Raw genomic sequence first — 57,671 nt, forward strand, 5'->3', positions numbered from 1 at the left:
TTTCTCGCTACGCTCGAATCGAACCTTAGTCGAAGATTCTCGTCCTTCCCCAAGGGCAGGACATTAAGCAGCAGTTTTTGAGTTGATTATTGTGCTTCAGGGAAGTGATGGTGGTGGGGGAAGGATTACTCAGCGCTGCGCGCTTCGCCCTTCGGGTCGTTGCCTGCGGCAACGCTTTCTCGCTACGCTCGAATCGAACCTTAGTCGAAGATTCTCGTCCTTCCCCAAGGGCAGGACATTAAGCAGCAGTTTTTGAGTTGATTATTGTGCTTCAGGGAAGTGATGGTGGTGGGGGAAGGATTCGAACCTTCGAAGTCGATGACGGCAGATTTACAGTCTGCTCCCTTTGGCCGCTCGGGAACCCCACCAGGGGTAATTCAAATTGTAGGACGATACTTTGAAATGGTGGTGGGGGAAGGATTCGAACCTTCGAAGTCGATGACGGCAGATTTACAGTCTGCTCCCTTTGGCCGCTCGGGAACCCCACCACGGGGTAATGCTTGTACTGGCCTGCTTCCGGTGGGAAGCGGGGCGCATCATATCAAATGACGCGCCGCTGTAAAGTATTCCGTTGATAAAAAAGAACTGGTTGCCTGATTTTTACGCGTAAAGATGTAAAGGTAACCAATTTAATTATCAATCGATTACAGAATAATCGTTCGGTTACCGTAGACAAAGACTCGCTGGGCCAGAACCTGATACAAGGCCCGGCTTAAAACATTTTTTTCTACGTCGCGGCCCGCACGCATCATATCTTCTGCGGTATAGGTGTGATCCACATGAATCACGTCCTGCATAATAATTGGACCTTCATCGAGGTTATCATTCACATAGTGAGCCGTTGCACCGATAATTTTAACACCGCGCTCATAAGCCTGATGGTACGGACGTGCACCAATAAAGGCTGGCAGGAACGAGTGGTGAATATTAATGATCTTATTCGGAAAGCGTGAAACAAATTCTGGGGTCAAAACACGCATATATTTCGCCAATACAACATAATCGGGCTGATGTGCGTCGATGGCATCGGCCATTTTCTGATCGTGTTCTTCGCGTGTTAATCCTTCGTGGCTGACCAGCTCAAAGGGAATATCAAAACGCTCAACCAGAGAACGCAGCGTATCGTGGTTGCCAATAACCGCAGCAATTTCAACATCGAGTCCGCCATAATTGGCTTTCATTAACAGGTCACCCAGACAATGTGCTTCCTTGGTGACCAATATAACAATGCGGCGACGTCCTGCCGGCGTTAGTTCGCGAATTGAACCTTCTGGTAAGGCGCTGTCCAGATCGGTCAGTAGCGTGACGTCATTAAAAATACCTTCCAGTTCCGTGCGCATAAAAAAGCGCCCGGTGCGATGGTCAACAAATTCATTGTTTTGCACGATGTTCAGTTCATGCTTGTAACAAATATTGGTGATCCGTGCGATCAAACCTTTCTGATCGGGACAGATAGTGCGAAGAACTTTACGTTGTTGTGAATGCATTGCCGGGGTAATCCTGTTGAGAATGTTTGCATCATTGATGCGCTGTCGGGCATTGGTTAGCCGCAGCACTTTTTAAATTTTTTACCTGACCCGCAAGGGCAGGGGTCGTTTCGGCCTGGTTGAGGGCGCGTACCATCAATATAATACCACTGGCCGTTTTCCTTTAAAAAACGAGATCGCTCGATAATTGCGCCTGTTTTCCCCTGTTCAGAAAAACGCGCAACGAAGCTGACATATCCGACATTGTCTGTGTCTGACGTCGCCTGTTCAAAAATGGTCAGTCCGAGCCATTCGGTATGGGCAAACCCTGCGATAATATCATCCCGATAAGCGGCTGCATTACAGTCCGGGTGCCAGGTTTTAATCAGGTAATCTGCGTCTTTCATCACAAAAGCACAGTAACGAGAACGCATGAGGTGTGACGGCGTAGGTGCTACTTGCGCGCCGGACACATAACGGTAGCAACATAGGCTATACTCGACAGCGCTACCACAGGGACAAAGCTGAGACACAAATTACTCCCTGGAATAAAAAAACGGCGTAAAAACGCCACGGTGGCACTATGTTAACTGAGCCGTGGCGATGTTGCTACGTCTGCAAGCCAGGGGAAGTCTGTAGGTACAATGAGAAAAATTAAAATTGGGCTGGCGCTAGGTTCCGGCGCAGCACGAGGCTGGTCGCACATCGGTGTGATTAAGGCCCTTAAACACATGGGCATTGATATTGATATTGTGGCAGGGTGTTCCATCGGTTCGCTGGTCGGGGCCGCCTACGCTTGCAACAAATTACCCGCCCTTGAGCAGTGGGTCTGCTCATTTAGCTACTGGGATGTGTTACGTCTGATGGATCTCTCGTGGCGCAGGGGGGGATTACTGCGCGGTGAACGGGTATTTAACCAGTATCGTAATGTCATGCCGGTGGAAGCCATCGAACAATGCTCTCGCCGTTTTGCAACTGTTGCGACCAATTTGAGTACTGGCCGGGAGCTATGGTTTACGGATGGTGACTTGCACCTTGCAGTCCGAGCCTCCTGCAGTATTCCTGGCCTGATGTCTCCGGTTGCACATAATGGCTACTGGTTGGTTGATGGCGCAGTAGTTAACCCCGTGCCAGTCTCTCTCACGCGAGCGATGGGCGCTGATATCGTCATTGCAGTCGATCTGCAACATGATGCGCATCTCATGCAACAAGATCTGCTCTCCTTCAACGTCAGCAATGACACAGAGTCGAGTGATGATGAGCTTTCGTGGCATGCTCGCCTGAAAGAGCGGTTGAGTAATATTACTGCGCGACGTGCAGTAACCGCGCCGACGGCGATGGAGATCATGACGACCTCAATTCAGGTTCTGGAAAACCGTCTTAAACGCAACCGCATGGCCGGTGATCCGCCAGATATCCTTATTCAGCCATTTTGTCCGCAAATATCCACGCTGGATTTTCACCGCGCAAGCGCCGCGATTGCTGCCGGGCAGTTAGCGGTAGAGAAGAAAATGGATGAACTTTTGCCCCTGGTGAAGACCAACGTTTAACGCATTTTTTATCAACACTTAAGTAAATTCTGACAGGCGTGAGTAGCAATAGCATGCCACTATTTATTAAAGCCAGTCAGGGGGGAGAATATGACGCAGCCATTGGTCGGAAAACAGATTCTTATTGTTGAAGATGAGCCTGTATTTCGCTCGCTTCTGGATTCATGGTTTTCCTCTTTGGGAGCGACAACGGCTGTAGCAGGCGATGGGCTTGATGCGCTGGAGTTACTTGGACACTTCACACCTGATTTGATGATCTGCGATCTTGCTATGCCGAGAATGAACGGTCTTAAACTGGTCGAATATCTGCGTAATCGCGGCGATCAAACGCCGATTCTGGTTATCTCTGCAACGGAAAATATGGCTGATATTGCCAAAGCGCTGCGGCTCGGTGTGGACGATGTACTGCTAAAGCCAGTAAAGGACCTCAACCGCCTGCGTGAAACGGTCTTTGCGTGTCTCTATCCCAACATGTTTAACTCACGTGTAGAAGAAGAGGAGCGGTTGTTCCGTGACTGGGATGCAATGGTAGATGACCCTGCGGCTGCTGCAAAACTGCTGCAGGAGTTACAGCCTCCGGTTCAGCAAGTTATCTCTCAATGTCGAATTAATTATCGACAACTGGTTGCCGCCGACCAACCGGGGTTGGTGCTTGATATCGCGCCGCTGTCAGACCACGACCTCGCTTTCTATTGTCTGGATGTGACTCGAGCGGGGGACAATGGTGTTTTGGCCGCACTGTTATTGCGCGCATTGTTTAATGGACTGCTGCAGGAACAGCTGGCACATCAAAATCAACGGTTGCCGGAACTGGGAACATTATTGAAACAGGTTAACCATCTGCTGCGACAGGCCAACTTACCGGGTCAGTTTCCGTTGCTGGTGGGGTATTATCATAGCGGATTAAAAAATCTGATACTGGTATCCGCGGGTCTGAACGCGACATTAAATACAGGCTCACATCATGTACAAATCAGTAATGGTGTTCCCCTGGGGACATTAGGTAATACTTATCTTAACCAGCTAAGTCAACGCTGTGAGTCCTGGCAGTGCCAAATTTGGGGGGCTGGAGGACGCCTGCGTCTGATGTTGTCTGCGGAATGAACAATCGAATAGGAGGAGAATAAAATTACTTCACCTCCTTGTCTGCGTGAGTGCTACTATCAGCGCCAGATTTATTGGTAATTGTCTTAATTATTCCGACCCGCGTCCTTTTCAGACCTGATGCTTGTCGCGGTACTGATATACTCGGATGCGATACAGATTAATGAACACGTTCAATACATGAACAGTCCAGGAGAGTTTTAAATGGCTGCCCTAAATTCAAAAGTCAAAAAGGCCGTTATCCCGGTAGCGGGATTAGGAACCAGGATGCTACCGGCTACGAAAGCAATCCCGAAAGAGATGCTTCCACTGGTTGATAAGCCATTAATTCAGTACGTCGTAAACGAATGTATTGCTGCGGGTATCACTGAAATTGTGCTGGTGACTCATTCGTCTAAAAATTCAATTGAAAACCACTTCGATACAAGCTTTGAACTTGAAGCTATGCTGGAAAAACGTGTAAAACGTCAGCTTCTCGAAGAGGTTCAATCTATTTGCCCGCCACACGTGACTATTATGCAAGTTCGTCAAGGGCTGGCTAAAGGTCTGGGTCACGCGGTATTGTGCGCGCATCCGGTTGTTGGCGATGAACCCGTTGCGGTCATTCTGCCAGACGTTATTCTTGATGAATACGAATCTGATTTATCCCGCGATAACCTCGCTGAAATGATCCACCGTTTCGATGAAACTGGCAGCAGTCAGATTATGGTGGAACCTGTAGCGGATGTGACGGCTTACGGTGTTGTTGATTGTAAAGGCGTTGAATTAACACCGGGTGAAAGCGTACCGATGGTTGGTGTAGTTGAAAAACCAAAAGCCGATGTTGCACCTTCTAATCTTGCTGTTGTCGGACGTTATGTTCTCAGCGCAGATATCTGGCCTCTGCTGGCAAAAACACCTCCGGGAGCCGGTGATGAAATTCAGTTGACCGATGCCATCGATATGCTGATTGAAAAAGAAACAGTTGAAGCCTACCATATGAAGGGCAAAAGCCATGACTGTGGTAATAAGCTAGGTTATATGCAGGCGTTCGTTGAATATGGTATTCGCCATAATACGCTTGGCGCTGAATTTAAAGCCTGGCTCGAAGACGAGATGGGTATTAAGAAGTAACAGTTCGGTATTAATCAGGACGAAACGGCGCTGTTAATCCAGCGCCGTTTTTTTATACCTAATCCGGGTGGGGTGTTGTACGAAGTACAGATAAAAAAAATCCCGCCACAGGCGGGATTTTAAGCAAACTAATTCTGAATTAATCCTTGATCAGGAAATCGTCCAGTTGTTTACCTTGTTCTTCCATTGCTTTCTTGATCACAGCCGGTGTACGACCCTGACCAGTCCAGGTTTTGGTTTCACCATTTTCGTCTACATAGCTATATTTAGCCGGACGTGCTGCGCGCTTAGCTTTGGTGCCAGATTTAACAGCAGCCATGCTATTCAGCAGTTCGTTAGGGTCAATACCGTCAGCAATCAGCATTTCACGATATTGTTGCAGTTTACGAGTACGCTCTTCAACTTCAGCAGCGGCAGCGCTTTCTTCTTCGCGACGCTCGCTAACGACAACTTCTAATTTTTCCAGCATTTCTTCAAGCGTTTCCAGAGTACATTCTCTTGCCTGCGCACGAAGAGTACGGATGTTGTTCAGAATTTTAAGTGCTTCGCTCATTTTAGTAATCTCAAACTTATATTGGGGTGGTTTGTTGAGCTAATAATAGAGCTATAAATTCAGTTGTGCAATAGCCAGGAATGTAAGGAATTCAAAATTGCGCTTTATTTAGTATCATTATTTATTCTCCAGTCTTAAATTTTACCTGATGAACGGCATAAAAAAGGCTTATTGGTGAGGGGGCTTCTCATCAGGGGAGAGTAAAAATTCAGGATTCAGGTCACATTTTTACCGTGTTGTAATAGTATCTCTTTGCAGCAATTTCAACCTTTTGTATTAGTTTTGCTTACGGAAATTCGCTATTACGAGGTTGTCACAGCGAGAGGCAATAACAATAAGAGCAAGGGTTCTTTATTGATCTGTGACGATAAGTAGCATTGATGAATTTTGTTAGCACTATTTGTGAAAGAGTGTGTATATACGCGTCATACTTCATGTCACTTGCACTTTGGTTGTGCGCATTTACACCATTACACACTTAAGAATGCTCCCGCGAACACTTACTGTACCCACATTATTTAGGGGGAGGAGGGTGATGAGTGTCCGCTCTTTTATACCTTCTGGTGACGACGAACACCGACAAGTTTGCGAGTTATGCTACAATCCTGCGCATATTTATTTCCCCAGGTGAGGGCTTACGGTCAATGGCACAGCTATATTTTTACTATTCTGCAATGAATGCAGGTAAGTCGACTGCATTGCTGCAATCTTCGTACAATTATCAGGAACGCGGTATGCGTGCTGTTGTATATACAGCGGAAATTGATGATCGCTTTGGTGCGGGAAAAGTAAGTTCACGTATAGGACTGTCGTCACCTGCAAAATTGTTTAACCAAAATTCATCATTGTTCGAAGAGATTCGTGCGGAGAATGCGCAGCAAAGAATACATTGTGTGCTGGTGGACGAGTCTCAGTTTTTGACACGACAACAGGTTTATGAATTATCAGAGGTGGTCGATCAACTCGATATTCCTGTCTTATGTTACGGTTTACGCACCGATTTTCGTGGTGAATTATTTGGTGGCAGCGAATACCTGCTCGCATGGTCAGATAAGCTGGTTGAATTAAAGACCATTTGCTTCTGTGGCCGCAAGGCGAGCATGGTATTACGACTTGATCAGGCTGGGCGACCTTTTAATGAGGGCGAGCAGGTCGTAATAGGCGGGAATGAGCGTTATGTATCGGTATGCCGCAAGCATTATAAAGAAGCGCAGTCTGAAGGCTCTTTAACGGCCATTCAGGAACGACACAACCACAATTAATCCCTCAAGCGATCATAAGCGCTGATACACCCTGGGTAGGTCTATTGGTCTACCCTGACCATACTCTCTCTTCTGACGCCGTTCTTGCCTTCTATGTACGATTTTCTGTTAGTGCCATTGACCTACAATGTCTGATGCCAGAACCGTTTGAATTTGTAAGATTCAGACGAAAAAAAACGGTCCCATCGGGACCGTTTATGGTGATGCTAAAACTTATGCGTGGGAATTAAGCGGATTTTTTCGCTTTTTTCTCAGCTTTTGGCGCAGCAGTTACTTCTGTTTTAGCGACAGTTTCACCTTCGTTGTATTCACGACCGTAGTAAGTATCCATCAGGATCTGTTTCAGTTCAGAAATCAGCGGATAACGCGGGTTAGCACCGGTACACTGGTCATCAAACGCATCTTCAGACAGTTTGTCAACGTGTGCCAGGAAGTCAGCTTCCTGAACGCCAGCTTCACGGATAGACTTAGGAATACCCAGCTCAGCTTTGATTTCTTCCAGCCATGCCAGTAGTTTCTGGATTTTTGCTGCTGTACGGTCGCCCGGAGCACTCAGACCCAGATGATCTGCGATTTCAGCGTAGCGACGACGTGCCTGAGGGCGGTCGTACTGGCTGAATGCAGTCTGCTTAGTTGGGTTGTCGTTCGCGTTATAGCGGATAACGTTGCTGATCAACAGGGCGTTCGCCAGACCGTGAGGAATGTGGAACTGAGAACCCAATTTGTGCGCCATTGAGTGACATACGCCCAGGAAGGCGTTAGCAAACGCGATACCGGCAATAGTCGCTGCACTGTGTACACGTTCACGAGCTACCGGGTTCTTAGAACCTTCATGGTAGGACGCTGGCAGGTTTTCTTTCAGCAGTTTCAGCGCTTGCAGAGCCTGGCCATCGGAGAATTCAGAAGCCAGCACGGAAACGTAAGCTTCCAGAGCGTGAGTTACAGCATCCAGACCACCGAAAGCACACAGAGACTTCGGCATATCCATCACCAGGTTGGCGTCGACAATCGCCATATCCGGGGTCAGAGCGTAATCTGCCAGCGGATATTTCTGACCGGTTGCATCGTCGGTAACAACCGCAAACGGCGTTACTTCAGAACCCGTACCGGAAGTGGTAGTGACAGCGATCATTTTCGCTTTCACACCCATTTTCGGGAACTTGTAGATACGTTTACGAATATCCATAAAGCGCAGCGCCAGTTCTTCGAAGTGGGTTTCCGGATGTTCGTACATTACCCACATGATCTTCGCGGCGTCCATCGGGGAACCACCACCCAGCGCAATGATAACGTCTGGTTTGAAGGAGTTAGCCAGCTCAGCGCCTTTGCGAACAACGGTCAGAGTCGGGTCAGCTTCAACTTCAAAGAACACTTCAGTTTCAACACCAGCAGCTTTCAGAACGGAGGTGATCTGGTCAGCGTAACCGTTGTTGAACAGGAAGCGGTCGGTCACGATCAGAGCACGTTTGTGACCATCGGTAATCACTTCATCCAGTGCGATTGGCAGTGAGCCACGACGGAAGTAGATAGATTTCGGAAGTTTGTGCCACAACATGTTTTCAGCTCGCTTAGCAACGGTTTTCTTGTTGATCAGGTGCTTAGGACCAACGTTTTCAGAGATGGAGTTACCACCCCAGGAACCACAACCCAGAGTCAGGGAAGGCGCGAGTTTAAAGTTGTACAGGTCACCGATACCACCCTGAGAAGCAGGGGTGTTAATCAGGATACGCGCGGTTTTCATCATCTGACCGAAGTGAGCAACGCGTTCTGGCTGGTTGTCCTGGTCAGTGTACAGGCACGAGGTGTGACCGATGCCGCCCATTGCAACCAATTTTTCTGCTTTCTCAACAGCGTCTTCGAAGTCTTTAGCACGGTACATTGCCAGCGTTGGTGACAGTTTCTCGTGTGCAAACGGTTCGCTTTCATCAACAACTTTAACTTCACCAATCAGAATCTTGGTGGTAGTCGGTACTGAGAAACCTGCCAGCTCAGCAATTTTGTATGCCGGTTGACCAACGATAGCAGCATTCAGCGCGCCATTTTTCAGGATAACATCCTGAACAGCTTTCAGCTCTTTGCCCTGCAGCATGTAGCCGCCGTGGCTGGCGAAACGTTCGCGAACAGCGTCATAGACAGAATCAACAACCACAACGGACTGCTCGGAAGCACAGATTACGCCGTTATCGAAGGTTTTGGACATCAGTACAGATGCAACAGCACGTTTGATATCAGCCGTTTCGTCGATAACAACAGGAGTGTTACCTGCGCCTACGCCGATTGCCGGTTTACCAGAGCTGTATGCTGCTTTAACCATGCCTGGACCACCGGTCGCAAGGATCAGGTTGATGTCCGGGTGATGCATCAGGGCGTTAGACAGTTCAACGGAAGGTTGATCGATCCAGCCGATCAGATCTTTCGGTGCACCAGCAGCGATAGCAGCCTGCAGAACAATATCAGCTGCTTTGTTGGTTGCATCTTTAGCACGTGGGTGCGGAGAAAAGATGATGGCGTTACGGGTCTTCAGGCTGATCAGCGATTTGAAGATAGCGGTAGAAGTCGGGTTAGTAGTTGGTACGATACCGCAGATAATGCCGATAGGTTCAGCAATAGTGATAGTACCGAAGGTGTGGTCTTCAGCTAAGACACCACAGGTTTTTTCATCTTTATAAGCGTTATAGATGTATTCGGAAGCAAAGTGGTTTTTAATCACTTTATCTTCGACGATACCCATGCCGGATTCGGCAACGGCCATCTTCGCGAGAGGGATTCGAGCATCTGCGGCAGCCAGAGCGGCGGCGCGGAAGATTTTGTCGACTTGTTCTTGAGTGAAACTGGCATATTCACGCTGGGCTTTTTTTACGCGCTCTACAAGTGCGTTAAGTTCAGCGACATTAGTAACAGCCATAATGCTCTCCTGATAATGTTAAACTTTTTTAGTAAATCATCTGCTCGATACGAGAGTATAGACAGATCGACGAAAATTTGTGTAACGTTTTGAAAATCAAACGGTTAATTAACGTCCATTTACATTGATTTACTAAAAGAGCTTATACGCTAGCGTCATTTAACTCTAACGCGTTACCTCCAGGTGGCGTAAGCAAGGTTACTCACTTCTGAGTAGTAATTGCGTGATCTGGATCAAAATTACGCAAAGCTGACACCTTTCAGCAGGCCCTTTTAGCGTTTATCGGTAAGTGTTAATAAATTGATGTGATGGATGGGTGTAACATTATCATATTTAATACATATTAATAACACTGAGTAATGGTAGCGTGTTTACACACATATACACAGATAGAAGGTGAACTATGCTGCTAAAAGGCGTATCTTCAGCGCGGTTTTAATCAATTTTTATGACTCATTTTTATCCGGCTAACGCTTCGGAGCTAACCGTGATCCAAACGCTATTTGATTTTCCTGTTTATTTTAAATTTTTCATTGGGTTATTTGCGTTGGTCAACCCCGTAGGGATCATCCCTGTTTTCATCAGCATGACCAGCTACCAAACCGCTGCGGCGCGTAATAAAACAAACCTCACGGCGAACCTGTCAGTTGCTATCATCCTGTGGATCTCTTTGTTCCTTGGTGACGGTATTCTACAACTCTTCGGTATTTCGATTGATTCGTTCAGGATTGCCGGTGGGATTCTGGTTGTCACCATTGCGATGTCGATGATCAGCGGAAAACTCGGGGAAGATAAGCAAAACAAACAGGAAAAATCAGAGACCGCCATACGTGAAAGTATCGGTGTTGTCCCGCTGGCATTGCCGTTGATGGCGGGGCCGGGGGCGATAAGTTCAACCATCGTCTGGGGAACTCGTTATCACAGTGCAATAAACCTGTTCGGTTTCTTTGTAGCAATTGCGTTGTTTGCCTTGTGTTGTTGGGGACTTTTCCGCATGGCACCCTGGCTGGTTCGCCTGCTGGGGCAAACAGGTATCAACGTCATTACGCGAATTATGGGGTTATTGCTTATGGCATTGGGTATCGAATTCATTGTCACCGGGATCAAATCCATCTTCCCTGGCTTGCTTGCCTGACGAGTTTGTTTACCGCAAACGGAGCTGATTCCAGCTCCGTTTCTTTTCATTATTAGTAAAACCTCTCACTAAAGTTGAAAACCAGCAATGGAATGATCGAAGCTACTGGTTGCGTATATTTACATTATGTATTGATTTTAAAGATAATTATTTTAAAGGCATTACGGTTGAGCTGCGGAGTCATTGTTATTTTATTAACATCATACTCTGGGGCTTGCTGTAGGATTATCGAAATGTTATTAGTTATTTCAGCATCTATTTTAGATGAATGTGCTAATTAATAACCAATTGTTAATTTTATGTACATTTTGACGTCAAGCAGAGACCGGACAGGGTTGTTTACTGCGAATTTGACGTATCTAGTTGATTTTTTTGTTTTTATTGTAAGCTCTCTCTTTTGTTGAGACTCTGTTTAGTGCGATTTATTTTCGATAAAAGAGAATTGGTTAACAAATCTGTAAAATGTATTGGCGGTTAAGAAACGCATTTGGTACTTTCCGGCCAGGTATTTTGCAGAAGATTTCACGTTGATGAGAATAATTTTCAATTAGTTTCTCACAGCAAAGTAGTAGCGTGCTTCCGGCAGGGGAGGTACGTAGATAATCGACGCAAGGCGGTCGTACGAATCGCCAGAATAAATAAAGTCGGTGATAGCGAGCAGTAAACAATAAACCACCTGACGGCAGAAAATCTCCGGTGCTGTACAGGAATCCTAACAGGATTAACAGTCTGGTTATAAAACCAGCCATAATAATGAGGGAGTACAAACACAATGTCTAACATCACAAAAAAAAGTTTAGTAGCTGCGGGGATCCTAACTGCGCTAATAGCCGGGAATGTTGCTACGGCGGCAGTTGTGCCAGCTGGTGTTCAGCTTGCTGAAAAACAGACGCTGGTGCGTAATAATGGCTCGGAAGTTCAGTCACTCGATCCACATAAAATCGAAGGTGTACCGGAATCCAACATTAACCGTGACTTATTCGAAGGTTTATTAATCAGTGACGTTGATGGCAAGCCATCACCAGGCGTGGCTGAGAAATGGGAAAATAAAGATTTTAAAGTCTGGACATTCCATCTGCGTAAAGACGCAAAATGGTCTGACGGAACACCTGTTACTGCACAAGATTTCGTCTATAGCTGGCAGCGTCTGGCCAATCCGAATACCGCATCACCGTATGCCAGTTATTTGCAGTACGGTCATATTGTCAATATTGATGATATTATCGCCGGTAAAAAGCCGGTAACAGACCTCGGTGTAAAAGCGGTTGATGACCATACCTTTGAAGTGACCCTTAGTGAACCAGTTCCTTATTTTTATAAACTGCTTGTTCACTCTTCCGTTTCACCAGTCCCTAAAGCCGTTGTTGAAAAATTTGGTGATAAATGGACCCAGCCAGCTAACATCGTTTCTAACGGTTCATACAAACTGAAAGATTGGGTAGTTAACGAACGCATTGTGCTTGAGCGTAATACCAACTACTGGGACAACGATAAAACGGTTATTAACCAGGTAACCTACCTGCCTATTTCCTCTGAAGTCACTGACGTTAACCGCTATCGCAGTGGTGAAATCGACATGACCTATAACAACATGCCGATTGAGTTATTCCAGAAGCTGAAAAAAGAGATCCCGAACGAAGTTCACGTTGATCCGTATCTGTGTACCTACTATTACGAAATTAACAACCAGAAAGCACCGTTCAATGATGTTCGTGTTCGTACCGCACTGAAGCTGGCGCTGGATCGTGACATTATCGTCAACAAAGTAAAAAACCAGGGTGATCTACCGGCTTATAGCTTTACACCGCCATATACCGATGGCGCGAAACTGGTTGAACCAGAGTGGTTCAAATGGTCACAGGAAAAACGTAACGAAGAAGCTAAAAAACTGCTGGCTGAAGCAGGCTTCACTGCTGAAAAACCGTTGACCTTCGATCTGCTGTATAACACCTCTGATCTGCATAAGAAACTGGCTATCGCTGCGGCATCTATCTGGAAGAAAAATCTGGGCGCAAACGTGAAGCTGGAAAACCAGGAGTGGAAGACCTTCCTCGATACGCGTCATCAGGGCAACTATGATGTTTCGCGTGCAGGCTGGTGTGCGGATTACAACGAGCCGACCTCTTTCCTGAATATGGTACTGTCTGACAGCTCCAACAACACCGTCCACTATAAGAGCCCTGCATTTGACAAGCTGATTGCAGACACTCTGAAAGCTACGGATGAAGCGCAGCGTAGTGAGCTGTATTCGAAAGCAGAACAGCAGCTTGATGCCGACTCTGCGATTGTACCGGTTTATTACTATGTTAACGCCCGCCTGGTGAAACCATGGGTAGGCGGATACTCCGGTAAAGACCCGATGGATAATATCCACGTTAAAGACTTGTATATTATCAAGCATTAATGGCAAGACGTGGGGCAATCTTTTTTTGCCCCACAGTGTCTTTTTTCATTGAACTATAAACACCTCTTTGCCATGACGTTTGGGTGAAAGAGGTGTAAAGGCACACGCCAGAAGGTACGGGCAATGTTGAAATTTATATTACGCCGCTGTCTGGAAGCGATTCCGACGCTGTTTATTCTTATTACGATTTCATTCTTTATGATGCGCCTTGCACCGGGAAGTCCTTTCACCGGGGAGCGCGCGCTGCCGCCAGAAGTTCTGGCGAATATTGAAGCTAAATACCATCTTAATGACCCGATCTCGACACAGTACTTCAGCTACCTGAAGCAACTGGCGCATGGTGATTTTGGACCTTCATTTAAATATAAAGACTACACGGTTAATGATCTGGTCGCTTCAAGCTTTCCGGTTTCTGCGAAGTTGGGTGCTGCCGCCTTTATTCTCGCGGTTGTTATCGGGGTGAGTGCCGGTGTGATTGCCGCATTGAAGCAAAATACCCGCTGGGATTACACGGTAATGGGGGTAGCGATGACCGGGGTGGTGATCCCCAGTTTCGTTGTTGCTCCCTTATTAGTCATGATATTTGCGATAACGTTGAAATGGTTACCCGGCGGAGGCTGGAACGGTGGGGCGCTGAAATTCATGATCCTGCCGATGGTGGCGTTATCACTCGCTTATATCGCCAGTATCGCCCGTATTACTCGCGGCTCGATGATTGAAGTGTTGCACTCTAACTTTATTCGTACTGCGCGAGCCAAAGGGCTGCCGATGCGACGCATTATTTTCCGCCACGCATTAAAACCCGCGCTGTTGCCCGTACTGTCCTATATGGGCCCGGCATTCGTCGGTATTATTACCGGTTCAATGGTTATTGAAACTATTTATGGCTTACCGGGTATTGGACAGTTGTTCGTGAATGGCGCGCTGAACCGCGATTACTCGCTGGTATTGAGTCTGACCATCCTGGTGGGGGCCCTGACCATCGTGTTTAATGCGATTGTCGATGTGCTGTATGCCGTTATCGACCCGAAAATTCGTTACTGATACTGGAGCTCGCTATGATGTTAAGTAAGAAAAACAGCGAGACACTGGAGAATTTCAGTGAAAAGCTGGAGGTCGAAGGTCGCAGCCTTTGGCAGGATGCTCGTCGACGCTTTATGCATAACCGCGCGGCGGTGGCAAGCCTGATAGTGCTGGTCATCATTGCGCTCTTTGTAACGCTGGCGCCTATGTTGTCGCAGTTTACCTACTTCGATACCGACTGGGGAATGATGTCCAGCGCGCCGGATACAGAGTCCGGACACTATTTCGGTACTGACTCCTCAGGACGCGATCTGCTGGTGCGTGTGGCGATTGGCGGGCGTATCTCGCTGATGGTTGGGATTGCTGCGGCGCTGGTGGCGGTGATTGTGGGCACATTGTACGGGTCGCTGTCGGGTTATCTGGGCGGCAAAATTGACTCTGTAATGATGCGTCTGCTGGAAATTCTCAACTCCTTCCCGTTTATGTTCTTCGTGATTTTGTTGGTCACCTTCTTTGGACAGAATATCCTGCTGATTTTTGTGGCGATTGGGATGGTATCCTGGTTGGATATGGCACGTATCGTGCGTGGCCAAACCCTGAGTCTGAAGCGCAAGGAGTTTATCGAAGCGGCGCAGGTGGGTGGGGTGTCTACCGTGCGTATCGTTATCCGTCACATTGTGCCGAACGTGTTGGGTGTGGTGGTGGTTTATGCTTCGCTACTGGTACCAAGCATGATCCTGTTTGAATCCTTCCTGAGCTTTCTCGGCTTAGGTACTCAGGAACCGTTAAGCAGTTGGGGCGCACTACTAAGCGATGGCGCTAACTCGATGGAAGTCTCTCCGTGGCTGCTGTTGTTCCCGGCAGGTTTCCTGGTGGTCACTTTGTTCTGTTTCAACTTTATTGGCGATGGCTTGCGTGATGCCCTCGATCCGAAAGACCGTTAAGGAGTGCTGCCATGAGCGTAATTGAAACCTCAACCGTGCCGCTCGCGCAACAACAGGCTAACGCACTGCTGGACGTTAAAGACCTTCGCGTGACGTTTGAAACCCCTGATGGTGACGTAACTGCGGTAAACGATTTGAACTTCACGCTGCGTGCCGGTGAAACGCTGGGCATTGTGGGAGAGTCTGGTTCAGGGAAATCACAAACGGCGTTTGCACTGATGGGATTGCTGGCGGCGAATGGCCGCATTGGTGGCTCTGCAACATTTAACGGGCGTGAAATTCTGAATTTACCCGAGCGCGAGCTGAACAAACTGCGTGCCGAGCAAATTTCGATGATCTTTCAGGACCCGATGACCTCTCTGAATCCGTATATGCGGGTCGGGGAGCAGTTAATGGAAGTTCTGATGCTACACAAAGGCATGAGTAAAGCGGAAGCCTTTGAAGAATCCGTCAGAATGCTGGACGCGGTAAAAATGCCGGAAGCACGCAAGCGCATGAAAATGTATCCGCATGAATTCTCCGGCGGGATGCGCCAGCGTGTGATGATTGCCATGGCGCTGCTCTGTAGGCCAAAGCTACTGATAGCTGATGAGCCGACTACTGCGCTGGATGTGACGGTTCAGGCACAAATAATGACGCTACTGAATGAGCTTAAAAGTGAATTCAATACCGCGATCATTATGATCACCCACGACCTGGGCGTGGTCGCGGGTATCTGCGACAAGGTTCTGGTGATGTATGCTGGGCGTACCATGGAATATGGCAGCGCGCGCGATGTCTTTTATAAGCCCGTTCATCCGTATTCTATCGGCTTGCTCAATGCGGTGCCGCGCCTGGATGCTGAAGGCGAAGAGATGCTGACTATCCCGGGCAATCCACCAAACCTGTTGCGTTTGCCAAAAGGGTGTCCGTTCCAGCCACGTTGTCCGCATGCTATGGAAATTTGTAGCAGTGCTCCGCCACTGGAAGAGTTTAGTCCGGGCCGTCTGCGCGCCTGCTTTAAACCGGTGGAGGAACTGGTATGACAGCGGTTACTGAACAACGTAAAGTGCTCCTCGAAATAGCCGACCTCAAAGTCCATTTCGATATCAAAGACGGTAAACAGTGGTTTTGGCAGCCATCGAAAACCCTGAAGGCAGTTGATGGCGTAACCCTGCGACTGTATGAAGGTGAAACGTTAGGCGTAGTGGGTGAGTCCGGTTGTGGTAAATCGACGTTTGCGCGGGCGATTATCGGCCTGGTGAAAGCCACCGATGGCAAGGTTGCCTGGCTGGGTAAAGATCTGCTGGGTATGAAGCCTGATGAGTGGCGGGAAGTACGCAGCGACATTCAGATGATTTTCCAGGATCCGCTGGCATCATTAAATCCGCGTATGACCATTGGCGAAATTATTGCCGAACCGCTACGAACTTATCATCCTGGTCTGCCTGGTCAGGAAGTTCGCGATCGCGTGAAGGCTATGATGATGAAGGTCGGTTTGCTGCCAAACCTGATTAACCGTTACCCGCATGAGTTTTCGGGCGGACAATGCCAGCGTATCGGTATTGCTCGCGCACTTATCCTTGAGCCGAAGCTGATTATTTGCGATGAACCGGTTTCCGCGTTGGACGTGTCAATTCAGGCGCAGGTGGTAAACCTGCTGCAACAGCTACAGCGTGAAATGGGATTGTCGTTAATCTTTATTGCCCACGATTTGGCAGTGGTTAAACACATTTCCGATCGCGTGCTGGTGATGTATCTGGGGCATGCGGTGGAATTAGGCACTTATGATGAGGTGTACCATAATCCGCTGCATCCTTACACCAAAGCCCTGATGTCGGCGGTGCCAATTCCCGACCCTGATCTGGAAAGGAACAAGACTATCCAGTTGCTGGAAGGCGAACTGCCGTCACCGATTAATCCTCCGTCAGGTTGCGTGTTCCGCACGCGCTGCCCGATTGCCGGCCCTGAATGTGCGAAAACGCGGCCGGTTCTTGAGGGGAGTTTCCGCCATGCGGTTTCCTGCCTGAAAGTAGACCCGCTATAATCGAGAGGGCTGACAAAAGTCAGCCCTTCTTTCAGGTGAGGTGAATGTGTCTGGCTTAGTGTCTTCTGTCCGGCGTGCGCTCTATCGTAAATTATTCGATTTAAACACGCGTTCAGGCCGTCGTTTTGAAGGCATGTGTGCGCTGTTTGCGTTGCTCAGCGTCATTGTTATCTTCGTTGAGTCAGGCGTTGGGACGCAATACCATTTAACTTTTGATGAATGGCGTTCTTTCGTTTGGCTGGAGATATTTATTACCCTGGTTTTCACAATCGAATACCTGCTTCGATTGTGCTGCTGGGCTAATCCGGCTAAATACGTGTTTAGCTTTTGGGGAATTATTGATCTGGCCACCATATTACCGCTGTATGTGATGTGGCTATGGCCTGAAATCAGTCTTAATTATGTTTTTGCCTGGCGAGCGATGCGTGCCATTCGTGTGCTGCGTATCCTCAAACTCCTGCGCTTTATGCCATCATTGCGCGTATTCTGGAGTGCCATCAAAAGTGCGCGTCATCAGCTGATCCTGTTCTATTCATTTATTGCCATTCTGATGATTATTTTCGGCGCGTTGATGTACCTTATTGAAGGGCCAAAATATGGCTTTACTACGCTGAATGCGTCGGTCTACTGGGCAATAGTGACGGTAACGACGGTGGGGTATGGCGACATCACTCCACATACGCCATTAGGTCGCATGGTAGCGTCGGTGCTTATTTTGATTGGTTATTCGGTGATTGCGATACCGACGGGGTTGATTACGACGCATATGAGCAGTGCGTTTCAACATCGCCAGAATCAACGTAAATGCTCTCAGTGCCAGCAGAGCCAGCACGAACACAGCGCACAATTTTGTAATCGCTGTGGAAGTAAACTGCCTGATTAAATAAAAAAAGCTGCGAGAGCAGCTTTTTTGTTTGATTATTCGCGCCAGAGAATGTGGCAGAGTTTGTGATCTTTTTCGCGGCATAACAGAACGCGCGCGAAAATATCGTTAATCTCACCATCTTCGGTATCGGCCAGACCGATCACTACTTCGGCAAAAAAGTCAGGATTCAGGTCAAAATCGACGTGCTCCTGCCAGTCTTCCGCCGGGTCAAATAATTCTGCGCCGCCACGCTCTTCAAATTGCAAATTGAACAGAATGATGTCAGCAGGATCAAGGTTGTCTGCTGCCAGTTCGAGAAAAATATCATAAGCCTGCTCAAGCGTTTCATCTTCAGTCAGGCGATTGTTCAAATCCATATCCATAATGACTACCTGTTTACCGTCTCTTGGGCACGTTTTACAGCAACGGGCTAAAGAAGTAAAACAGTCGCTCGGTGATCCGCTGCCAGAGTGGTCGTTTTACCCATAAACGTGCATCAAGCAGGCGGGAACGGGAGATGTAATCGTCCTGTACCGCTGCAAGATCGGCACCAAACCCGGCATCGTCAATCACTAACGTGATTTCAAAGTTCAGCCACAGACTACGCATATCCAGGTTCACAGTACCGACCAGACTCAACTCGCCATCGACCAGCACGCTCTTGGTGTGTAACAGGCCGCCTTCAAACTGGTAAATTTTGACGCCAGCAGCCAGCAGCTCGGTGAAAAAAGCCCGGCTTGCCCAACCCACCAACATTGAGTCATTCTTGCGGGGAAGAATAATACTGACATCGACTCCACGCTGTGCCGCCGTACAGATGGCGTGCAACAGATCGTCGCTGGGGACGAAGTAGGGCGTGGTCATAATTAAATATTCGCGTGCGGAATACGCAGCGGTCAATAAAGCCTGATGAATTAAATCTTCAGGAAAACCCGGACCTGACGCAATGGTGTGAATTGTGTGCCCGCTGGCCTGCTCAAAAGGCATAATATTGACATCAGGTGGCGGTGGTAAAATGCGCTTACCGGTCTCAATTTCCCAGTCACAGGAGTAGACGATCCCCATGGCTGTCGCTACCGGGCCTTCCATCCTCGCCATCAGATCAACCCATTGGCCGACACCTGAATCCTGTTTAAAGAAACGTGGATCCACCATGTTCATGCTGCCGGTATAAGCGATGTAATTATCGATCATGACCATTTTACGGTGCTGGCGCAGGTCCATGCGGCGCAAAAAGACACGCATTAGGTTAACTTTCAGCGCCTCGACAACTTCGATGCCGGCGTTACGCATCATGGCGGCCCACGGGCTACGAAAGAAGGCCACGCTGCCTGCGGAATCCAGCATCAAACGACAGTGGATCCCCCGACGTGCTGCCGCCATTAATGATTCAGCGACCTGATCGGCCATACCGCCAGGTTGCCAGATGTAAAACACCATCTCAATATTATGCCGTGCCAGTTGTATGTCGCGGATAAGCGCCTGCATAACGTCGTCAGAACTGGTGAGAAGCTGAAGCTGATTCCCCTTAACACCTGCAATTCCCTGACGTCGTTCGCACAGCTTAAATAAAGATGCGGCGACGCTGCTGTTCTCCTGAGCAAAAATATGCTTACAAGCTTTGAGATCGTTCAGCCACTTGGCCGTTGAAGGCCACATCGCCCTGGCCCGTTCGGCGCGGCGCTTACCGAGGTGGAGTTCACCAAAGGACAAATAAGCAATGATCCCTACTAATGGCAGAATATAGATGATCAAAAGCCAGGCCATTGCTGAGGGTACTGCGCGTCGCTTCATCAGAATGCGTAATGTTACGCCAGCAATGAGTACCCAGTATCCCAGAATGACCAGCCAACTCACCACCGTGTAGAAGGTTGTCATAAATTTAAAAATCCTTTTGAAAGCGTATTGTTAAGAGTTTACGCATCAAGATTCATCTGGCAAATAAAAACACGGGAAAACCACTGGTCTGCGTTCGGTCTGGCGGTATAATGCCCACTCTGTGACTGGAAGAGTAGTTAACATGAAGCGTAGTAGAACGGAAGTGGGGCGCTGGCGGATGCAGCGTCAGGCCAGCCGCCGTAAAGCGCGTTGGCTTGAAGGACAATCGCGTCGTAATATGCGTATCCATACCATCAGAAAGTGTATTCTCAACCATCAACGTAACTCGTTACTGTTTGCGATCCACGGAATCTGATCGAAAAAGGGCACCCCAGTGGTGCCCAATGTATTTCTATCGCTTTCTTTCTAAATCAAAATACTTTTTTGTACGGCTTCACTGAAACCTGTGCATAGACACCTGCTGCTACGTACGGGTCCGCTTCAGCCCACGCTTGTGCTGCTTCTAAAGATTCAAATTCGGCAATCACTGTTGAACCCGTAAATCCCGCAGCTCCCGGATCGTTGCTGTCAACTGCCGGCATTGGGCCTGCGGTCAGAAGACGACCTTCGTCATGGAGAAGCTGTAGACGAGCCAGATGAGCTGGACGCACGGAAAGACGTTTTTCGAGAGAGTCGGCGATATCTTGAGCATAAATAACGTACAGCACGGGAAGAGCTCCTTAATCGGTAAAAGTCGTTAATTACGTTATTGGAAAGGTCTGGTAACTGCAACGTAAAGATAACCGATTTGTTAAGACCACATTATAATGATGGTTTATTTACATGAAATTGCGTTTTAAATGCCGCTTACTTCACTGGCCTTATTGAATATGATTGCTATTTGCATTTAAAATCAGGGCCTGGTTTTTTAACTGAAACGATTATGACTTCAATGACCCTTGATTTACCTCGTCGCTTTCCCTGGCCGACGTTACTTTCCGTCGGCATTCACGGTGCTGTAGTGGCAGGTCTGCTGTATACCTCGGTACATCAGGTTATTGAACTGCCTGCGCCTGCGCAGCCAATCTCCATCACAATGGTTGCGCCCGCCGATCTCGAACCACCTCAGGTAGTTCAGCCGCCGCCGGAACCTGTCGTGGAGCCTGAACCGGAACCTGAGCCAATCCCGGAGCCACCGAAAGAGGCGCCGGTAGTGATTGAGAAACCGAAGCCTAAACCAAAACCGAAACCAAAACCGGTGAAAAAGGTACAAGAACAGCCGAAGCGTGACGTTAAACCGGCTGAACCACGTACGGCTTCGCTGTTTGAAAATACAGCGCCTGCTCGTCCGACTACCAGTACCGCGCCGGCAACCAGTAAACCTGCAGTGAGCGTACCCGCTGGTCCGCGTGCGTTGAGCCGTAATCAACCGCAGTATCCGCCGCGTGCGCAGGCCCTGCGTATTGAAGGCCGCGTAAAAGTTAAATTTGACGTCACATCAGATGGTCGGGTGGAGAATGTGGAGGTGCTTTCCGCACAGCCTGCCAATATGTTTGAGCGTGAAGTGAAGAATGCGATGCGCAGATGGCGCTATGAGGCAGGAAAACCTGGATCTGGCTTGGTGGTGAACATTGTCTTCCGAATGAATGGCACCACGCAAATAGAGTAAGAAAAACAAACAAAAAAGCCTCCATTGGAGGCTTTTTTGTATTACGCCTGAACCGGTATCGGACGAGGCTTGCCGTCTTTATCAACCGCTACGTAGATAAACAGGGCTTCAGTAGCCTTATAGCGCTGACCGATAGGCTCTGACGCCACTTTCTTTACCCAGACTTCAATATTAATGCTGATCGAAGTAGTGCCGCGTTTCACGCAACGTGCATAGCAGCAGACTACATCACCCACGGCAACCGGGCGCAAAAAACTCATTCCTTCAACTCGCACCGTCACCACACGGCCATGTGCGATCTCTTTGGCCTGAATAGCGCCACCAATATCCATCTGTGACATCAGCCAGCCGCCAAAAATATCGCCGTTAGCATTTGTATCAGCAGGCATGGCCAGAGTGCGTAAAACCAGTTCACCCTGAGGGGTGTTATTCGTTGTTGTCATTGTAGAACCGACTGTAGAGAAAGATTACAGGCGCGATGCTACTATGATTTGCGGGATGAGAACAGAGCTGATGCGGTGTGCAGAGCAGTGGAAAAGAGAGGATATGGCAATGAGGAATGCTTCCGGATGAAAATTCGCCAGATCCGCAGATCTGGCGAAAGATATTACGATTTGTCTTCCTGCGGCAGGTGGCGGTAAATATAAACTCCGCTCAGCAGCGTGAAGAACAGCGTTAGCGCGGTCAAACCAAATACTTTGAAATTGACCCAAATGTTTTGTGGTAGCCAAAATGCGATGTAGATATTTGCAAGGCCGCACAGGATGAAAAAGACGGCCCAGGCTAAGTTAAGCTTTGACCATACCGGCTGTGGCAGCGTCAACTCTTTGCCTAACATGCGCTGAATCAGCGGTTTTTTCATCACCCACTGGCTAAACAACAGCGCGCCAGCAAACAGACCATAAATCACAGTTACCTTCCATTTAATGAATTCATCGTTGTGGAAGAAAATGGTCAGGCCGCCAAATACGGCAACCAGAACAAAAGTGATTAACGCCATCTTCTCGACCTTGCGATAGCGGACCCAACTGTAAATCAAAACCACTGCGGTAGCGACAATGAGCGCTGTAGTCGCCGCATAGATGTCGTAGAGCTTATAAAAAGCGAAAAAGACAACCAGCGGTAAAAAATCAAGAAACTGCTTCATTCTTCAATTCCGTAATCAAAAAAGCACCGGCCAGGAAGGCCGGATGCGTTCAGGGTTTACTGGCGAATCAGCATATACAGGCGGAACAAATAGATCAGCAGCACGGCAGAAATCATATTGCTCAGCGTATTCGCCAGCACCGCGCCAACGTTCGGCGTTAGTACTGCAAAACTTGGCGCAAACAGCAACAGCAGCGTTTTTGCCAACAGCCAACCGATTACTGCAGGCGCTACCAGTCGCATATTAGACCATGCCAGACGCATACTGTTGCGCATGGCCGCAAAGACACCCATTTTATCCTGAACCATCATCACTGGCGCGAGGGCAAGCAGAATAGCCAGCAGAATGCCGGGGACGACAACCAGCATAATACCGACTTGCACCAGCAAGGTAGTCAGAAAAATCAGAATAAACAGCTTGGGCAATACCGGTGCACTGGCACCAATGGCGCGTAATGCGCTGACCCGATGGCCTGCTGAAATCAACTGAATCATCAGAATGACGCCGCCCGCGAGGATGGCATTACCAATAAGTCCAGAAAATGTCGATGCTGCAGACGCGCGTAACAGGATTTGCTGTTGTTCTGGCGTCATGTTTTGCACCAGATCAAACAGACCCACGCTGCTGGTTAACTGATCTCCTTCGCTGAGTTGCGCAATCTGTGCGTCGCTGGGAGAAAAGGCATGCCCTAACACCACTGTGATAAACGCGCACAATAACGATACCAGCAAGATGGTAATAAATTGATTACGGAAAAAGTTTCCCGTGTCACGGTAAACGGATTTCGCCGTGATAGACATGCACTCTCCTTGAGTTTTGCAGGTGTTCATTTGCGGGCAATTGTACCCTGGATAACTCTACAGTGGCAGCATCGCAAGATGTATTGAAAAGCATATCTTTGTAAAGCTCCGGTAATTTTTGGCTATGACTTCAGCACCCTGCAACAACGTTGTGTGTTCTCTGTACAGTACACGGGCGAAAATACTTGCGTGGCGAAAATATATCAAAATTGATCTGAAATAATTTAACCTGGATTTTGAATGCAAGTTCTAACTTAATCTGGATCAATAAATGTTAAATTACTGGCCTCAATGTGATCTGTGTTAGATCATTTATTACTCCATTGTAGGTATATTCACTCCGCTTTTATAACCATAACGATGGAGCGGACATGAAAAAATTAACAGTTGCAGCATTGGCTTTAACAACTCTTCTCTCTGGAAACGCATTTGCGCATGAAGCCGGGGAGTTCTTTATTCGTGCAGGTTCTGCAACAGTAAGACCAACGGAAGGCGCGGGTGGTACGCTGGGAAGCTTAGGCGGCTTTGATGTCAGCAATAACACTCAGTTGGGACTGACATTCACCTATATGGCAACTGACAATATTGGTGTTGAATTGCTGGCAGCGACGCCGTTCCGTCATAAAATCGGAACGGCAACGACGGGGGATATTGCGACCGTTCATCACTTACCACCGACGTTAATGGCGCAGTGGTACTTTGGTGACTCCAGCAGCAAACTGCGTCCTTATGTTGGTGTCGGTGTTAACTACACCACTTTCTTCGACGAAGGATTTAATAATAACGGCAAAGAAACCGGATTATCGGACCTGAGCCTGAAAGACTCCTGGGGCGCAGCGGGGCAGGTGGGTATGGATTATCTGATCGATCGTGACTGGTTGATTAACATGTCTGTGTGGTACATGGATATCGATACCACCGCGAGCTATAAACTGGCTGGTGCTCAGCAGCATGACAGTGTGCGCCTCGATCCGTGGGTGTTTATGTTCTCTGCGGGTTATCGTTTTTAATCTCTTCTGCAAAACTCCTCTGTAAAACTGGTCGTTTACCGGCCAGTTTTACCCACTCTTTCCCACGTGTATCGTTGTAATGTTCACGTATTGCTTTACTGCGATGACCTAACAAAATTTGTATGTCGATCCCTTGCTCACTGGATATCCTTTCAGCCAAAGAACGTTGCTCATGGAAAGAACAAGGGCTCTGGTGGTAGAGTAAATACGGGCTAAGTATCCTGTCCCGCACTGAGCGATCACATCCTCAAGAGAAATGTTGGGCTTGTTACAGTGTCACTTTAAAGGTGTCGTGATTTTTGCACCTGTTTGCTTTGTTCAACGAAGAGGTGATTATCTCGGACATCTGAACATTTCATATTACAAAGATCGGCCAAGCGCAGCCCTGTGATGATGGCCAGCAACATCCTTTGTCTGCAGGAAGTCATTATCTTTAGCGGTAAGCGGGGCGTTTTTCTGTTTAAGCGTTTCTCCGGTTTCGTAGATGTGGGTTCTTAAAGGAGATTATTGTCCGCATGAGAGGATTTGCACCTCCACTGCCGACACCTCCATGACGGTGCGCTACCTCACCAGGGCTGATAAGTGCCAGGAGCGTCCGTCACTATCCTCACGCGAGTTTAGTGATAGGATGCGTCAGACTAATAATTTATCCCTTGATGCCGATACCTTTATTTCTTAATCAATATATGAAGGAACATATATGTATTGTATTCGACCTTTAGTGCGTCCACTTTGTTTTCTGGCGCTGTTGCCGTTTTCTCTCGTTCAGGCTACTGATAAACCTGCATTGATAGGTGGTGGTGTTAACCCCTTGTCTGTAACCAGAATTCACGATCGTGTGAATTATATGGTGTCGCTAAACTTCAATAACGGAAAAACGGCTCAGCAATGGCGTTCCGTTGATTGTAAACAGGGTAAGGCACAGCTTCTCTACAAGGATTTATTGAATGAGGAGGGATTTACCAAAGCTCGCTATTACGGCAACAGTTACCTCCGTTATGCTCCTGCTCAAGATGATAAGGAAATGACGGAAGAGGATATACGCGCGGTTTGCCAGCTACCGATAAAAGATGCAATCTGGGAAAGATTATCTCCCACGGATACAGTCGGCATTACCGAACTTGTCGATGTTAATAACATCCAGCGCATTGGTGATATTTTGTCGGTACGTATGGGGTATGACTTTGCTGATATCATCTGGGAACCGCCTTATGATGCACCGTTGGAATTAAAGATTGAGCATTACTTATATAATTGTAAAACGCATCAAGGAGATGCTGTAGCGTTAATGAACTTCGACAGCGAGGGTCGCGTTACGGACTCACTTATCACTGCTGATATTGTCCGTCGTAAGAGTGACTTCAAAATTAACACGCAAAAGGCACAACGCTTTGAGCAACTCTGCCAGTTACCCGCGGGGAAATCATTCAAAGCCGAAGGGCATTTTATACCCGCCGCTAACAAGCAAGCCTCAACATTGATGGGGCCATCAATGCCCGAACTGAGTAATAATAATCCGCAGTGGCTGAATAAATTCCCTCTGTCTGCTGCTATTGAGCACCAGACTCAGTCATTGATCAAACCATGGGCGATTCCTCGCTTTAAACAGATTCGTTATACCGAAGTTAGTGCGCTTGGCAAGACCAAAGTACAACTGGATGCACAACCGGATGGATATATACGCAAGCTGGAAGATTATGGTATCTGGACGGTGCAACGTTTAACTCTGGGTAATCAGCTACAGCTGAAGTTCACCATGTCTATTAGTAGTAGCACTACATTGCTTAACACATTGCAGACGGACCTGCGTTTCCCGTTAGTGGCTGGTCAACAATATCAGGCTCAATGGGACAGTATTGACTCCAATAAGAAAGTCACTGCATCAGCGCTACGTTGCGACGTAACGGAAGAGGGAGATGCACATAGCATTGCACCTGAGTTTAGTGGGAAATATCTATTAGTGGAGTGTCATGCAACTAATGAAGGGCAACCGGGAAGTCGTGACAAACTTGCCTGGCTGCAAGATCTCAACGTCTTCGTGCCGGTTACTCAGCAATTGGGAGATAAACCTGAAAATCCAGTGAAACTGGAAAATGTTAGTGTGATACGTTAATAACCAAACGAGCTCACCGCTTTAGCCGGTGAGCCTTTTATGACCGGCTCCCCATTTGATTAAGAGACCGAGACATTTAAGCATTAAAATCTCATAATTTTGAAAGGGTTTTAACAGATTTCACAGCTAAAAATAATATGCAAACTGGAATTGTCAGGATAAAACAGAAAAATTCAAAAATAACGACTAAACTGCCACCTGTGGAGCTAGTGAAGAAGTCTCGTTGCCAGAATTCTTTTTTTGAAAACAAAAGGGCGGTTTTTTCAATAATATACTTTGAAAAAGGGAATAAAAACGAGTTAATCAACACAGCGAGGAATAACTGATATGTCAACTCACTCTCGGGGTTGTTCATCCAGGAATAGAAAAATACACCAATTACTATTACGCTCCACACACTATTTTTAAGATAGTATTTGAGTGTCATCCCTGATTCCATAAGGCTCCGCTCCTGTAGTTAACAACGTTCCATCCGCAAGCAGCATGCTAACAAGATCGAAAGGAAAATCAATAACGATAATCATTCTCAGTCGTGATGATGGTATCTCGCAGGGGCATTATTGATTGCGGACTTCTCACTTAACCCATACGACGATTTGGTTCTGATTTGTGATCTTGATGATAGCCAGGCGATATGAAGGCCTTTTACCGACCAGTTTTCTCTATTCTTTCCCACATGTCGCTGTCGTAGCCAGTCGCGAATTTCCTGCTACTTCCCAACAAAATTTATTGATAACGAAAAGCTTATTTATCCTGGCATTGATCCCGAACAATTAAAAAGTATGATGAATTACTAAAATCATCATACTTTTTTAACTTACATCTATCGTCTTCGGGGGCACCATCTTGTCCAGACTAAACCGCACACTCATAGCGCTGCTGGCATGCGCGCCTTTTTTTGCACAGGCAGCAGCCTCCGATGAAATCACCACTGCATGGCCGGTGAATGTGGGGCCGTTAAACCCACATCTTTATACACCTAACCAGATGTTTGCTCAGAGTATGGTTTATGAGCCGTTGGTGAAATATCAGGCGGATGGTTCGGTAATTCCGTGGCTGGCAAAAAGCTGGAGTCACTCGGAAGACGGTAAAACCTGGACTTTCAACTTACGTGATGATGTTAAATTCTCTAACGGTGAAGAATTTGATGCTCAGGCCGCAGTGGAAAACTTCCGCGCAGTACTGGATAACCGTAAACGGCATGCCTGGCTGGAGTTAACCAATCAAATCACGGATGTTAAAGCGTTAAGTAAAAATGAACTGCAAATCACACTGAAGGATGCGTACTATCCTTTCCTGCAAGAGTTGACCCTGCCGCGACCTTTCCGTTTTATTGCACCTTCTCAGTTTAAAAATAACGAAACCCTGAACGGAATTAAAGCGCCGGTTGGCACCGGGCCCTGGGTGCTGAAAGAATCGAAACTCAACCAGTATGATGTGCTGGTGCGCAATGAGCATTACTGGGGTGGAAAACCTCAAATTCAAAAGGTTACTGTCAAAGTGATCCCAGATCCAACCACACGGGCTGTCGCTTTTGAAACAGGTAATATCGATCTGTTATATGGAAATGAAGGGCTACTGCCTCTTGATACCTTCGCACGCTTCAGTCAGAACCCTGAATACAGAACGCAGCTTTCAGCACCTGTTGAAACCGTGATGCTGGCGCTCAACTCAGCAAAAGCACCAACTAATGAACTGGCTGTGCGTGAAGCATTAAATTATGCAGTTGATAAAAAAACGCTGATAAAAAATGCGTTGTACGGTACTCAGCAGGTAGCAGATACGCTGTTTGCGCCATCCGTCCCTTACGCCAACATCGGTTTGAAGCCGCGCGAATACGATCCACAGCACGCAAAGTCTTTGCTGGAACAAGCTGGCTGGACTCTGCCCGACGGAAAAACAATTCGAGAAAAAGCCGGTCAACCGTTACATATCGAACTGGCCTATGTCGGTACCGATGCGCTCAGCAAATCAATGTCTGAGATTATGCAGGCAAATATGCGCCAGATTGGTGTGGATGTTGCTCTGGTCGGGGAAGAGGAGAGCAGTATATACGCCCGTCAGCGCGATGGTCGCTTTGGTATGATTTTCAATCGCACCTGGGGGGCGCCGTATGATCCACATGCTTTCATGAGTTCAATGCGTGTACCATCCCATGCTGACTACCAGGCCCAGCTTGGTCTTCCCGACAAAGCGCAAATCGACAAAGAGATTGGTGACGTGCTGATTTCCACAGATAAAACTCAGCGCCAGGAGTTGTATCGTGACATTCTGACCCGTTTGCATAATGAAGCGGTTTACTTACCAATCAGTTATATGTCGATGATGGTGGTCGCTAAACCTGGCCTGGGGGAGATCCCTTACGCACCGATTGCCTCGGAAATCCCGTTTGAACAGATAAAACCGGTGAAACACTGATGCTGCGTTATGCTATACGGCGAATTCTGCTGCTGATTCCGATGATTTTCGCCGCGTCAGTGGTTATCTTTTTAATGTTGCGTTTGGGAACCGGCGACCCGGCACTTGATTACTTACGTTTATCTAACCTGCCCCCAACGCCTGATATGGTGGCTTCCACACGAGTCATGCTTGGGTTGGATCAACCACTCATTGTGCAGTACGGTCGCTGGCTGTGGAAGGCCGTGCATCTGGATTTTGGTATCTCTTTTGCTACTCAGCGCCCGGTGCTGGATGATGTGATGCACTTTCTGCCTGCCACTTTACAGCTGGCGGGCGCTGCACTGGTACTGATCCTGCTAACTTCTGTACCGTTGGGAATTTGGGCTGCTCGTCATCGCGACCGCCTGCCAGATTTTGTTGTGCGGATAATCGCCTTTCTTGGTGTATCAATGCCCAACTTCTGGCTCGCTTTTCTGCTGGTCATGTTCTTCTCGGTTTATTTGAAGTGGCTGCCCGCGCTGGGCTACGGCGGCTGGCAGTACATCATTCTTCCTGCTGTGTCGATTGCTTTTATGTCGCTGGCGATTAATGCCCGCTTGCTGCGTGCAAGCATGCTAGAGGTTGCCGGGCAGCGTCATGTTACCTGGGCGCGTCTGCGCGGCCTGAACGAGAAGCAAATCGAACGCCGTCATATTCTGCGTAATGCCTCGTTACCGATGATCACCGCTGTGGGAATGCACATTGGCGAATTGATTGGTGGAACGATGATTATTGAGAATATCTTTGCCTGGCCAGGCGTTGGACGTTATGCCGTATCGGCAATTTTCAACCGTGATTATCCGGTGATCCAATGCTTTACGCTAATTATGGTGGTGGTATTTGTTGTTTGTAATCTGGTGGTTGATTTACTGAATGCCGCAGTAGATCCACGTATTCGCCGTCATGAAGGAGCGCATTCTTGAACTTTTACCTCTCTTCACGCTGGTCGGTACGTCTGGCACTGATCGTTATTGTTTTGCTGGCTGTGATTGCGCTTACCAGCCAGTGGTGGTTACCCTATGATCCGCAATCAATTGATTTACCATCGCGTCTGTTAGCCCCCGATAGCCAGCATTGGCTGGGGACTGATCATCTGGGGCGCGATATCTTCTCCCGCTTGCTGGCAGCAACCCGGGTGTCGCTCGGTTCGGTCATGGCCTGTTTAATTCTGGTACTGACATTGGGGCTGATCGTCGGAGGAAGCGCAGGATTGATTGGCGGCCGTGTCGATCAGGCCACAATGCGTGTCGCGGATATGTTTATGACTTTTCCGACTTCAATCCTCTCTTTTTTCCTCGTCGGTGTGCTGGGTACAGGACTGACCAATGTCATTATAGCTATCGCTCTGTCGCATTGGGCATGGTATGCACGAATGGTACGTAGCCTGGTTATCTCCTTACGCCAACGTGAATTTGTGCTCGCTTCCCGACTTTCCGGCGCCGGTAATGTCAGAATATTTATCGACCATCTGGCCGGAGCGGTGATCCCCTCATTGCTCGTCCTGGCAACTCTGGATATTGGTCATATGATGCTGCACGTGGCGGGAATGTCATTTCTTGGCCTCGGTGTGACCGCGCCAACTGCCGAATGGGGTGTCATGATCAACGACGCTCGCCAGTATATCTGGACTCAGCCGCTACAAATGTTCTGGCCAGGGTTGGCTCTGTTTATCAGCGTAATGGCCTTCAATCTGGTGGGGGATGCACTGCGCGATCATCTGGATCCCCATCTCGTCACGGAGCATGCCCACTGATGCCACAACAAATTGAGCTGCAAAATCTTGTTCTGCATGCAGAGAAACCGCTGGTCAACGGCGTGTCACTGTCGCTTAAACGCGGACGTGTACTGGCACTGGTAGGGGGAAGTGGAAGCGGAAAATCGCTAACCTGTGCCGCCGCGCTCGGCATTCTTCCGCCAGGTGTCCATCAAACTGCGGGAGCCGTTCTTGCAGATGGTAAACCGGTTTCCCCTGGCGATCTGCGTGGTGTAAAAGTTGCGACAATTATGCAGAACCCACGCAGCGCATTTAATCCGCTGCGAACCATGGCTGCACATGCGCGGGAAACCTGCATCGTGCTTGGGAAACCTGCAGATGATGCCACGCTTATCACGACTCTGGAGGCCGTGGGGTTAGAGGATGCCGCTCGTGTTCTCACTCTTTATCCCTTTGAAATGAGTGGTGGTATGTTGCAACGCATGATGATTGCAATGGCGGTGCTGTGTGACGCGCCGTTTATTGTGGCAGATGAACCGACAACCGATCTGGACGTGGTCGCGCAAGCGCGCATTCTCGATTTGCTGGACAGCATTATGCAAACCCGTGCGCCAGGGATGCTGCTGGTGACCCATGATATGGGCGTAGTGGCGCGACTGGCCGACGAGGTGGCGGTAATGGATCATGGCAATATCGTTGAGTACGGCGACGTTCAAACTCTGTTTCGGACGCCTCAACATACCGTCACGCGTAATCTGGTTTCTGCACATCTTGCTTTGTACGGCATGGAGTTAGTCTTATGACACTACTGACGGTTACGGGTATTTCACATCAGTATGCCCATGCGAATTTGAGCGGCAGACACCAGCATCAGTCTGTATTAAAGGATGTTTCATTAACACTTAAAAGCGGTGAAACTGTTGCTTTGCTGGGGCGCAGTGGTTGTGGCAAAAGCACACTGGCACGTTTGCTTGTTGGTTTAGAATCTCCGACTCAGGGTTGCGTCAGTTGGCGGGGAGAGCCACTCACCCGGTTGAATCGGACAAAGCAAAAAGCATTTCGCCGGGATATTCAGATGGTATTTCAGGACTCCATTAGTGCCGTTAACCCACGTAAAACCGTACGTGATATTTTACGTGAACCCATGCGCCACCTGCTATCACTTAGTAAAACAGAACAACTCGCGCGTGCAAACGAAATGCTTAAAGCGGTTGATCTGGACGACAGCATACTCGACAAACGTCCGCCACAGCTCAGCGGTGGTCAGCTACAGCGTGTCTGTCTCGCACGGGCATTGAGCGTTGAGCCTAAGCTATTAATTCTGGACGAAGCGGTGTCTAACCTTGATCTGGTGCTGCAAGCTGGCGTAATTCGCTTGCTCAAAAAACTGCAACAGCAGTTTGGCACTGCCTGCCTGTTTATTACCCATGATTTACGCCTTGTCGAACGTTTTTGCCACCGGGTGATGGTGATGGACGACGGGAGAATTGTTGAAACGCAAATCGTGGGTGAGACACTAACTTTCTCTTCTGATGCCGGACGAGTACTACAGAATGCGGTACTCCCCGCATTCCCTGTGCGTCACACTCAGGCATCATAAGGTTTAAATTGGATGTTACGTACGCTCACGCTTAACTGCGGCATGTTTTGACGTTCCGCCCTTGTTTAATCAGGTCTGTAAGCATGCCGATCGCCGTCGGAATATCGTTACTGGAGGTATTTCCGTAGCCAATCACAAGACCAGAAACCGCGCCGGGCCTCGTACAGAATGATGACAAAGCCTGAACGCCCAGACCATGCTGGTGGGCTAATTCAGCGATCCTTTTGTCATCATCTCCCGCTGCCAGCTTCAGCGTCAGGTGCATTCCTGATTTACCCCCGAGAATCTGATCTGGTGAAAAGTCGGCTATCAGCGCCTCGCGTAAAATACGCTGGCGCTCGCGGTAGAGTCGTCGCATCCGCCCCAGATGTCGGCCAAACTCTCCACTTTTCATGAAATCAGCCATAGCCATCTGCTGCAATTGTTGGCCATTTCGGAGAATTTCATTCAATACCGTTTTTGCCTGTGCCATTACGCGCGCAGGAAGTACAAGGAATCCCAGCTTTAAGGAGGGAAACATCGTCTTACTGAACGAGCCGATGTAGAGTACAGGCGTATGTGATACGAGTCCCTGCATGCTGGCTATCGGTCCGCCAGAGTGCCTGAAGTCGCCATCGTAGTCGTCTTCTATCAACCATGCTCCGGTGCGGCTGGCTTTTGAAATCAGCGCCAGTCGTCTGGCGACGGACATCACCGCCCCGGTGGGATATTGATGGGCAGGGGAGGTATAAATTAGCCTTGGTGTATGGGTCGTCCATGCATCCTTTGGTACGCGTATACCTTCTTCGTCCACCGCCATCAATACCGTATGCAAATTACCAGCAGAGAATGCTGCCTTTGCCCCACGATAGCCGGGGTCTTCCATCCAGACTGTATCGCCAGGATCTGTCAGCAGCGTTACGCAAAGCTCCAGCGCCTGTTTTGCTCCCTCAGTCACGATTATCTGGGAAACATCGCAACGCACTCCGCGCGCAACATACAGATGCGTTGCTATCGCTTCTCGTAGAGTGCGTTCGCCTGCCGGTTCGCTATAGCCCAGCGAGTGGGATTGCAACTGTCTGACCGCCCGGTCAAGGGAGCGTCGCCAGGCAGCCAGCGGAAATTCCCTGATTGCGGGCATGCCGGGAGATAACAGTGCATCGTGTACCGGTTGTAACGGGGTTTCCAGAATCGGTCTGAGGCGATCAGCCAGACGGACTGCGGGCGTGTCCGGCGATACCGGGGAGACGTTTTTGCGGTCGGCGCCTGACAGGGATGCCACACGAGTGCCCTGGCGATCGGCCAGAATATACCCTTCTGCTGCCAGGTGTTCATAAACGTTCACAACGGTATTTCGCGATACACCGAGCTCTTTTGCCAGCGTTCGGGATGATATCAGACTCGAGCCCGCCGGCAGGTGGCCACTCAGAATCGCCTGCTGAATACGCTCTGTAAGCTGTTTTTGCAGAGATAGCGGTTCACCGCCTGGGGCGATTGCCCCCGGCGTCAGAGGGGCGGTGATATCAAACATATGTCGTGGACCCATCAAAAACTAAAACCGTGGCTCTTTTCAGGATACCACAATTATTTCATCCTCTGACTCTGTTAATGATCCCGTCTCAAAGGAGCTGATCTTCACCATGACTAATATAATGAATCGCTTTAACCAGCCTGTCGGCGCCGAACTCTCTGGCTGGAGTGGCGCGAAACTTCCCGGTGAAAAATCACTGGAAGGTCGCTATTGTCGGCTTGAACGCATCAGCGCTGAACGTCATGCAGCTGATCTTTATGAGGCATACTGCGAAGCGCCGGATGAGCGCGACTGGACCTATCTGCCGTCAGGACCTTTCGAGAGTGAAGTATCCTACCGCACCAGTCTGCAGAGTGCCGAAACGTTGCGCGATCCGCTGCATTACGCTGTGATTGATAAGGCCAGCGGCAAGCCGTCTGGTACGGTTGCACTTATGCGGATTGATCCCGCTAACGGGGTCATTGAGGTCGGCTATGTGACCTATTCGCCGCGCATGAAGCGTACGCGTATATCTACGGAGGTTATGGCGCTGCTGCTTCGCTATGTTTTTGAGGAGCTCCGTTATCGCCGGCTGGAATGGAAGTGCGACTCACTCAATGCTCCGTCCCGAGCGGCGGCAGAACGCTTCGGCTTCCGATTTGAAGGCATTTTCCGCCAGGCCGTTGTGTACCGCGGGCGCAACCGTGACACCGCCTGGTATTCAATCATTGACGGTGAGTATCCTGCGTTGCGCATCGCCTACGAAAAATGGTTAGCGGCAGATAACTTCGATGATGATGGTAATCAACAGGAAAAACTCGGTAACTTGATTGCAAAAATGCGACAGGATGAACCGCAATATCGTTAAGCCTGCAGCAGGCAAAATCAGCATGGACATCCCTTTCTTGATCTGTTTTCCATAAAATACTACTGTATATAAATACAGTTATTGTGAAGGCAGATCATCATGTTGTTTTTCCAGCCTGCGGAACCCCGCGAAATCAAAAGCTTCCCGCTATTCAGTGACCATGTGCCCTGCGGATTCCCCTCGCCAGCTCAGGACTATGTTGAGAAGCGTATTGACCTGAATGAGTTGTTAGTGCGTCACCCCAGCGCAACGTATTTTGTAAAATCTTCCGGGGATTCCATGATTGGGGCAGGGATCAGTAATGGTGATTTGCTGGTCGTCGACAGTTCCAGAAAAGCAGTTCATGGCGATATTGTTATTGCTGCCATCGATGGTGAATTCACGGTTAAACGTCTGCAACTTCACCCGACAGTTATGCTTAAACCGGAGAACAGCGCCTACGCTCCCATTCTGCTGGGTAGCGAGGAGACGCTGGATGTCTTCGGTGTGGTGACGTTTATCGTAAAAGCGACTGTCTAATCATGTTTGCACTGGTTGATGTGAACGCGTTTTATGCCAGGTGTGAGACGGCATTCCGGCCAGATTTGAAGGGAAGGCCGGTTGTCGTTCTGTCAAACAACGATGGCTGTGTTATAGCCCGAAGTCCTGAAGCAAAAGCCGTCGGGGTAAAAATGGGCGATCCATATTTCAAACAAAAGGATTTGTTTCACCGCTGCGGAGTAGTGTGTTTTAGCAGTAATTATGAACTCTACGCGGATATGAGTCTCCGGGTGATGTCCACACTGGAAGAGTTGTCCCCCCGCGTGGAGATGTACAGTATAGATGAGGCGTTCTGCGATCTGACGGGCGTAAGGAATTGTCGTGATCTGACCGACTTCGGCAGGGAAATCTGCGCAACGATACAACAGCGCACTCACCTCGCCGTCGGGGTCGGCATTGCCCAGACCAAAACGTTGGCCAAGCTGGCTAACCATGCGGCAAAAAAGTGGCCGCGGCAGACGGGCGGTGTTGTGGACTTATCGAATCTTGAGCGACAGCGCAAACTCATGGCTGCATTGCCTGTCGATGAAGTCTGGGGGGTGGGTCGCCGTATCAGCAAAAAACTGGACAGCATGGGGATTAAAACGGTTCTGGATCTGGCTGATACCGACATCCGTTTTATTCGCAAGCATTTCACTGTCGTACTCGAAAGAACGGTACGTGAATTGCGTGCTGAACCTTGTCTGGCGCTGGAAGAATTTGCACCGGCTAAACAGGAAATAGTCTGTTCCCGGTCGTTTGGTGAATGGATCACCGGATATGAGGCTATGCGTCAGGCTATCTGCAGCTATGCGTCGCGAGCTGCGGAAAAACTGCGTAGCGAACATCAATATTGCCGGTTCATATCCGTTTTCGTTAAAACCTCGCCATTTGCGCTGAATGAACCGTTTTACAGTAACAGTGCATCGGTGAAGCTGCTTACTCCAACTCAGGACAGCAGGGATATCATTGCTGCAGCGATACGAAGCCTGGATGCCATATGGAAAACTGGATACCGCTATCAGAAAGCGGGAATCATGCTGGGTGATTTTTACAGCCAGGGCGTGGCCCAACTCAATTTGTTTGATGATAACGCACCGCGTGCAGGCAGTGAAAAATTGATGGAGGTACTGGATCACCTGAATGCTAAAGAGGGCAGAGGGACGTTGTATTTCGCCGGGCAGGGGATCCAGCAACAGTGGCAGATGAAGCGAGAAATGCTCTCTCCTCGTTATACCACCAGATACGCAGATCTTCTTCGAGTCCGCTAGACTTATGAAGCCAGGAAAGTCCGGTGATTCACACCCAGACAGCTACGCTTATAGAGGTATCAAATATCGGGAGGGGTTATGCTAACTCACTCTGAAGCAAAACGATGGGCCACCTTAATGCTCAAGGCAGCATTATGTGATGGTATGAAGCACGACGAAATTTCCCGACAGGTGCATCTTGTCTGTGATCATCATGGAAAGGAGTGCCTTGAAGAACTCATAGAGGAAATTCTGATAGAGGCAGGTCGAATAGGACCTAAACATAGCAATGGACAACTGAGACATCATTGAGTCTCAACTTCCGCTGCTTCCCTCTCAAAGCGTTTAATTTAGGGGGGAACCAAAGCAAGGGGAAATCGGCGCGGTATTGACAGAGGATGCACCCATTCTGGTCCCTGATTTTCTGTATTGCCAACGACTTATGTCACGAGGGTAATGCGAATTGGCCAGCCAGTGCCGCGCCATCATTACTGGCACTTCCGTCTCCTTTTTTTATGTTCTGTACTTCTCATCCGGCCTTTTCCCCTTCAATGTAATGCTACTCTTTAAGCAAACTTATCGCCTGAAACAAATTCTCGCTGCAGCGCCAGCCCTGTCTGTGAAATCGAAACTGGTTATGTTGCGGGCGTAAGCGATTGTCGGGCGGTCTGTCCGATCGCTGGTGATAGCTAACTCGTGATTTTTGTTAACAAAAAATGTGCTTTTTTTAAATAAATCTGTAACTTTATCTCTCGGAGACGGTGTGACTTCACCTTATCATCAGTAACAGAATAATTGACATCTTTGACAAGCACTCAGGGCTGTTATGCAACAATATAAGCGGGTAATTGGTTTGGTCATACTGTTAACTATCAGGGTGGGTTCGTGAAGATTGTGCAGGATAAGCTCAGAAACAGGCAGGCATTGCTGGTATCGGGCCTGATTACTCTGATATTTACCTCGTTGTTCCTGTTTATCATTTACGAACAACGTATGGCCACTGCGAGTGAAGGGATCAACCGTCTGCAATCGCGCATGATGGACATTTTTAACGACAATGAACTTCTCTCTGATGCAATTGGGGAACGCTATCATCACATCAGAAATGCCGGGCAATGTGGCGATATGTCGCAATTCGTTCCGCGGAATAAGGACGAATGGGGAATCAATGCCGATCGAGCGCGTGTACATTCGGCATCGGGGAGTATTATCGCCAAAAAAATCAGTAGTCAGGCTCTGTGTATGTACACGGCGGCTGAGTTTATTCGAGGGAAGGTGAACGAGCTGAATCCGGGGACCTTCGATGCACATCGTTATATCATCGCCAAGGATGCTGACTATTTTTACTGGTTTATGCCTGCCGATGCTCGTAACTTCAATTATTCTGATTCTGAGATGGCGAAGGATGTTTCCAGTTTTTTCTATCCGCCCGTCGATTTTTATACCCGATTACTGCAAAAAAATGTCAAAAACAAAGCTCTCAGTTCAACGAACTTTTATACCGATAAAATTACCGGTGAAAAGGCGTTTAGCGTGGTGAGTTATATCTACGATCTTTCAGGTAAAGAAGTCACTGACCATATTGTGGCGTACCTGGTTTATGACCATGCGAAGCCGGAACTAAAGGAGGCGCTGGCGAACGCGTTTGAGTATCGGATCCCGGCGGGACTTAACGTGGCGCTGGTCAATTTACTCAACCTGGAGAGTCTTTGTTTATCCGGAAAATGTAATGGCGCCCACTACTCGGTCAGAAGTTTGTCAGAAAAATATGCCCTGCATTATTCAATCTCACTCAGCCGATTTATGGTGCGGGATCCCCAGGCCGGGATTGTTATTCTCCTGGCGCCATTCTTCTTCATTATGATCAGCTTTTCGTTGAAAACATGGCTTAATGAGAGTGATCTCAAGGTATATATCGACTCCCTGACCGGCTGTTTTAATCGCAAGATCCTCGACATTATCAAACGACGGGATTTATCACACTGTTCAGTGGTGCTGCTGGACTGTAATAAGTTCAAGGCTGTCAACGACACCTGGGGCCATGCGGCTGGGGATCGTGCGCTGCAAACTATTGCCACAGAATGCTGTCTAACACCCGAACCAGTCACGATATCGTGATCCGCACCGGTGGGGATGAATTTATGATCCTGCTGTTTCGCTCCCAGGCGAGTGATGCTCTTGCCATAGCCGAGCGTATTAGTGGGCAGGTCAACAGCCACGTATTTGTGGTGGATGGTCATACAGTGCCGCTGTCGGTGTCATGGGGTATTGCAGAAGTTAATGGTGAGCTGGATGTGGCAATCCAGAATGCGGATAACGAAATGTATAAGATGAAACTGGCAAAAGTATAAAAGCCGCCAGAGGAAGTTCTGGCGGCTTTATAAATTACTGACGGGTGGCGGCTTTCATCGCACTGGCAAAAGCTTTCAGTTCAGACAGCATCTGTTCCGGAGCTGAAACATTTTTTTCGATGATTTTTACAACCGCTGAGCCGGAAATGGCGCCAGCAGCACCTGCTTCAATCGCCCCTTTTACCTGCTCAGGCGCAGAGATACCAAAGCCCTGTAAGGCGGGAGGCGCATTGTATTCTTTCAATTTTTCGACCAGATGGTGCAACGGTAACGCTGCCCGATTTTCTGCACCTGTTACGCCTGCCCGCGAAAGCAGGTAGGTATAACCGCGTCCACTGGCGGCAATCTGTTGTAACAGTTCGTCGTCAGCGTTCGGCGGGCAGATGAAAATAGGTGCAACGTTATGGCGTAATGCAGCAGCCCTGAACGGTGCTGACTCTTCAATTGGCACATCAGCCACTAACACAGAATCCACGCCGACTTTTTCACACTGAGCGTAAAACTCGTCAATACCTTTGCTGAAGACCAGATTGGCGTACATCAGCAAGCCAATAGGAATGGCAGGGTGCTTCTGACGAATCAGCGCCAGCATTTCAAAACACTGCGACGGCGTGACGCCTGCTGCAAACGCACGTAATGTGGCTTCCTGAATTGTCGGGCCGTCAGCCAGTGGGTCAGAGAACGGAATACCAAGTTCAAGTGCGTCGGCACCGGCGTCGATTAATGTATCAATAATTTTCAGTGACTGTTCAACAGAAGGATCGCCGAGGGTGACGAAAGGGACAAAAGCGCCTTCCTTGCGGTCTTTCAACTGGGTAAACAGGCTTTCATAACGTTCCATCAGATTTCCCCTCGCGCTTTCAGAATATCGTGTACGGTGAAAATGTCTTTGTCGCCGCGACCGGAGAGATTGACCACCAGCAACTGCTCTTTTTCCGGGTTTTCATGCATCATTTTCAATGCGTGTGCCAGGGCGTGAGAAGATTCCAGTGCCGGAATAATTCCCTCATGGAGACACAGCGTTTTAAAGGCTTCCAGCGCTTCGTCATCGGTAATCGAAACATAGTCAGCACGACCGATGCTGTTCAGATAAGCATGCTGTGGCCCGACTGACGGGAAGTCCAGGCCCGCGGAAATCGAGTAGGACTCTTCAATCTGTCCCTCTTCGGTCTGCATCATGGGGGATTTCATACCGAAGTAAATCCCGACGCGACCATGCTTTAATGGTGCGCCGTGTTCACCGGATTCAATTCCGTGACCACCCGGCTCAACGCCAATCAGACCGACGCTGGCGTCGTTTATGAAATCAGCAAACATGCCAATAGCATTTGAACCACCGCCGACACAAGCGATAACCGCATCCGGCAGGCGGCCTTCTTTTTCCAGGATCTGCGCTTTGGTTTCTTCCCCGATCATGCGCTGGAATTCACGCACAATGGTTGGGAATGGGTGCGGGCCAGCCGCCGTACCGAGCATATAGTGCGCGGTATCGTAACTGCCAGACCAGTCGCGCAGCGCTTCGTTACATGCATCTTTCAGCGTGGCGGAACCGCTGTGTACCGGGATCACTTCTGCACCCATCAGGCGCATACGGAAGACGTTTGGCGACTGGCGTTCGACGTCTTTTGCACCCATGTAAATGCGGCACTTCAGGCCCAGCAGAGCACTGGCGAGAGCAGACGCAACACCGTGCTGACCCGCGCCGGTCTCCGCGATGATTTCGGTTTTCCCCATGCGTTTTGCCAGTAACGCCTGGCCCAACACCTGGTTGGTTTTGTGCGCACCGCCGTGCAGCAGATCTTCACGCTTGAGATACAGCGTGGTGTTTGTGCCTGCGGTGATGTTCTGGCATTTGGTCAGTGCAGTAGGGCGACCCGCATAGTTTTTCAGCAGATCGGTAAACTGAGCCTGAAACTCAGGGTCTTTCTGCGCACTGACGAATGCTTCTTCCAGTTGACGCAGCGCTGGCATCAGAATCTGCGGCACATACATGCCACCAAATTCACCAAAATAGGGGTTGAGTAATGTTGTCATGTCCTTTTCCTTAATATGCGCGCAGTGTTTGAAAGACCGAAGCCAGAAGACGAGCGTCTTTGATGCCCGGCTGCGACTCTACGCCAGAATTGAAATCGAGACCGGCACAGCCGGTTTTAGCTGCCTCAACGCAGTTATCTGCGCCAAGTCCGCCAGCCAGAAGAACGTTATCCAGCGATTGTCCGCCTAAAAGTGTCCAGTCAAAACGTTGACCGCTGCCGCCGAGCCCGTTGTCGAAAATGTATTTATCAACATGTTGATAGCTCCGGGCAGGCAGTGACTCACCAACGCTTAACGCTTTCCAGATTTGCACGTGTTCCGGCAATGTGGCGCGCAGCGTATCGATATATGTCTGATCTTCGTTGCCGTGTAATTGCACGGCTGTGAGCGCCAGATTTTTGACTTTTACACACACGTCATCAATATCGTGATGACGAAACACGCCGACATACTGTAGTGGTGCGCCTGCCATGACCTCACGTGCCTGCTCAACACCAACGACGCGCGGAGAAGAGGGGACAAAAATTAACCCGCCATAGATCGCACCTGCTTCATACGCAGCTTTTGCATCCTGCGCCCGGGTCAGGCCGCACACTTTATTTTCGCCGAGCAGAACGCGACGCACCGCGGCATGGAGATCGTCATGGGACATCAACGCGGATCCAATCAAGAAACCATTGGCGAAGTGGCTAAGTTCACGTACCTGGCCGTAGGTATTGATGCCGGACTCGCTGATGACGGTTACGCCGTGACCCAGTCGCGGTGCCAGCTGGCGGGTGCGATTCAGGTCAATCGACAGGTCACGTAAATCACGGTTGTTAATACCGACGACTTTTGCGCCAAGTGCAATCGCGCGTTCCAGTTCCTCTTCGTTACTGACTTCCGTCAGTACGCCCATTTTCAGACTGTGAGCCACGGCGGAGAGCTGGCGATATTGCTCGTCGTCTAATACCGATAACATCAGCAGACAGGCATCCGCCTGGTAATAACGCGCCAGGTAAATCTGGTAAGGATCGATAATAAAGTCCTTACACAGGATCGGCTGCGGTGCGATGCGGCTAACAATTGGCAGGAAATCAAAGCTTCCCTGAAAATATTTCTCGTCGGTCAGTACAGAAATCGCTGAAGCATAATGTTTATACACACCCGCAATTTGAGCCGGATCGAAGTTATCGCGGATCACGCCTTTTGACGGGGACGCTTTTTTACACTCCAGAATAAACGCGGTGCGGGTCCCCTGCAGCGCATCGTAGAAATGACGGGAGCTCGGCTGAACGTCATTTTGAAAGCTGGCCAGTGGTTGTTGCTGTTTGCGGGCGTCTACCCAAATCGCCTTGTCTGCGACAATTTTCGCTAAAACGGTTTGCATCATTTACCCTCTTGCTGCCAGTGCAGTGACACGGTCATAAGCCGCTCCGCTGCGCAGTACATTAATCACAGTTTGCGCATTGGCTTTTAAATCTTCTTCACCGTGCAGGCGCATTAACATGGCGACATTCGCGGCAACAGCAGCCTCGTGAGCGGCTTCACCTTTACCTTGTAACAAGCGACTGAGAATGTCACGGTTTTCTTCCGGAGTGCCGCCTGCCAGCTGTTCCTGATGGTATGGCGTCAGGCCAAAGTCATCCGCTGTCAGCTGATAACTCTTGATTTCGCCATCATGCAGCTCAGCTACGATGGTTGGCGCATGCAGTGAAACTTCATCCATTCCGCCGCTATGAACCACGGCCGCACGCTGATATCCCAGTACGCGCAGCGTTTCGGCAATCGGCAGTACCAGTTCCGGACTGTAGACACCGATCAGCGCCAGCGGCGGATGCGCCGGGTTAATCAGCGGCCCCAGTACGTTAAACAGCGTGCGGGGTTTTAGCTGCTGGCGGACCGGCATTGCGTGACGAAAACCGGTGTGGTACTTCGGCGCAAACAGAAAGCAGACGCCCAGTTCATCGAGTGCCAGCCGGGATTTATCGGCGTTCATATCCAGATTGATGCCAAATGCCGCCAGCAGATCCGAGGATCCAGACTTACTGGATACGCTACGGTTACCGTGTTTAGCTACTTTTAACCCACAGGCTGCGGCGACGAACGCGCTGGCGGTGGAAATATTGATACTGTTGCTGCCGTCGCCGCCGGTACCAACGATATCGGCGAACAGATAGTCCGGACGCGGGAACGGTGCGGCATTTTCCAGCAGAGCGGTGGCTGCACCAGCGATTTCATTTGGATGCTCACCACGCACTTTCATACTCACCAGCGCAGCGGCCAGTTGTTCGGGCTTCAGTTCACCACGTACTACGGCGGAAAACAGCTGGTGGCTCTCCTGTTGTGTGAGCGTTTGAGCCTGGTACAGTTTCTCCAGAATTGGCTGCAGGATGTTGGTTTGTTCCAGCTTCTGTTGCGCCCAGGCCAGCGTTTGTTCCAGTAAACGTGCGCCCTGGGTGGTGAGAATCGACTCAGGATGGAACTGGAAACCGCACACGCGATCGGTGTCATGGCGCACCGCCATCACCATGCCGTTAAAGTGGGCGTTAATGGTCAGTCCGGCTGGAACGTTACTGCCTACCAGCGAGTGATAGCGCGCTACCGGCAGCGGATTCGCCAGACCTGCGAACATAGCCTGGCCGTCATGCTCAATGCTGGAGGCTTTGCCGTGCAAAATTTCACCAGCCTGACCCACATATCCACCGTAGGCTTCGACAATCGCCTGATGTCCCAGACAAATGCCGATGATCGGCAGCTTACCGCGCAGACGGGTTAACAGCTCCGGCATACAGCCTGCTTCGCTTGGCGCACCGGGGCCTGGCGAGAGCATCAGTACCGGGTTTTTCATAGTCGCTAACCGGTCAATTAACGTCTGTGCCGGAATATGGTTACGGTAAATGACGACGTTATGACCGTTAGTACGCAGCTGATCTGCCAGGTTATAGGTGAAAGAGTCGATGTTATCGAGCAGCAGAATATCAGCCATTAGAATGTCTCCTGTGCATGGTGCGCGGTAGCGATAGCACGCAGAACCGCACGTGCTTTATTACGAGTTTCATCGGCTTCAGACTGCGGAACAGAATCCAGAACAATCCCGGCACCGGCCTGTACGGTGGCAATGCCGTCTTCCACCAGCGCGGAGCGGATCACAATGCAGGTGTCCAGATCGCCATGGGCAGTGAAATAGCCTACTGCTCCGCCATAGCTACCGCGGCGGCGACCTTCCGCTTCCGCGATAAGCTGCATGGCGCGAACTTTTGGCGCACCGCTCAGCGTACCCATGTTCATACAGGCGCGGTAAGCATGCAGGACATCTAAATCGTTACGCAGTTCGCCCACGACGCGGGAGACCAGGTGCATAACAAATGAATAGCGGTCAACTTTGGTCAGATCAGCAACGTAGCGGCTGCCCGGTGTACAGATTCGTGCCAGGTCGTTACGTGCAAGGTCCACCAACATCAGGTGCTCAGAAAGTTCTTTGTGATCGGTGCGCATCTCCAGTTCAATACGACTGTCGAGATCGCGATCCAGCGTTCCGTCTGCACGACGACCGCGAGGGCGGGTCCCGGCAATCGGGTAGATCTCAATCTGGCGGCTGGTGGCATCGTATTTCAGTGAGCTTTCCGGGGATGCACCGAACAGTGTGAAATCATTATCCTGCATGAAAAACATGTACGGGCTGGGATTGCTCTTCTTCAGCACATAGTAAGCGGCCAGTGGTGACGGACAAGGAAGCGAAAAACGGCGGGAAGGGACCACCTGGAAAATTTCGCCTGCACGAATGGCTTTTTGCAAGCTACGTACGACTGCACCGAACTCTTCGTCGCTCTGATTGCACTCACAGCGCATGTCTGGTACATCCGTGACCGGTAGCGGCGGCGCAGGTTCGGTTAACTGCTGGCTCAGCTGTGCCAGACGCGCATTCAGACGGCGTTTTTCCTCTTCACTGGGGGTAAATACGCTGGCCTGGATACGAGTGCTTTTTTTCTGGTGGTCGATGACCATCAGTGTTTCAGCCAGGTAGAAGCAGTAGTCAGGGCAACGGTTACCCGCTTCAAGCTGAGGTAAATCTTCAAATCCGGCGACTAAATCGTAGGAAAACAGACCGCCGAAGAACATCGCCTCACGCTCTTGCGCCGGAACGTTGACCAGTTCCTGCAATAAACGAAAAGCGTCAAAAACGGAAAGCGAACATAAGCGGGCATCTTCATCCAGCAATGGGCTTACGGCCGGAAAACGCAACTGGCGGACGTTTGGCTGTTTCTCATTGTCAACACCTGCGGGCAGGGCGGCATCCAACAGAGGGAGCAGCGATGCACCGTTAGCAGATAACGCCTGAATGGTGACAGTGTCACCTAAAGCGGTAATTCGCAACGCGCTGTCGACCAGCAGCAGGCTTTTCAGATCATCTTTGCTGTCGATATCGGCAGACTCCAGCAACAACGTCGCCGGGCGAGCGCCGCAGACCTGATGGAACAATGCTGTCGGATTCTCACGATAGGCGGCATCACAGGCCAGCAGTTCAAGTGTCGGTTTTTGTGTTTGCATCGTTATTCTCATTAATTTTGTTCAAAAAAAAGCCCGCTCATTTAGCGGGCCTGGTATCTGGTTGCATATTGCAGACGTAAGACACTGCCCGAAATCAGGAAGTGCGCCACCAACCATGCAGTACAAATGTTGCTTTCATCTCAGATACCTTCTTCATGTGAACTTTCGTACTAGTTAACTAGTTCGATGGAATAAAGTCAACACCTGATTTCAGTAAATTTGTCGGAACCGCTATGATGAGCGTGATACGACATTTATAGAAACGGGAGCCGCCTTGAGCGACACGAATTACGCAGTGATTTACGACCTGCACAGTCATACAACGGCGTCCGACGGACGATTGACGCCAGAAGCGTTGGTACACCGTGCGGTAGAGATGCGAGTCGGTACACTGGCGATCACCGATCATGACACCACGGCAGGTATTGCGGCGGCAAGAGAAGAAATTTCACGTTCGGGTTTGGCGTTAAACCTGATCTCTGGCGTTGAAATTTCAACAGTCTGGGAAAATCATGAGATTCATATTGTGGGTCTGAATATTGATATTACACACCCCATGATGCGTGAATTCCTGGCAGAACAAACGGAGCGTCGTCAGCAGCGAGCGCGGTTGATTGCTGAACGACTGAATAAAGCCCATATTCCGGGAGCATGGGAAGGGGCGTTGCGTCTGGCTGATGGCGGAGCTGTCACGCGGGGGCATTTTGCGCGTTTCCTGGTGGAGTGTGGAAAAGCCACCACTATGGCCGATGTATTTAAAAAATATCTTGCCCGCGGGAAAACCGGTTACGTTCCGCCGCAGTGGTGTACAATAGAACAAGCTATTGATGTCATTCATCATTCTGGCGGTAAGGCGGTGCTGGCTCATCCTGGCCGGTACGATCTTAGCGCTAAGTGGCTGAAAAGACTGGTTGCACATTTTGCTGAACATCACGGTGACGCGATGGAAGTCGCGCAGTGTCAACAGTCTCCCAATGAGCGTACCCATCTGGCAACGTTAGCACGCCAGCATCAGTTGTGGGCATCACAAGGGTCTGATTTTCATCAGCCATGCCCGTGGATTGAATTGGGTCGTAAACTCTGGTTGCCCGCAGGCGTTGAAGGCGTCTGGCAGCTTTGGGAACAGCCCGAGACTACAGAGAGGAAAGTATGAGCCAGTTTTTTTATATTCATCCTGATAACCCACAACAGCGACTGATCAACCAGGCCGTTGAGATTGTGCGTAAAGGTGGGGTGATTGTTTATCCAACCGATTCCGGCTATGCGTTAGGCTGTAAAATTGAAGATAAAAGTGCCATGGAGCGCATTTGTCGTATCCGTCATCTGCCTGATGGGCACAATTTTACGCTGATGTGCCGCGATCTGTCCGAGCTGTCGACCTATTCTTTTGTGGATAACGTTGCCTTTCGTTTAATTAAAAACAATACGCCAGGCAACTACACGTTCATCCTGAAAGGGACAAAAGAGGTGCCGCGCCGACTGCTGCAGGAAAAACGCAAAACTATCGGCCTGCGCGTACCATCAAATCCAATCGCGCTGGCGCTGCTGGAGGCGCTGGGTGAGCCAATGCTCTCCACGTCGCTGATGTTGCCGGGCAGTGAATTTACCGAGTCCGATCCGGAAGAGATCAAAGATCGTCTGGAGAAGCTGGTTGATTTGATTATCCACGGCGGTTATCTCGGGCAGCAGCCGACAACGGTTATCGATTTAACCGATGATTCTCCGGTGGTATTGCGTGAAGGCGTCGGCGACGTTAAACCTTTCTTATAAGGGCGCAACTCGGTATACTACGCGGCCTTAAAATGGCGCTGACTGGCGCCGTTGATTCTCCTGTTCGACGCCTGTGAAGGCGCACAAGGTAAATATTAAATCCTTTAAAATTAATGGTTTAATATCATTCGGTTAATGGCTGTTACCAGATTGTGTGACAGCCAATAGCCACACCTCGACTCTCATGGTGTATGTACACCATTCCCTTCAATATTACGCTTATGCCGAATGGCTCTGCACGTTGACTTATCATCAACGACCTGAATGGTTTCTTATACCTAAAGCAGATAGTTGCATATACTATGCTCGATAGTTAACCTGAGATAAATCTTGGGATGCAAGAGTTATGATGATGTCTGCAAAATCCAAACGAACATACAAGTATGGGGATCAACCTATAAGAATAACTACTGTACAAGTTGTCGCAGAACAGTTCGGAGGTGCTGCAACGGCTAATCAAGTGGATGATTATCTTAGAGGGATATTCCCGCATTATAAAGACGATACTCGCCTTAACCTTATTGTAAACACGGTTAACTGCAATCGGAGCTACTGGAGTTTCAACAAAACAGCCAGACGAACGGATAATGTAACACATCGTCATCACCAGTATGACCGCTTATTCAAGCGAGGGAATATTTTTGAAATCTATGAACCCTCAGTTCATGGTATTTGGGAGTTATACCAGGATCAACAAGGCAAATGGTGTTACCGCAAGGTAAAATCTGAGTTTGAAAAGGCTGTTGATGCTGCGTCAGAACTGCTCCCGTCAGAACGCAAAGAGATTTTAGAAGCTGAGAGTAAAACTCCTGAGCTAATCGAGGTTACAACGCGAGTTTATAAGCGAAGCCCCTATGTAGTTGCTGAAGTTCTTTTAAGAGCTAATGGTAAGTGTCAAAGCTGTCAGCGTGATGCACCTTTCCTGAAAGAAGATGGTACTCCATTTCTTGAGGTTCACCACATTGAGTGGCTTTCTAAAGGGGGAGAGGATTCCGTGGAAAATGCTATAGCATTATGTCCAAATTGCCATAGGCAAGCTCATCATGGTGTTTTGGAATTAGTGGCGGTTAACAAGCAAGATTGAACACAACTTTTCGCACAGGATGTCCATGAAAAAACTCGAATGGGGTAAATACGCGCTGATCTATCTTGCGGGGTTTCTGACCAGTTTCAGTGGAGCTTTAGATAGTTTAGTGAGAATTCCTTCCTCCTATAAAGAATTAAAGAATACGTACATCTACGATAGCGAATTTTTAACAGGTCAATGGTCAACAAATGCTGAATACTCAGCGGACAGTGGCGAACTGGGATTAGATCCTTCACAACCAAAGATGACTTTGAGTATGGAGGCATCCGAGGACGGAAGCGCGAGCGGTGAAATGATGAGTGAAAAAATCTGTGATGCTCTACCGCTTACTTGGGACATTAGGCTTGAAGCAGACGCGCCGACATTCCGTGATTTCTTCCTTAACCGAAAGTTTTATTTGAAGCAGTTGCATGAAGGCAGAATGCAAACTGTTGCAGTATTGGAATTAATTAACGAGGATAGAAAGCGTGGGGCAATGACGTTTAAAGTTGTTGCTGATGGTACAGGTGCACTACCGAAGCAAATAACATTGGCTAAAAACCTCCCTCAGTTTAAGTCTGATTTCAAAGAGTTGTCCGATTATTGTGCAGAATCACCAACGAAATTCTGGAAGGATTATTATCAGAGGCAAGGCAAAAAGTTTCCATGATAAAGGGGGAATGCGCCCCCTTACGTGTTATCGGCTATCCTCTCAAAGCCTGTAACCACATCATAAGCAAATGAAGCTGGCTTCCTGTCATAGCTGGCAATACAAGAGAAAATGTGATGAAAATATTAGCTCTACTTGTTTGTTTTATAAGTTCTTTGGCATTTGCTGATGAGACAGGAGGTACTCAAAAAACGAAGATTGTTGTACCACCTGATTTCTTGAAACAGTTCTTCACCATAACCAGCGTGAAAATTTCAACACTAGATGGTTATGTCCCGATAGTGGAAACACGAAATAAGGTCGTTAAACTTCCTGCGCAACGTATAGATTCTCTCAACTATACAGTGAGAGTTGATTCAACTGATGCAGGTTTTATCAATGATGTGGCTAGTAGTGACCACGGTATAAAAGGGATATTGGTTTGTAATAACCCTTCAATAAAATCACTGATTATGAGTAAAAATGCCGTTGTTTTAGTATCCGTTGAGAATAAAGAGGGGGAACCTATGTCTGTGACGCTATATGACAGCGAAAGTTGCAAGAAAAAATCGAATGCTTAGGGGGACTTACACTGTTGGTTCTTGGTTCATCGAGCGGATATGCTGAATTCTAAATACATGCTCATTATAAGGATACTCAGCACAGCAATATGTGAACATCTACTCCATTGTGGCAAGAAGGGGAGCTTTACGTTTTCTATCTACTAATTGCAGAAGGGCTGGGGAAAACTGAGAACACTACAAGGCAGGTAGTCATCCACCCTAAGTTAATCGAATGGGGTTTCATGGAGTACGTTGACCGCCAGTGGAAAGAGCGGGTTTTCTCAGAAGTGGCAGGTACGAACATGACAAAGATCGGTAAAGTGTTTGCGGATCTGCGTGATCAGCTTGGTATTCCGTATCTTGATGATTATGGGCAACGGCGGTTGCTGCATTCTATCCGTCACTCGGTCTGTTCTTCGGCAATGGCTGGCTGGGTCTCTAACATTCTTCATCTGCAACAGACGGTAGGTCACGAGAAGAGCGGAGGGATCACTAAACGCTATCTGCATATGTTTCCGCTGTCTTCGGTATGTTATGTAATTGATGGTATTTGTTGGGTTTGAAACAATGTGTAACTAATCGCACGCTAAGCCACTATGTTATAACTTATTGTTTTTAATTGATATTATAAGATTGTCTGATTTTTCCATGTTACTAATGTAGATGATATTATCTTTTCGAAAGGCTCTTAACCGCATAGATATAGATGGGTGGGGATGTAGATTAAGAGCTTTAAAATAGGAACGTTAGTGTGATGCAGGTCACGTTCCTTTTGATAAAACCATATTGTCTGTGAAGGTTGCTATCTGCTATTATAGAAGCAATAATCGTATGAAATTATTGAAAAATAAGGCAAGGCATTTCAATGGCTCTAAAAGTTTTTATAAGCTACTCACATAAAGATGAAACATATAAAGATACTTTAGATGAACATTTGGCTTTACTAAAGCGTAAGGAAGTTATTGATACATGGAATGATAGAAGGCTAATACCCGGTCAAAAATGGGAGGCCGAGATATCTGAGAATCTATTGGATTCAGATATCATTATTTTTCTTGTTAGTTCGAGCTTCATTTCTTCCGATTATTGTTATGGTATAGAGATGAAAAAGGCATTAGAACAACATAATAGCGGTGATAGCATTGTTGTACCATTAATTATTCGCCCTTGTGATTGGGCATCGGCAGATTTCGGAAGTATACAAGGTCTGCCAAAAGATGCGAATCCAGTGTCTAAATGGGAGAATGAAGATGATGCTTGGTTAGATGCAGTCAACGGTATTAAAAAGTTAATCAGTAGCATTGGTGAAAAAAAAAACTAACTCCATCATCGTCACAAGTCTTGGTTAGCAAAGAAACTTTAAAATGGTTGGATGATACAGAGGTTGTTTTAACGCATAGAGCTGTAACTAAAGTAACACTACGTGATATCTATGTTTCTTGTGACATGAAAAATGCCACAGCCGCTGATGTTGTCAAAGGTAATGAAGTAGAATATATAAATTCCGATACTATCATAAGTAAGCAAAATTATTATTTGATTACAGGGGAAGAGCAACAAGGGAAAACATCCTTACTCAAAAATACTTTTAGGAGATTAGCTGAGGGTGGGATTCCTGTAGTATATATTGATGCAAGAAATATCAAGACATCTGATATTGATGTGGTTATTGGAAGTGAATTAAAAAAACAATATGATAACTTTTCTATTGAAAGTTTTTTACACGAAGATATAAAGACTGTTCTAATTGATGGGATCGACTTTATTGGGTTAAATAATAAATATCGCGATCTTTTCCTGTCTAATTTGAAAGAAAAATTCCAGCACATAATAATCACATGTAATACATCTTATTCATATATCTATCCGGAAATTTATGAGTTAAATGATTTTTCCGTATATGATCTATTAGGTCTTGGTCATGCTAAACGTACCGAGCTAATAGAAAAGTGGATTTCCTTAGGTAAAGAGGAGTCTATAGATGAATCTACATTGTATGAGCAATGTGATGAGTTCAAACTCAAGTTAGATACTATCATTAGAAAAAATATTGTTCCTCCAAAGCCAATTTATGTTTTAATTTTGTTACAGATGTTTGAAGCCTATTCTCAGCAAAATCTCGAAATGACTTCATATGGACACTGTTACCAGCAATTAGTTTATCAATCCTTTGATCATGCAAAAATCCCTAAAAAAGATGTTGAAAAATACCTCAATGTATTGACTGAATTAGCATGGAGAATGCATACAAATAATGGTTTTATACCTGAGTCTGAGTTGCCATTGTTTTTTAAAAACTATGGGAGTATATATTTAACAGTAAATGGTGAAGAAATTATAAAAATATTAAGAAATAATTCTATATTATTTTCTGATGGGTTGAATATAAGATTTAAGTATCCTTATTTATTTTATTTCTTTGCCGCAAAAAAAATCGCGGAACAATATGTGCAAGATGAACAGGTTCGTAGTGGTTTTCGTAATCTTTTGTCATCATTGCACAGAGAGGATTATGCAAACATATTGGTTTTTGTAACTCATCATACAAAAGATTCTTGGGTTTTAACTGAAATCAAAAATACGCTTTCTGAGCTTTTTCACGAGCAGCAACCAGCCACTCTTAATAAAGATCAGCTTACCTTTATGAGTGAATTTATTGCACAAATCCCTGAGCTTATTTTAGAGCAAAGAGAAATTAAAACCGAGCGTGAAAAACATGATCGGCAACTTGACAAAATAGAAAAAGTGCATGCTGATACAAATCATTCAGATGAAGACTATGAACAACCAGATATATTAGCAAAAATAAATAAAACCTTCAAAGGGATGGAGGTTTCCGGACAGATTATTCGTAATAGATATGCAACTCTGACACGGCAAGATTTATACGATTTAGCATCTAACGGTTCTGAAACAGGTTTAAGGTTTTTGGAATATTTTATCCAACTCTCGAATACTGCCAAAACTGAAATTGTTTCACTTATTGAAAATACACTGAAAGAACATCCGAATTTAACTGATGAGCAAATAAGTAAACAAGCCAAGCATGTTTTTCTACAAATGACATATGGTGTAATCAATGGTGTTATACGAAAAATAGCTTCATCAATTGGCTCCAGAGAAGCGTCAGAAATTTACTCATCGCTTAAGTATAAAGATTCCGAATCTCCAGCGATTATATTGCTTAATCAAGCTATTGAACTGCAATTTATGCGGATAATTAATATTCCAAAGCTATCTGATACTACACAAAAATTGAAGGGTAATCCGGTATGTCTCAGAATATTAAAGGAAATGGTTATTCAGCATACGTACATGTTCCCTGTAGGGTATAAGGAAAAACAACAAATAGCTGAACTACTCGACTTAAGTGTCAAACAGCAACGTATAATGGATTCAAAGAAAATAGGGAAGGCTTAATAAAAATAAATGAATGCATCCATAGTCGCATCATTTATTTCCAGTTGCCTCTAATTCTCGTTATAGCGATTAAGGATACTTAATCGCTACTAATAGTTACTACTATGATCATGTTGCTTTGTTGCTTTGTTGCTTGAGCTGCTAAGCTCTAACTTATTCAACTCCTGAACTAAGAAACCAGAATTATCAAATATCAGAGAGATGATCGAATGTCTTTAATCGGTAGAAGGTGGCTTTGCTGATCGCTAACCTTTCTTGGACTGCTGCTGGTGGTAAACCTTGTGCTAACAACTCTTGTACCTGTTCAACTGTCGCTTTAATAGGTCTGCCGCAATGCTTACCTTCTGATTGTGCACGTTTTATTCCTGCTGTTCTACGTTCTGCTATCAGATCTTTTTCCAGGCTGGCAAGTCCTGCCATCATAGTCAGCATCGCTTTACCAACTGGTGTTGATAGGTCGAACCCTTCACGCAAGCTGACAACTTTCACGCCTTTTGTCTGCAACATTTCCACGGTGGAAAGAACATCAATCGTGTTACGCCCCAGGCGGTCTATAGCAATCACGATCAGCGTATCGCCTTCTCGCACATAGCTTAGTAGTTCACCAAACCCTGGACGTTCTCCTGCCTTAATTGCACCACTCACCGCTTCATCGCTGAACCAGCGAGTGACGCTATAACCAGCATCGGCAATCTGCTGCTTCTGGTTTTCAACGTTCTGGTCGCTGGTGGAAACTCGCACGTATCCGATCACAGTAGTCATGATGCTCTCTAAGTCTCAAAAGATAGTATCAAAATAATAACTGTCTCAAAATAAAAGATCAACCTTTTGAGATAAGGCGAAACCGCATTCTGTGGTTGCGTCGATGTGGTCTTAAAAGGAGATGGTTTTGAGACTTGAAACGAGGAGTTGAATTCGTTTTGACGAGCGAAGATGAAAATGGCGTGATCACTCACGCCAGTCGTTGCATGAGATGATTATTCTTTGAAGAACTGTGTGACTGCCCATCCACCATGACCGCCTGGGGTAATGAAGAAAACAAACCCCTTATCGTCTACGTTTTGAATCTCAACTGCCATCGATTCTTTTAGGAGACGGCATTTACCGGAAGTGATGAGGCCCATCATACCCTGTTGGTCTTTGTCCTGGATGTAACTGATCATCTCGTAAAAGTCGGTCAGCTTTTTACAGTTAAATGTACCTTCCTTTAGGGTTGCGGTATCTCCATGACTCAATGCATAAGCGTTCGGTATCACTGACAAAAATATGGCGGCTGCGAATAGTTTTTTCATTACCGCCCCTTATAGCTCGGAGCATTCGCTGAGGTTGTAAGTGCCTTTTCTACCGTCATCATTAACCAGATGCAGAACAAAAATGAGCGGGTTGCCGTCAATGAAAGACACGGCGACATTGCCGTTGTCGGTGCTATAGAGCTTGGCAATTTGCTTCTCCCCGATGTACGAGAGATCCCAGCTTGCGTTATTTAAACTGAAATGCATCTGAGAACCATCAATTTCAATGCTGGATTGTGCTGTGACTGTCTTCCCATTGCTACCCAGTTGCCCTTGCTGAAGAGCTTCACATTGATAGGAGCTTGCATAAGTTGACAGAGGCAGTAGTAAGAGTGCAGCAAGAGTTATCCCCTTCATAACGTTCCTTTATTCGATTGGTGTTAGACATTCATCGGGAATCAGTATAAAACCATCAATTGATAAAAACGATCGGTTTATCATTTATCGATCGATAAAATTGATCAATGTTGAAACTATAATGTCTTGCACAGTTCTTCGCTATGGATGAGTCTTGATAGACGAAAGAGCATGCACAGGAGAAATGCAGTGAGAAGAGCACTGATAGTGATATTTGGGTTACTGGTTTCACAGATGGCAGCAGCAGGACAGATCACAATGACCGATCCCCAGCAGGATACGACCGAAAATGGTAAGACGCGTTGCACCTACGAAAACAGCATCTATCTGTTCACCTACGTTACCAAAGGAAAATGCCCATATGCGAAGACATTTGATACTGCGGACTCAGAGTGAAGGGGACTTAAAATCGAAAGTGTTGTTTAATATCACGTAAAGACAGGTGTGCTTAGCACAAGCCTCCAACGGATTGATTGTTAATTCTTCTGATAACGGCACGGCGCAAGGCTTTACGCAAAGTTATTGATAGTTTCAGTCGTTACTATTTAGTTGGTTTAGCAACTTCATCCCGAATCAACGGTGCTTATTTACCTGCGAATTACCGCCGGGTTAGATGTCTTTTTGATAGGAAATACTTAGGGTTGTTGCATGGACGATTCGGAGTGAGCAGGGCGACGTTCTACCGTAGGGTCAAGAGTTTATCGGTAATCGACGCGAAGCGCCGGAACCATACTATTATGCGCTGGCCTTGGTGACAGGCTCACGCCGCGCATGAAAGATAGCCATTACAGGAGAGATCATTTTTGACAAGTTACCTTCATCAAAGGTGCTCCTCCTGTGCAGGTGCTTGTTATGCTCGCTACGCTCCCAAACATAAACCTATTAAACCCAACTAACTTAAGGTTAGCTAATTGGTTTTCTCTCTCTTGGGCTACTACCGCCCAAACTTTGCTTAATGCCATCCAGCGACTACGCCGCCATTAACAACACTCTGCAATGATCCAATGGCATTCCTGCCTAATGTCATCCACCGATCTTGATTAACCACCAACCAAACAACCACCCTAAATCCTTTAGGCTGTCTGTTTATCTGGTGCAAGGTAGCTATGACATTACCATACGTGCAAACATCCCAATCCAATCATCACTGATTGTCTCGTGCTGATGCACTTCAGTGCAGAGAGAGAATCTCTCTACTATTATAGCGAATTTGGTAGGTGTCTGTATTTAAAGGGAAAAATAGTGTGAAAATCGCCATTTTTCACTTTTTTTCTCAAGAAATGGCGAGATGGTGTTCGTGAATGGAAGGCAGGGCTGTCTTCTCTGGTGGCAACTCCTACCACAGATTTTGATTTACAGCAACCATCCATTCCTGGTATAAAGAGCACTAATCGCAAAGCAAAAATGCAACACGTTGAAAATAATCAAAAATATTTTACGAAATCACCGTTTGGGTATTGACAAACGTTAGTGAAATAGTGTACTATGGTAAGTATGAAGGGGAGAAAACCTTCTGAAACTTTTCAGCCCTGGGCGGGGTAACTGCCTGGGGCTTTTTGCATCCAAAATCCGAAGGAGGCCATTATTGAAGTATTACAACAGTGACCAGGTGTTTAATGACCTGGTGAACGGCGAAGTGAAACGCCACGTTATTTACGCATCAATGCAAGCAGCAAAATCGAGAGGGTATACAGACCGAATGGAAATGTTTCAATCTGCACTTATCCGTTATGACCAATACCGAAAGGAGAACACCAACTAAGGAGGAACATTGATTCAAGCATACGAAGACGGTTATTTTTTCAGAGATGCCCCGCAACACGATCACCCGCTTTCAGCATTTTCCAGACCTACCCAACAACTCGTTTCTTTAGATAATGTTCTGTACGTTGTCGAAGTGGAAAGTGGTGAAATTCTTCACTACGATTCGACAGAGTATTTGCTTGATGGCGGTATTGTTCAGGGTCTGCATTTGAGCTACTCGATAGCAGATACCGCTAAATCAAAACAGGCACACCGTGAATACGCTAATAAGTTGGGCGACCTTCCAGGGAATGCATCCTATAACGGGATCAAGGAATACGCAGACGTATTAACCAAGCCAGATTTCACGAAAGTATTTGCATTGTGTAACGAAGTTGACAGGCGAAACTTAGCATTTATTAAACGTGCAGATCTGTGCGTAATACTGAACACCACGCCGGATCATCTCAATCGTGTTTTATCTGGTCTTGAGCGTAAACACTACATCAAAGTTGATAAAGCTGAACACCAGAAAGGCACTTTGAAAGTGTGGGTTAATCCTTCGTTTGTCTGGAAAGGCGATTTAGCAAACCGCTACTTATCTGGACACATGCAGGGCTTTCCGATTCTGGAGCGAAAACGCCCCATAAAACGCTCTGACGTGCTCGATACGCTTACGGCGGCTGCTATGGTTGCTTATGATGCCTGGCACATTGAACACGGACACAAGGTCAATCAGCCTCATTCTAATGAATGGTACGCAGAGATCACGCTGTACGACAACGCCTACGGCGAAGGTGTACGCCTTGCATCAGAAAATCAGACATTAAACAGGTTATTGAACCCGGCAACATCTGAGGATGACTACATCCGTGAGTTATTCACTACGACCCAATACCGGGAATACTTGCAAATATTAGCAAAACTAACAAGGAGAACATATTGATCGAATATTTAATAAGATACGACGCTGACTGTACTCAGAATAATGATGCTCAAGTATGATTATCGCACTCTACTGGTATCTGCTATTCCTGTTTATCTGGGATGTAATCCGCACCTTTGAACGACGTAGAAAAACAGAACGCAAAACTGAATCTCGGGATGTTT

Annotated in this window: 53 protein-coding genes, 2 tRNA genes, 2 other RNA genes, 3 pseudogenes and 1 other annotated feature; of the genes and pseudogenes, 34 read left to right on the forward strand and 26 right to left on the reverse strand. The window is 47.7% G+C overall.

Features of this window, described 5'->3' with window-relative positions:
• From OH663_RS05020 to OH663_RS05045, 6 genes are all read right to left on the reverse strand, one after another.
• A non-coding RNA gene (locus OH663_RS05020) (RtT sRNA) lies at nt 1-64 on the reverse strand; the annotation flags it as partial.
• Nucleotides 65-108: 44 nt separating this feature from the next.
• Nucleotides 109-239: non-coding RNA, RtT sRNA (locus tag OH663_RS05025), on the reverse strand.
• A gap of 44 nt (nt 240-283) precedes the next feature.
• Nucleotides 284-368, reverse strand: a tRNA-Tyr gene (locus OH663_RS05030).
• Between the two features lie 35 nt (nt 369-403).
• Nucleotides 404-488, reverse strand: a tRNA-Tyr gene (locus tag OH663_RS05035).
• A gap of 156 nt (nt 489-644) precedes the next feature.
• Nucleotides 645-1,487 (reverse strand): formyltetrahydrofolate deformylase, encoded by an 843-nt coding sequence (gene purU / locus OH663_RS05040; protein ID WP_045443630.1) that lies wholly within the window; start codon nt 1,485-1,487, stop codon nt 645-647.
• A 56-nt stretch (nt 1,488-1,543) separates the two neighbouring features.
• Nucleotides 1,544-1,999, reverse strand: coding sequence for a YchJ family protein (locus OH663_RS05045; RefSeq protein WP_045443627.1), 456 nt, complete (start codon nt 1,997-1,999; stop codon nt 1,544-1,546).
• A 111-nt stretch (nt 2,000-2,110) separates the two neighbouring features.
• On the opposite strand from OH663_RS05045, the gene rssA reads away from it, so the two are divergent.
• The 3 genes from rssA to galU all read left to right on the forward strand — a co-directional run bounded on the left by rssA (nt 2,111) and on the right by galU (nt 5,233).
• Nucleotides 2,111-3,016: a patatin-like phospholipase RssA gene (gene rssA, locus OH663_RS05050; RefSeq protein ID WP_200010983.1), complete on the forward strand. Its 906-nt coding sequence runs from the start codon at nt 2,111-2,113 to the stop codon at nt 3,014-3,016.
• Nucleotides 3,017-3,106: 90 nt separating this feature from the next.
• Nucleotides 3,107-4,120, forward strand: a complete 1,014-nt coding sequence (gene rssB, locus OH663_RS05055) for a two-component system response regulator RssB (protein WP_045443620.1) — start codon at nt 3,107-3,109, stop codon at nt 4,118-4,120.
• 204 nt (nt 4,121-4,324) lie between these two features.
• Complete coding sequence (galU, locus tag OH663_RS05060) at nt 4,325-5,233, forward strand: UTP--glucose-1-phosphate uridylyltransferase GalU (protein ID WP_045443617.1); 909 nt, start codon at nt 4,325-4,327, stop codon at nt 5,231-5,233.
• 139 nt (nt 5,234-5,372) lie between these two features.
• Here galU and hns read toward each other — a convergent pair whose 3' ends face one another.
• Entirely contained in the window at nt 5,373-5,786 is a 414-nt protein-coding gene (gene hns / locus OH663_RS05065) for a histone-like nucleoid-structuring protein H-NS (RefSeq protein WP_006684280.1), read from the reverse strand.
• Nucleotides 5,787-6,430: 644 nt separating this feature from the next.
• Here hns and tdk point away from each other — a divergent pair.
• Nucleotides 6,431-7,048, forward strand: coding sequence for a thymidine kinase (tdk, locus tag OH663_RS05070; RefSeq protein WP_045443613.1), 618 nt, complete (start codon nt 6,431-6,433; stop codon nt 7,046-7,048).
• 226 nt (nt 7,049-7,274) lie between these two features.
• Here the strand turns inward: tdk and adhE are convergent, their stop codons facing one another.
• On the reverse strand, nt 7,275-9,953 hold the full coding sequence (gene adhE, locus OH663_RS05075; protein WP_045443611.1) for a bifunctional acetaldehyde-CoA/alcohol dehydrogenase: 2,679 nt from the start codon (nt 9,951-9,953) through the stop codon (nt 7,275-7,277).
• A gap of 487 nt (nt 9,954-10,440) precedes the next feature.
• Here adhE and ychE point away from each other — a divergent pair, with 487 nt between their 5' ends.
• From ychE to OH663_RS05110, 7 genes are all read left to right on the forward strand, one after another.
• Nucleotides 10,441-11,088: an NAAT family transporter YchE gene (gene ychE / locus OH663_RS05080; protein ID WP_045449650.1), complete on the forward strand. Its 648-nt coding sequence runs from the start codon at nt 10,441-10,443 to the stop codon at nt 11,086-11,088.
• A 772-nt stretch (nt 11,089-11,860) separates the two neighbouring features.
• Complete coding sequence (oppA, locus tag OH663_RS05085) at nt 11,861-13,492, forward strand: oligopeptide ABC transporter substrate-binding protein OppA (protein ID WP_048221368.1); 1,632 nt, start codon at nt 11,861-11,863, stop codon at nt 13,490-13,492.
• Nucleotides 13,493-13,615: 123 nt separating this feature from the next.
• On the forward strand, nt 13,616-14,536 hold the full coding sequence (oppB, locus tag OH663_RS05090) for an oligopeptide ABC transporter permease OppB (RefSeq protein ID WP_005126405.1): 921 nt from the start codon (nt 13,616-13,618) through the stop codon (nt 14,534-14,536).
• 14 nt (nt 14,537-14,550) lie between these two features.
• Nucleotides 14,551-15,459, forward strand: coding sequence for an oligopeptide ABC transporter permease OppC (gene oppC / locus OH663_RS05095; RefSeq protein WP_045443607.1), 909 nt, complete (start codon nt 14,551-14,553; stop codon nt 15,457-15,459).
• Nucleotides 15,460-15,470: 11 nt separating this feature from the next.
• Nucleotides 15,471-16,484: a murein tripeptide/oligopeptide ABC transporter ATP-binding protein OppD gene (gene oppD, locus OH663_RS05100; protein ID WP_048221369.1), complete on the forward strand. Its 1,014-nt coding sequence runs from the start codon at nt 15,471-15,473 to the stop codon at nt 16,482-16,484.
• Nucleotides 16,481-17,485: a murein tripeptide/oligopeptide ABC transporter ATP-binding protein OppF gene (gene oppF / locus OH663_RS05105; protein WP_045443601.1), complete on the forward strand. Its 1,005-nt coding sequence runs from the start codon at nt 16,481-16,483 to the stop codon at nt 17,483-17,485. Before oppD ends, oppF begins: the two co-directional genes overlap by 4 nt.
• Nucleotides 17,486-17,531: 46 nt before the next feature.
• The gene (locus tag OH663_RS05110) at nt 17,532-18,368 is read left to right on the forward strand and encodes an ion transporter (RefSeq protein WP_048221370.1); all 837 of its coding nucleotides are present in this window, start codon (nt 17,532-17,534) and stop codon (nt 18,366-18,368) included.
• A gap of 35 nt (nt 18,369-18,403) precedes the next feature.
• Here the strand turns inward: OH663_RS05110 and OH663_RS05115 are convergent, their stop codons facing one another.
• Together OH663_RS05115 and cls are read right to left on the reverse strand one after the other, a co-directional pair.
• Nucleotides 18,404-18,733 carry an HI1450 family dsDNA-mimic protein gene (locus tag OH663_RS05115; RefSeq protein ID WP_003020691.1) on the reverse strand — a complete coding sequence of 110 codons (330 nt, stop codon included), beginning with the start codon at nt 18,731-18,733 and terminating at the stop codon, nt 18,404-18,406.
• A 34-nt stretch (nt 18,734-18,767) separates the two neighbouring features.
• Nucleotides 18,768-20,228, reverse strand: a complete 1,461-nt coding sequence (cls, locus tag OH663_RS05120) for a cardiolipin synthase (protein ID WP_045443598.1) — start codon at nt 20,226-20,228, stop codon at nt 18,768-18,770.
• A gap of 142 nt (nt 20,229-20,370) precedes the next feature.
• Between cls and OH663_RS05125 the strand changes: the two genes are divergently transcribed.
• Nucleotides 20,371-20,544, forward strand: a complete 174-nt coding sequence (locus tag OH663_RS05125; RefSeq protein WP_135322069.1) for a YciY family protein — start codon at nt 20,371-20,373, stop codon at nt 20,542-20,544.
• Nucleotides 20,545-20,599: 55 nt separating this feature from the next.
• Here the strand turns inward: OH663_RS05125 and OH663_RS05130 are convergent, their stop codons facing one another.
• A complete protein-coding gene (locus tag OH663_RS05130; RefSeq protein ID WP_003020675.1) occupies nt 20,600-20,896 on the reverse strand; it encodes a YciI family protein in 297 nt (98 codons plus the stop codon).
• Nucleotides 20,897-21,120: 224 nt separating this feature from the next.
• On the opposite strand from OH663_RS05130, the gene tonB reads away from it, so the two are divergent.
• Nucleotides 21,121-21,837, forward strand: coding sequence for a TonB system transport protein TonB (gene tonB / locus OH663_RS05135; RefSeq protein WP_045449648.1), 717 nt, complete (start codon nt 21,121-21,123; stop codon nt 21,835-21,837).
• 41 nt (nt 21,838-21,878) lie between these two features.
• Here tonB and yciA read toward each other — a convergent pair whose 3' ends face one another.
• From yciA to OH663_RS05155, 4 genes and pseudogenes are all read right to left on the reverse strand, one after another.
• On the reverse strand, nt 21,879-22,280 hold the full coding sequence (gene yciA, locus OH663_RS05140) for an acyl-CoA thioester hydrolase YciA (RefSeq protein ID WP_048221371.1): 402 nt from the start codon (nt 22,278-22,280) through the stop codon (nt 21,879-21,881).
• 164 nt (nt 22,281-22,444) lie between these two features.
• Nucleotides 22,445-22,984, reverse strand: coding sequence for a septation protein A (locus OH663_RS05145; RefSeq protein WP_045443592.1), 540 nt, complete (start codon nt 22,982-22,984; stop codon nt 22,445-22,447).
• 56 nt (nt 22,985-23,040) lie between these two features.
• Complete coding sequence (locus OH663_RS05150) at nt 23,041-23,784, reverse strand: YciC family protein (protein WP_045443590.1); 744 nt, start codon at nt 23,782-23,784, stop codon at nt 23,041-23,043.
• 28 nt (nt 23,785-23,812) lie between these two features.
• A pseudogene (locus tag OH663_RS05155) lies at nt 23,813-23,899 on the reverse strand (YkgJ family cysteine cluster protein); the annotation flags it as partial.
• Nucleotides 23,900-24,155: 256 nt separating this feature from the next.
• Here OH663_RS05155 and ompW point away from each other — a divergent pair.
• Nucleotides 24,156-24,794 (forward strand): outer membrane protein OmpW, encoded by a 639-nt coding sequence (gene ompW / locus OH663_RS05160; protein ID WP_045443588.1) that lies wholly within the window; start codon nt 24,156-24,158, stop codon nt 24,792-24,794.
• Nucleotides 24,795-25,494: 700 nt separating this feature from the next.
• The gene (locus tag OH663_RS05165) at nt 25,495-26,907 is read left to right on the forward strand and encodes a hypothetical protein (protein WP_200010982.1); all 1,413 of its coding nucleotides are present in this window, start codon (nt 25,495-25,497) and stop codon (nt 26,905-26,907) included.
• Nucleotides 26,908-26,998: 91 nt separating this feature from the next.
• Here the strand turns inward: OH663_RS05165 and OH663_RS05170 are convergent, their stop codons facing one another.
• A complete protein-coding gene (locus OH663_RS05170; protein ID WP_045443573.1) occupies nt 26,999-27,346 on the reverse strand; it encodes a colicin E1 family microcin immunity protein in 348 nt (115 codons plus the stop codon).
• 404 nt (nt 27,347-27,750) lie between these two features.
• Between OH663_RS05170 and nikA the strand changes: the two genes are divergently transcribed.
• Genes nikA through nikE form a run of 5 tightly spaced genes read left to right on the forward strand, consistent with a single transcriptional unit; the run spans nt 27,751 to nt 32,660 of the window.
• Entirely contained in the window at nt 27,751-29,325 is a 1,575-nt protein-coding gene (gene nikA / locus OH663_RS05175) for a nickel ABC transporter substrate-binding protein (protein ID WP_263525704.1), read from the forward strand.
• Nucleotides 29,325-30,269, forward strand: a complete 945-nt coding sequence (gene nikB / locus OH663_RS05180; RefSeq protein WP_045443567.1) for a nickel ABC transporter permease subunit NikB — start codon at nt 29,325-29,327, stop codon at nt 30,267-30,269. The genes nikA and nikB overlap by 1 nt, the downstream gene beginning before the upstream one ends.
• Nucleotides 30,266-31,099 (forward strand): nickel ABC transporter permease subunit NikC, encoded by an 834-nt coding sequence (gene nikC, locus OH663_RS05185; RefSeq protein WP_045443564.1) that lies wholly within the window; start codon nt 30,266-30,268, stop codon nt 31,097-31,099. The genes nikB and nikC overlap by 4 nt, the downstream gene beginning before the upstream one ends.
• Nucleotides 31,099-31,863: a nickel import ATP-binding protein NikD gene (gene nikD / locus OH663_RS05190; protein ID WP_200010980.1), complete on the forward strand. Its 765-nt coding sequence runs from the start codon at nt 31,099-31,101 to the stop codon at nt 31,861-31,863. The genes nikC and nikD overlap by 1 nt, the downstream gene beginning before the upstream one ends.
• The gene (nikE, locus tag OH663_RS05195; RefSeq protein ID WP_048221374.1) at nt 31,860-32,660 is read left to right on the forward strand and encodes a nickel import ATP-binding protein NikE; all 801 of its coding nucleotides are present in this window, start codon (nt 31,860-31,862) and stop codon (nt 32,658-32,660) included. The genes nikD and nikE overlap by 4 nt, the downstream gene beginning before the upstream one ends.
• Nucleotides 32,661-32,691: 31 nt before the next feature.
• Here nikE and pdxR read toward each other — a convergent pair whose 3' ends face one another.
• On the reverse strand, nt 32,692-34,170 hold the full coding sequence (gene pdxR, locus OH663_RS05200; RefSeq protein WP_263525694.1) for a MocR-like pyridoxine biosynthesis transcription factor PdxR: 1,479 nt from the start codon (nt 34,168-34,170) through the stop codon (nt 32,692-32,694).
• 109 nt (nt 34,171-34,279) lie between these two features.
• Here pdxR and OH663_RS05205 point away from each other — a divergent pair, with 109 nt between their 5' ends.
• The 4 genes and pseudogenes from OH663_RS05205 to OH663_RS05220 all read left to right on the forward strand — a co-directional run bounded on the left by OH663_RS05205 (nt 34,280) and on the right by OH663_RS05220 (nt 39,137).
• Nucleotides 34,280-35,017, forward strand: coding sequence for a GNAT family N-acetyltransferase (locus tag OH663_RS05205; protein WP_200010975.1), 738 nt, complete (start codon nt 34,280-34,282; stop codon nt 35,015-35,017).
• 99 nt (nt 35,018-35,116) lie between these two features.
• Nucleotides 35,117-35,536 (forward strand): translesion error-prone DNA polymerase V autoproteolytic subunit, encoded by a 420-nt coding sequence (locus OH663_RS05210; RefSeq protein WP_200010972.1) that lies wholly within the window; start codon nt 35,117-35,119, stop codon nt 35,534-35,536.
• A gap of 2 nt (nt 35,537-35,538) precedes the next feature.
• Nucleotides 35,539-36,807 (forward strand): Y-family DNA polymerase, encoded by a 1,269-nt coding sequence (locus OH663_RS05215; protein WP_200010969.1) that lies wholly within the window; start codon nt 35,539-35,541, stop codon nt 36,805-36,807.
• Nucleotides 36,808-37,671: 864 nt separating this feature from the next.
• Nucleotides 37,672-39,137: pseudogene (locus OH663_RS05220) on the forward strand (GGDEF domain-containing protein).
• Nucleotides 39,138-39,171: 34 nt separating this feature from the next.
• Here the strand turns inward: OH663_RS05220 and trpA are convergent.
• From trpA to trpL, 6 genes are all read right to left on the reverse strand, one after another.
• Complete coding sequence (trpA, locus tag OH663_RS05225) at nt 39,172-39,978, reverse strand: tryptophan synthase subunit alpha (protein WP_045443540.1); 807 nt, start codon at nt 39,976-39,978, stop codon at nt 39,172-39,174.
• On the reverse strand, nt 39,978-41,171 hold the full coding sequence (gene trpB / locus OH663_RS05230; protein WP_045443538.1) for a tryptophan synthase subunit beta: 1,194 nt from the start codon (nt 41,169-41,171) through the stop codon (nt 39,978-39,980). The genes trpA and trpB overlap by 1 nt, the downstream gene beginning before the upstream one ends.
• A 10-nt stretch (nt 41,172-41,181) precedes the next feature.
• A complete protein-coding gene (gene trpCF, locus OH663_RS05235; RefSeq protein ID WP_200011102.1) occupies nt 41,182-42,540 on the reverse strand; it encodes a bifunctional indole-3-glycerol-phosphate synthase TrpC/phosphoribosylanthranilate isomerase TrpF in 1,359 nt (452 codons plus the stop codon).
• Between the two features lie 3 nt (nt 42,541-42,543).
• Nucleotides 42,544-44,139, reverse strand: coding sequence for a bifunctional anthranilate synthase glutamate amidotransferase component TrpG/anthranilate phosphoribosyltransferase TrpD (gene trpD, locus OH663_RS05240; protein WP_263525695.1), 1,596 nt, complete (start codon nt 44,137-44,139; stop codon nt 42,544-42,546).
• Nucleotides 44,139-45,701, reverse strand: coding sequence for an anthranilate synthase component 1 (locus tag OH663_RS05245; RefSeq protein WP_200010967.1), 1,563 nt, complete (start codon nt 45,699-45,701; stop codon nt 44,139-44,141). The genes trpD and OH663_RS05245 overlap by 1 nt, the downstream gene beginning before the upstream one ends.
• A 23-nt stretch (nt 45,702-45,724) precedes the next feature.
• Nucleotides 45,725-45,819: a sequence feature (Trp leader region), on the reverse strand.
• Nucleotides 45,796-45,840: a trp operon leader peptide gene (trpL, locus tag OH663_RS05250; protein ID WP_012905981.1), complete on the reverse strand. Its 45-nt coding sequence runs from the start codon at nt 45,838-45,840 to the stop codon at nt 45,796-45,798. Its footprint overlaps the feature before it by 24 nt.
• A gap of 135 nt (nt 45,841-45,975) precedes the next feature.
• Between trpL and rnm the strand changes: the two genes are divergently transcribed.
• The 8 genes and pseudogenes from rnm to OH663_RS05290 all read left to right on the forward strand — a co-directional run bounded on the left by rnm (nt 45,976) and on the right by OH663_RS05290 (nt 53,169).
• Nucleotides 45,976-46,854, forward strand: coding sequence for an RNase RNM (gene rnm, locus OH663_RS05255; protein ID WP_200010960.1), 879 nt, complete (start codon nt 45,976-45,978; stop codon nt 46,852-46,854).
• The gene (locus OH663_RS05260) at nt 46,851-47,471 is read left to right on the forward strand and encodes an L-threonylcarbamoyladenylate synthase (protein WP_045443527.1); all 621 of its coding nucleotides are present in this window, start codon (nt 46,851-46,853) and stop codon (nt 47,469-47,471) included. Before rnm ends, OH663_RS05260 begins: the two co-directional genes overlap by 4 nt.
• A gap of 352 nt (nt 47,472-47,823) precedes the next feature.
• A complete protein-coding gene (locus OH663_RS05265) occupies nt 47,824-48,555 on the forward strand; it encodes an HNH endonuclease (protein WP_046671245.1) in 732 nt (243 codons plus the stop codon).
• Between the two features lie 25 nt (nt 48,556-48,580).
• Nucleotides 48,581-49,207: a hypothetical protein gene (locus OH663_RS05270; RefSeq protein ID WP_200010944.1), complete on the forward strand. Its 627-nt coding sequence runs from the start codon at nt 48,581-48,583 to the stop codon at nt 49,205-49,207.
• Between the two features lie 116 nt (nt 49,208-49,323).
• Complete coding sequence (locus OH663_RS05275) at nt 49,324-49,767, forward strand: hypothetical protein (RefSeq protein WP_200010941.1); 444 nt, start codon at nt 49,324-49,326, stop codon at nt 49,765-49,767.
• Between the two features lie 134 nt (nt 49,768-49,901).
• Nucleotides 49,902-50,312: pseudogene (locus OH663_RS05280) on the forward strand (site-specific integrase); the annotation flags it as partial.
• 302 nt (nt 50,313-50,614) lie between these two features.
• On the forward strand, nt 50,615-51,070 hold the full coding sequence (locus tag OH663_RS05285; RefSeq protein WP_232051979.1) for a toll/interleukin-1 receptor domain-containing protein: 456 nt from the start codon (nt 50,615-50,617) through the stop codon (nt 51,068-51,070).
• 20 nt (nt 51,071-51,090) lie between these two features.
• A complete protein-coding gene (locus OH663_RS05290) occupies nt 51,091-53,169 on the forward strand; it encodes an NACHT domain-containing protein (RefSeq protein ID WP_233633527.1) in 2,079 nt (692 codons plus the stop codon).
• Between the two features lie 186 nt (nt 53,170-53,355).
• Here OH663_RS05290 and OH663_RS05295 read toward each other — a convergent pair whose 3' ends face one another.
• The 3 genes from OH663_RS05295 to OH663_RS05305 all read right to left on the reverse strand — a co-directional run bounded on the left by OH663_RS05295 (nt 53,356) and on the right by OH663_RS05305 (nt 54,818).
• Nucleotides 53,356-53,931 (reverse strand): recombinase family protein, encoded by a 576-nt coding sequence (locus tag OH663_RS05295; protein WP_200010936.1) that lies wholly within the window; start codon nt 53,929-53,931, stop codon nt 53,356-53,358.
• A gap of 215 nt (nt 53,932-54,146) precedes the next feature.
• Nucleotides 54,147-54,461: a hypothetical protein gene (locus OH663_RS05300; RefSeq protein ID WP_063159757.1), complete on the reverse strand. Its 315-nt coding sequence runs from the start codon at nt 54,459-54,461 to the stop codon at nt 54,147-54,149.
• A gap of 9 nt (nt 54,462-54,470) precedes the next feature.
• Nucleotides 54,471-54,818 carry a hypothetical protein gene (locus OH663_RS05305; protein ID WP_088731940.1) on the reverse strand — a complete coding sequence of 116 codons (348 nt, stop codon included), beginning with the start codon at nt 54,816-54,818 and terminating at the stop codon, nt 54,471-54,473.
• A 189-nt stretch (nt 54,819-55,007) separates the two neighbouring features.
• On the opposite strand from OH663_RS05305, the gene OH663_RS05310 reads away from it, so the two are divergent.
• Entirely contained in the window at nt 55,008-55,214 is a 207-nt protein-coding gene (locus tag OH663_RS05310; protein WP_263525696.1) for a hypothetical protein, read from the forward strand.
• A 1,375-nt stretch (nt 55,215-56,589) separates the two neighbouring features.
• The gene (locus tag OH663_RS05315) at nt 56,590-57,507 is read left to right on the forward strand and encodes a hypothetical protein (RefSeq protein ID WP_200010933.1); all 918 of its coding nucleotides are present in this window, start codon (nt 56,590-56,592) and stop codon (nt 57,505-57,507) included.
• The last annotated feature ends 164 nt before the right edge of the window (nt 57,508-57,671 follow it).

Source organism: Citrobacter sp. Marseille-Q5395 (assembly GCF_947057495.1).
GTDB classification, from domain to species: Bacteria; Pseudomonadota; Gammaproteobacteria; order Enterobacterales; family Enterobacteriaceae; genus Citrobacter; species Citrobacter murliniae.

Bases quoted from the DNA above. Each gene is read 5' to 3' on its own strand.
- purU (WP_045443630.1), bottom strand. From the start codon at position 1,487: ATGCATTCACAACAACGTAAAGTTCTTCGCACTATCTGTCCCGATCAG.
- rssA (WP_200010983.1), top strand. From the start codon at position 2,111: ATGAGAAAAATTAAAATTGGGCTGGCGCTAGGTTCCGGCGCAGCACGA.
- rssB (WP_045443620.1), top strand. From the start codon at position 3,107: ATGACGCAGCCATTGGTCGGAAAACAGATTCTTATTGTTGAAGATGAG.
- galU (WP_045443617.1), top strand. From the start codon at position 4,325: ATGGCTGCCCTAAATTCAAAAGTCAAAAAGGCCGTTATCCCGGTAGCG.
- hns (WP_006684280.1), bottom strand. From the start codon at position 5,786: ATGAGCGAAGCACTTAAAATTCTGAACAACATCCGTACTCTTCGTGCG.
- tdk (WP_045443613.1), top strand. From the start codon at position 6,431: ATGGCACAGCTATATTTTTACTATTCTGCAATGAATGCAGGTAAGTCG.
- adhE (WP_045443611.1), bottom strand. From the start codon at position 9,953: ATGGCTGTTACTAATGTCGCTGAACTTAACGCACTTGTAGAGCGCGTA.
- oppA (WP_048221368.1), top strand. From the start codon at position 11,861: ATGTCTAACATCACAAAAAAAAGTTTAGTAGCTGCGGGGATCCTAACT.
- oppB (WP_005126405.1), top strand. From the start codon at position 13,616: ATGTTGAAATTTATATTACGCCGCTGTCTGGAAGCGATTCCGACGCTG.
- oppC (WP_045443607.1), top strand. From the start codon at position 14,551: ATGATGTTAAGTAAGAAAAACAGCGAGACACTGGAGAATTTCAGTGAA.
- oppD (WP_048221369.1), top strand. From the start codon at position 15,471: ATGAGCGTAATTGAAACCTCAACCGTGCCGCTCGCGCAACAACAGGCT.
- oppF (WP_045443601.1), top strand. From the start codon at position 16,481: ATGACAGCGGTTACTGAACAACGTAAAGTGCTCCTCGAAATAGCCGAC.
- OH663_RS05115 (WP_003020691.1), bottom strand. From the start codon at position 18,733: ATGGATATGGATTTGAACAATCGCCTGACTGAAGATGAAACGCTTGAG.
- cls (WP_045443598.1), bottom strand. From the start codon at position 20,228: ATGACAACCTTCTACACGGTGGTGAGTTGGCTGGTCATTCTGGGATAC.
- OH663_RS05125 (WP_135322069.1), top strand. From the start codon at position 20,371: ATGAAGCGTAGTAGAACGGAAGTGGGGCGCTGGCGGATGCAGCGTCAG.
- tonB (WP_045449648.1), top strand. From the start codon at position 21,121: ATGACCCTTGATTTACCTCGTCGCTTTCCCTGGCCGACGTTACTTTCC.
- yciA (WP_048221371.1), bottom strand. From the start codon at position 22,280: ATGACAACAACGAATAACACCCCTCAGGGTGAACTGGTTTTACGCACT.
- OH663_RS05145 (WP_045443592.1), bottom strand. From the start codon at position 22,984: ATGAAGCAGTTTCTTGATTTTTTACCGCTGGTTGTCTTTTTCGCTTTT.
- OH663_RS05150 (WP_045443590.1), bottom strand. From the start codon at position 23,784: ATGTCTATCACGGCGAAATCCGTTTACCGTGACACGGGAAACTTTTTC.
- ompW (WP_045443588.1), top strand. From the start codon at position 24,156: ATGAAAAAATTAACAGTTGCAGCATTGGCTTTAACAACTCTTCTCTCT.
- OH663_RS05165 (WP_200010982.1), top strand. From the start codon at position 25,495: ATGTATTGTATTCGACCTTTAGTGCGTCCACTTTGTTTTCTGGCGCTG.
- OH663_RS05170 (WP_045443573.1), bottom strand. From the start codon at position 27,346: ATGGAATCAGGGATGACACTCAAATACTATCTTAAAAATAGTGTGTGG.
- nikB (WP_045443567.1), top strand. From the start codon at position 29,325: ATGCTGCGTTATGCTATACGGCGAATTCTGCTGCTGATTCCGATGATT.
- nikD (WP_200010980.1), top strand. From the start codon at position 31,099: ATGCCACAACAAATTGAGCTGCAAAATCTTGTTCTGCATGCAGAGAAA.
- nikE (WP_048221374.1), top strand. From the start codon at position 31,860: ATGACACTACTGACGGTTACGGGTATTTCACATCAGTATGCCCATGCG.
- pdxR (WP_263525694.1), bottom strand. From the start codon at position 34,170: ATGTTTGATATCACCGCCCCTCTGACGCCGGGGGCAATCGCCCCAGGC.
- OH663_RS05205 (WP_200010975.1), top strand. From the start codon at position 34,280: ATGACTAATATAATGAATCGCTTTAACCAGCCTGTCGGCGCCGAACTC.
- OH663_RS05210 (WP_200010972.1), top strand. From the start codon at position 35,117: ATGTTGTTTTTCCAGCCTGCGGAACCCCGCGAAATCAAAAGCTTCCCG.
- OH663_RS05215 (WP_200010969.1), top strand. From the start codon at position 35,539: ATGTTTGCACTGGTTGATGTGAACGCGTTTTATGCCAGGTGTGAGACG.
- trpA (WP_045443540.1), bottom strand. From the start codon at position 39,978: ATGGAACGTTATGAAAGCCTGTTTACCCAGTTGAAAGACCGCAAGGAA.
- trpB (WP_045443538.1), bottom strand. From the start codon at position 41,171: ATGACAACATTACTCAACCCCTATTTTGGTGAATTTGGTGGCATGTAT.
- trpCF (WP_200011102.1), bottom strand. From the start codon at position 42,540: ATGCAAACCGTTTTAGCGAAAATTGTCGCAGACAAGGCGATTTGGGTA.
- trpD (WP_263525695.1), bottom strand. From the start codon at position 44,139: ATGGCTGATATTCTGCTGCTCGATAACATCGACTCTTTCACCTATAAC.
- OH663_RS05245 (WP_200010967.1), bottom strand. From the start codon at position 45,701: ATGCAAACACAAAAACCGACACTTGAACTGCTGGCCTGTGATGCCGCC.
- OH663_RS05260 (WP_045443527.1), top strand. From the start codon at position 46,851: ATGAGCCAGTTTTTTTATATTCATCCTGATAACCCACAACAGCGACTG.
- OH663_RS05265 (WP_046671245.1), top strand. From the start codon at position 47,824: ATGTCTGCAAAATCCAAACGAACATACAAGTATGGGGATCAACCTATA.
- OH663_RS05270 (WP_200010944.1), top strand. From the start codon at position 48,581: ATGAAAAAACTCGAATGGGGTAAATACGCGCTGATCTATCTTGCGGGG.
- OH663_RS05275 (WP_200010941.1), top strand. From the start codon at position 49,324: ATGAAAATATTAGCTCTACTTGTTTGTTTTATAAGTTCTTTGGCATTT.
- OH663_RS05285 (WP_232051979.1), top strand. From the start codon at position 50,615: ATGGCTCTAAAAGTTTTTATAAGCTACTCACATAAAGATGAAACATAT.
- OH663_RS05295 (WP_200010936.1), bottom strand. From the start codon at position 53,931: ATGACTACTGTGATCGGATACGTGCGAGTTTCCACCAGCGACCAGAAC.
- OH663_RS05300 (WP_063159757.1), bottom strand. From the start codon at position 54,461: ATGAAAAAACTATTCGCAGCCGCCATATTTTTGTCAGTGATACCGAAC.
- OH663_RS05305 (WP_088731940.1), bottom strand. From the start codon at position 54,818: ATGAAGGGGATAACTCTTGCTGCACTCTTACTACTGCCTCTGTCAACT.